Below are 57671 nucleotides of genomic sequence, written 5' to 3' on the forward strand. Positions count from 1 at the left end.
GATGGCTACACCTTCTTCGTGGGCGCGGCGCATCACGCCATTGCCCCCTCGCTCTATCCCAGCCTCGATTACAATATCGAGAAGGATTTCATTGCGGTGGCGCTGATCGCGCGTCCGCCGCAGGTGGTTGTCGTCAATCCGGACAAGGTCGCCGCCAAGACGCTGGCCGAGTTCATCACCTATGCCAAAGCCAATCCCGGCAAGCTGAACTACGGCTCCGCCGGAGCCGGCACCACGCATCATCTCGCGGGTGAACTATTCAAGATTTTGACCAAGACCAACATCCAGCACGTCCCCTACCGCGGGGCTGGTCCCGCGATGCAGGATCTCATCGCTGGCCATGTGCCTGTTGTGTTCGACGGGCTCGGTTCGTCGGCAGGACCGGTCAGGGCCGGACAGCTCCGTGCCCTCGCCGTCGCCGCGCCAAAGCGGGTGCCAGCCTTCCCCGATCTTCCGACCGCCGCGGAAGCGGGTCTGGCCGGCTATGAAGTGTCGACCTGGTACGGCCTGTTCGCGCCGAAGAACACGCCGCCGGCGATCGTCGAACAGATGGTCAAGGAGTTGCAGAAGGCGATGCAGACTCCCGCCATCAAGGAGGCCTGGGAGCGCAATGGCTCCGATGTCCCCGACGTCGCTGGTCCTGCGTTCGCAAAAATGGTGTCCGCGGAAGTCGAGCGCTGGCGCAAGGTCGTGACCGAGGCGAACGTGAAGCTGGATTAGCTTGGGAGCCTGGGCGCGGCACCGTTGCTACGCGTCGCCGCGCCGGGCTCGCTGACTAGTTGCTGCTGCGTACGCCATAGCGCGTAAAGTCGTCATCGATCCCGCGCTGGATCGTCCTCGCCGCGGAAATATCGGCATCGCCGCCAGGCTTATCGCCGTTCCTGAGCCTGGCGAGCCCGCGCCCGTAGAGCGCACTTGCCAGCTTCGGATCTACCCGCAGCGCCGAACTGAAATCATCGATCGCGGCACCGGCTTGCCCCATCTTCAGGCGGATCAGTCCACGCGAGTCATAGGTGGCGGCGTCGTTCGGCCACGACTGCAGCACCTTGTTGCAGTCGTCGAGCGCTGCTTGCAACGAGCCGAGAATGGCCCGGGTCCAGCAGCGTCCGCTCCACGCGGCTTCCAGATTGGGCTCGAGGCGGATCGCCTCGTCGTAGTCCCGTGCGGCGCGATCGTACTCGTGCCTTTTCAGGTAGACTCCGGCACGGTTGACGAAAGCCCTGCCGTAGTTCGGATTGAGCTTGATCGCCTGATCGAAAGATTTGATAGCGAGGTCGTATTCGCCTTTCGTCAGGTAAGCCGCGCCGCGGTTGTTGAAGGGCTTTGCGTAAGTCGGATCGAGCTTGATCGATTGCTCGAAATCCAGCAGAGCGCGGTCAATGTCTCCGCTTGCCGTATGGGCATTGCCACGATTGTTATAGGCAATTGCAAGAGCAGTCGTCGTAGCTTGACCAGACTCGATGAGCGCCGTGCAGCCATTGATGCGGATTGCAAACGACGTGCGATCCGAGCCGTTGCACAGCGCGATGTTCTCGATATAGTCGCTCTTCTTGGGGCTCTGCGCGGCAGCCAGAGACCCGAGCAGCAGCAAGGCAAGAGCCGACGCGAGGCCCTGGATGACGCGCCCGCTCGCACCGACTTTCATGTCAGACTCCCCGATCCCAGCACCAGCGAATGAGCAACCGTCGAAATGAGTTTCCGGACCTGGTTGGCCGACAATTCCCGCGCCGCGAACGGGCCTAGCACCCCCGGCATATGTTCAGATTTGATTTTGGAGGCGGCTTTTGATCGGGTTGCTGCGCCGCCGGTGCGCCGGGCTTTCGCGGGCCCTTGCTCTTGCCTTCTTCAATGAGGGTGGAAAATCTGACTGTCCCGTCATCCGAAATCTCGACGCGTGGCGTGGTGCCTCGAACACCCATGGTCGCGACCGGAGTGTCGATCTTCATGTCGCCGGTCTTCGCGACTTTACCTGCGATAAAGGTGAAGGTTCCCTTGGTCAGACTGAACACGGTCGAGTTGGATAGACTTTTTGGGTCGTACACGAACTCGTCCAAAGCCATGCGCGCATTGTTCGACAGATTGAAGGACGAGCCATCGGTGAAGTTGATGCCGACCCGGCCGTCGGCGCCGGTTGCAACGATATCGCCCTGATAGACGAGATCGCCCTCTTTCGCCTGACCAGCCGGACCTGAGGTGCTCGCCTGAACCACCACCGCATTCGCGCGTTCAATCGTGACCGAACCTGTGGCAACAACAACTTTTCCAATTGGTTTTGCCACGACATCCTGAACGGCGGGCCTGACTTGCGCGTGAGCTGGCGCGACGAAAAGCCCGCCTGTCGCCAGAACGGCGCCTGTCACCAATGCGGCAATCGCATGCGTGCACATGATCCCCCCTTCCTGAGAAGATCTTGTCTGAGATAACGCTCACGGGCTCTTTGAACGCCGGTCGGCCGCGACATTAAACCCGATGTCCGGGGAAGACATCATCTCTCCTTCGCTCGAAAGGATTACTCCTTTTGAGCCTAAAGCCTAATGCCCGTGGATTGGCTAACTTGAAGCAGGAACTCTCGGCTCCGGCCGCCCGGCCGGCAGCAGCGCGATTATTTGACTTCATGGGCCTCGACAAGGCCAGCCGTTGAAAATCGCACGGGGTAAGTTGCAAACGGGGTTGGGCCATGCTGGTCGGGTCCCACGCCGGGACTGGGGATGAACGTAAGGCCGCTGTGGCCCCGCCTCCCCGCATCGGCAACGTTCAGACTGCGGCCAGGTTCGGCACCCTCAGGGGCGCGCCCTGCGCCGCCGCTCAAGTCGCGGATGGTAATCTGCGAAGCCGGGCTCGTGCCGGCAGGTTTGGCATGCTGTGGCTCACGGCACTAACCTTCTTGTTTGGGAAGCAGGCCCAGGCTGCCGGTCCTGATGTCACGTTCCTTGACGACGGCAACATCACATACAAAGACCTCGAACATGGATCATTCGAGCTTGTCACCAAGGAGGCGATCCCTCGACACATCCTCGTTGACGATCCCGGACAGACCATCATTCTGCGTTCGCAAGGGTCCTCGGTCAGCGTAAGTCAGAGCACGAACTCGGCTGCGCGGATGGCTGAATTGCAGGCGGCCCAGCAGGATGCGCTCGCCACCTACGAGAAGGGACTGGGGTCGACGGGATCGAGCACGCCGCCTCCGCTCGAGCAGCTGCCGGTGCAACCGATCAATTTCATCCAGACTGATGACTCCCCCCCAGAGCAGGATGTGCCTGCTTTGCCCGCGGTGATCCTCGCATCGGCCCCGGAGATGATTATCGGGCAAATACCGCCACCACCGCCAACGCCAACGCCGCCAACGCTGAATACGGTGATCGGGCCGACCGAAATCGACACCAGCGTCTTTGACCTCTTCACCGCAACAAGCGGCACTTTCATTGCCAGCAGCCCCAACAGCGCGACACTGACCTTCGGCATCAGCGGGGGAACCGTCGGCAGCACCGTCATCGATGGCGTGACCTACAACGTGTCAAGGACTGGTCCCTACGGCACGCTTTACGTCGATAGCACCACCGGCGCCTATGCGTTCGTTCCGGACAATGACGCGATCAATGCGCTGACTGAGCCGACCACCACGGATTTCACGATAACCGTTTTTGACGGGACGCTCTCGGCCGCGCAGCCCTTCACGATCGCCATCAACGGCACCAACGACGCGGCCATCATCTCCGGCGTCACCGATGGCACAGCGATCGAGGCCAGCGGTGTCGCCAGCACCGCGCTCGGCCCGCTGAGCGCCAGTGGCACGCTCACCAGCGCCGACGTCGACGACGCGCCCAATACTTTCACGGTGGTTGACACTCCGACCGCGAGCGCGCGCGGCTTTGGCGCTTTCACGATGACGGAGGACGGCGTCTGGACCTACACGGTAGATGATTCCAACAGCGCGGTTCAGGCGCTCAATATCGGCGACACGCTGACCGACTCCTTCACGGTGACCACCATCGACGGCACTGCACAGGTGGTGACGCTCATCATCAAGGGCGCGAACGACGCAGCGGTCATTTCCGGCACCACGACCGGCTCCGTGACCGAGGACGATGGCTCCAGGTGCGATCCACCTACAGCGACCGGCACACTCACCGTTACCGATGTCGATAACGCGTCCGGTTTTGTGGCAGTCAATTGTCCGACGGCCAGCGATGGCGGCTATGGCACCTTCACCATGACGGCGGACGGCGTGTGGACCTACACGCTCGACAACGCCGATTGCGCGGTACAGGCACTCAATGTCGGAGACAAGCTGACCGACACTTTCAAGGTGACCTCACTGGACGGCACCGTGCAGCTGGTGACGGTTACCATCAACGGCACCAATGACGCCGCCATCATTTGCGGAACCAAGGAGGGCTCGGTCATCGAGGCCGGAGGCGTGGCCAATTCCGCATCTTGCAAACCAACCGCGACCGGCACGCTCACCGATACTGACATCGACAACACACCGAACACCTTTACGACGATCGATACGCCGAAGGCGAGCGCGGGCGGCTATGGCACTTTCACCATGACGAAGGATGGCGTCTGGACCTATACGCTCGATAACAACAACTGCACCGTGCAGGCACTCAATTCCTGCGACACGTTGACGGACTGTTTTACGGTAACGACCATCGACGGCACGCCGCAGGTGGTGAAGATCACCATCAACGGCGCCAACGACGCTGCCGTCATTTGTGGCACCACGACCGGCTCGGTAACCGAAGCTGGCGCTTGCACATACGGTACGCCGATCGCGACCGGCACGCTCACCGATACCGACGTCGACAACACGCCCAATACCTTCACGGAGGTATGCAGACCCAAGGCGAGCGATGGCGGCTACGGCAGCTTCACGATGACGGCGGATGGCGTCTGGACCTACAAGCTCGACAACAACAATTGCGAGGTGCAGGCGCTCAACGACTGCGACACGCTGACCGACTGCTTTAAGGTGACCACTATCGATGGCACCGTGCAGGTGGTGACAATCACCATCAATGGCGCCGACGACTCGTTCCACTTCAAGGACAAGATATCCGACGTCAGCAGTTCGAATATCATCGACGTTGCAGAGGACAGCCCGGCGCCAATCAGTTCGCCCGAAAACGCTGCGGGAACCAGTGGCCAGCCAGCGATTTCAGAGGCAGCCCAAACAGCCGAGCCGTCTTCACAATGGTCCGACAGCTTTGCTTGGAACCAGCAAGGCAACGCCGTTACTACCTACGCGCCGCACGATCTGATCGTGTGACGGAGCTGCGCCGGTTTCAGCGCAGCGGCTTCACCCGGCACAGGACGCCCTACTTCGCTTCGCTCGCCTTGATGCCGGAGCTTTCGATGAGCTTTGCCACGCGTGGCAAGTCGTCGGCGAACAGGCGCGCATGCGCCTCGGGCGTCAACTCGTTGGCCGGGAATGGCAAGGTCCCGAGCTGCTTGAGTTTCTCCACAAGCTCCGGCTCCGACAGCGCACCGCGGAGCGCCGAATTCAGCGCATTGATGGTCTCCTTAGGCGTGCCCTTTGCCACATAGAGCCCATGCCACATCGAGTAGCTGACCTCGGGCATGCCGAGCTCGGCGGTGGTCGGCACGTCCTTCAACTGTTCGAGACGTCCCGGCGACGTGATGGCGATGCCGTGCAGTGTTCCGGCCTGAATCTGCGGCAGCGCGTTGGTCACCTGATCCCACAGCAAATCGATCTGCCCTGCCAGCAGATCGGCGATCGCCGGAGCGGATCCGCGATAAGCCACGACCGTCGGCTTGAAGCCGAGCACGTTACCCATCATCACGGCGCACAGGTGGCTATTGGTCCCGAGGCCGCCATGCGCGAAGTTCGCCTTGTCGCGTTGCGCCTTGATCCAGGCCACATGGTCCTTCGGGCCTTCGCCGGGGATCGACTTCCGGCCAATCAAAACCATCGGCGCATTGTTGACGAGGCCGACCGCCTCGAACGCGGTCTTGGTATCGTACCGCAAATTGGTGAACAGGCTGGGCGCCGCGAGCAGCGCGACGTGATTGATCAGGATCGTGGAGCCGTCAGGCGCCGAGCGCGCCACGCGATCGTTGGCCAGCGTGCTGCCGCCGCCGACCACGTTCTCGACGATGACGGTCTGTCCGAGCGTCCTCGACATCCGCTCGCCGATCAAGCGGGCGACCGTATCCGTGCCGCCGCCGGCCGCAAACGGCACTACCAGCGTCACCGTCTTCGCGGTTGATTGGGCATAGGCCTGCGGCGCAAGCGCCGCGATCAAGAGGCCAAGGCCGATAAGCGCGCTGTTACCAAACCGATTGCTCACGATGGCGTCCTCCACAGTCTTGTTTGTTGTTATGGCGCATTCTTTTCGATGCGCGCTCATTGGCGAAGCCCCCGCTGCTGGCAAGCAGCGTGACCCCGCATGACGTCAGATCATGCTGGTTGCATTTCTACAAATCAACTGCAAAGCGAGTGTAATTCGCACAGGCGAAGCGGCATTTGGTCCATCGCTGCACCATCGATCCAGCATCGGGACGCCGGGCAGATCGGCGTGATAACATGTCCGGAAGGCGCAGATAGCATCGGGACCAACTTGAAATGAGCCAGCCTGCATATGTCGCAGTCGATTGGGGCACGAGCAGTTTTCGGCTTTGGCTCGTCGACCGGAGCGGCGACATCCTCGGGGAACGGCGCAGCCAAGAGGGCATGATGGCGGCGGGCAAGCTTGGCTTTCCGGCCGTGCTGCAATCGCATCTGGACGCAGTCGGTGCCGCGGATCGGCTGCCCGTTATCGTCTGCGGCATGGCCGGCGCCCGGCAGGGATGGGTTGAGGCCGGATATGTCGACACGCCGGCGCCACTCGCATCGATCCTGAAGCACGCCGTCGCGGTGCCGGGACAGGATCGTGACATCCGCATCCTCCCCGGAATCGCGCAACGCGATCCCATGGCGCCCGATGTCATGCGAGGCGAGGAAACACAATTGCTCGGCGTCCTGGGCATGGACGCTGCGGGGGATGCGCTCGTCTGCATGCCGGGCACCCATTCGAAGTGGGTCAGAGCCAATGGAGCGACCGTCGAACGCTTCGCCACCTTCATGACCGGAGAGCTGTTCGACGTCATATCGCGCGAAACGATTCTGTCCCACGCGGTGGCCGGCGCCGATGAAGAGACAGATGTTGAAGCCTTCCAGTCCGCCGTCACGCGCGCATTCGAGACGCCAGCGAACGCCGCCAACCTGCTGTTCCAGGTGCGATCGGGGCAACTCCTCTATGGCGCCACGCCATCCTCGGCCCGAGAGAAAATATCGGGCACCCTGATCGGTCTCGAATTGGCGGGCGGGCTCGCCGGAGGAGCGCCGAGGGCCGCGATTACGCTGGTGGCGTCAGGGAAGCTCCAGACGCTCTACCAATTGGCGTTTGACACGGTCGCCATTCCCGTCAGATCAATCGGCGCCGAGGATGCGGTCCGTCGCGGTCTTTCGATGGCCGCTCAATCGATTTGGAATGTGTAGAGGATCAGTCGAATGCGCGTTATCCCATTTCCCCCGATGAAGCGTCCGCTGGTCGCGATCCTGCGCGGCGTGAAGCCTGATGAAGCGGGCGACATCGTCAGCGCGCTGATCGACAGCGGCATGACGGCAATCGAGATTCCACTCAACTCGCCGGATCCGTTCCGCTCGATCGAGATCGCCGTCAAGAAGGCCCCAGCCGGAATCCTGGTTGGCGCGGGCACGGTGTTGACGCTGGAGAACGTCGCGCGACTCCATGACGTGGGCGGCCGGCTCCTGGTGAGCCCCAATGTCGATCCCGAAATCATTGCCGCAGCGAGGGGGCGCGGCATGGTCACGATGCCCGGCGTCTTCAGTCCGACCGAGGCGCTGCTGGCTGCCAAGTCGGGCGCCTCAAGCCTCAAATTCTTTCCGGCGAGCGTGCTCGGGCCGGCGGGCATTACCGCCATCCGCGCCGTGCTCCCCCCGGACCTGATGATCGCCGCGGTGGGCGGCGTCTCCGACAAGAACTTCGCGGACTACACCAGGGCCGGCATTCTGGCGTTCGGCCTCGGCAGCAGCCTCTACAAGCCCGGCATGACGGCAGCGGAGGTAGCCGATCGCGCCAAGGCGACGATCAAGGCGTATGACGCGGCAATTCAACAGACGGGGTAGATCAACGAGAGAGCGCTGCGTTCCAGATAACCTTCGGGACCTGGGACGCAGATTTCAGCTATCGCAAGCGCTGAACGCCGATGGCTTTAGACGTACCGTCCACCTTCATCTTGTGGCCGCCGTCTGATGGATATATTTGAACCTTCGGCATGTAGGCGTAGATGTATTCGTAGTGATACTCTGTCTGCTGCCAGATTTGGCCGGTCATCAACTTCACTATCGTTTGACCCTCCCAGCCTTTGAAGTCTCCATCTACTTGTGTCTCGGCCACGCCGGTGCCGATGACCGGGCTTGCTCGGTCCGCACCTTGGGCAGCGCGATAACCCTGTCGGTACATTCTGATTAGCGCGCCACGCATTGCATCGCGCTTGTCGGGCGGCATCGTTGAGATGCCAAGCTTTGTTTGTTCTTCCTTGGTCAGCAACCGCTCCAGCTGCGCTGCGTCTTGCGCCGTGGCGGATATGCCGGTGGCAATCCAGGCCCAGATGGCCAGGATTGCAACTTGCGTGCGCGACCGTGCGCCAGTTGTGTTCATTCGGCCATACGCGCAGTTCGAGGGGCGGTACGCGGCGAGATAATCTTGGGTATCAAACGCCTGGGCAGATACTGTCGGAGAGAGTGTCTGTCAATCCTCATTGAATGATCGGCAATTTTCGGCCTTCACAAACCAAAACCCGCGATTTGAGCAACAGCTGAAAAGCCTACGCGCCTTCCGGACGGTGCCGTCGCGCGGAGTCGCCGCGGCTCCTACCAAAAACATCGAAAACAACCCCATGCAAAGTAGCCGGCGGCCGCCGCACCCAACGGTTTGGACCGAAAACTTGACACGTCGGGCAAATCAGCGGCACGATTTCATTATCCCGGAATTCGCTAGACGGCGTGCGCGCAATATTGACGCGGTCATGTTGTGCGTGGCCAAATCGTTGAGGACACGCCGCCGCCGCTTGCGCGAGGATGCGGAAACCGCGAAAATCCGGGCTGTTTCAGAACTTGTCAGGGGAATTCGGCACAGATGCAGTTTGATGACGTCATTCTCGGTCGCCGGAGTATTCGCGGTTACAAACCTGATCCAGTACCCAAGGCGCTGATTGCGGAAATCATTGGTTTGGCGATGCGCGCTCCGTCGTCGATGAACACCCAGCCCTGGAATTTCTACGTCGTCACCGGCGAACCGCTGGATCGGATCCGCGCCGGCAACACCGAGCGGATGGTGGCGGGCATACCGCAGTCACGCGAGTTCCGCACGGGTCAGGCCTTTGCAGGCAAGCACCGCGACAGGCAGGTCGGTGTCGCCAAGCAACTGTTCTCCGCCATGGGAATCGAGCGCGACAACAAGGACAAGCGCCAGGACTGGGTACTGCGCGGCTTCCGTCAATTCGACGCGCCGGTATGCGTGATCATTACCTATGACCGCGTGCTTGATGGCAGCGACGATACGCCCTTCGATTGCGGCGCTGTGGCGACAGCCCTGGTCAATGCCGCCTGGTCTCGCGGGCTGGGCGCCGTGATCAACAGCCAAGGCATCATGCAATCGCCCGTGGTGCGCGAGCACGCGGGAATAGCCGACGATCAGGTCATCATGAAAAGTATTGCGCTGGGCTGGCCGGATGAAACTTTTCCGGCGAATGCGGTGGTGTCGGAGCGGAAGTCCGTCGAGGAAGCGACGGTGTTCGTCGGGTTCGAGAAGTAGCGGCGCGGGCGGGTGGAAGGTACAGCAGTGATCCGCGCCATGGTTCGATGTGCACTTGTGCTGACGGCGGCTTTTGCCGCTGCCTTGACACCGGTCACGTGCCTTGGCGAAAGCAGCAAGCCGTTGCCGGCCAAGGCAACACAGGAGCTACCCCCCGAGCTGCTCTCGCTACTCGAACAGAAGAAGATGCCAAAATACTCGCCGATCGTTATGCGTCTTTTCAAGGAGGAGGCGGAGCTCGAAGTCTGGAAACAGGACACGGCCGGCCGTTTCCAGATCCTCAAGACTTATCCGATCTGCCGGTGGTCGGGCGATCTCGGGCCGAAGTTGTACGAGGGCGACCGGCAGGCTCCGGAAGGGTTTTATACGATTACACCTGAGTTGATGAATCCCAACTCCAACTTCTATCTTTCGATCAACCTCGGCTACCCCAACACGTTCGACAAGGCGCACAAGCGCAACGGCAGCTTCCTGATGATTCACGGCGACTGCTGGTCGAGCGGTTGCTATGCCATGACCGACGAACAGATCAGCGAAATCTATTCGCTGGCGCGCGACTCGCTCAGCGGCCGGCCGTCGTTCCAGGTCCAGGCCTATCCGTTCCGCTTGACGCCGGCGAATCTGGCGCGGCATCGAAATAGTCCCAACCTGCCCTTCTGGAAAATGCTCAAGGTCGGCAACGATCATTTCGAGACGACGCAACGCGAACCCAAGGTGGACGTGTGCAACCGCCGCTATGTATTCGATGCGCAACCGCCTGCGAATTCGCCGTCCCCTCTTGTGTTCAACGCGATCGAAAAATGTCCGCCCTTCGTCGTCAATCCGGAAATCGCGCGGCGGGCGCTGGAGAAGAGGCGCGCCGACGAGCTCGAATACGCGCGATTGCTTGAAGACAACGTGCCGGCTGCCCCGATCTACAGCGGACTGGACGGCGGAATGAACAAGGCGTTCCTCGCGCAATTTCCGGGCAGGGTGACGCTTGCGAAAGTAATGCCGTATGCATCCTACCTGCCGCAATTGCCCCCGATCCCCTGGATCGACAACGATGGCTCGTTGACCAGCAAATGGTTTGGCACCTCGTTCTCCAAACCGATCGAGTGTAATCCGGTCCGTGCCGGCTTCCCATCGAGCCGGTGCTGAACTCTTGTCCAACGTCGGCGATGGGTCGTTGGCAGACCACGCATGGTCTCGCGGGCTGGGCGCCGTGATCAACACCCAGCGCATCATGCAATCACCGTGGTGCGCGAACACGCGGGAATAGCCGACGATCAGGTCATCGTGAAAAGTATCACGCTGGGCTGGCCGGATGAAATTTTTCCGGCAAATGCGGTGGTGTCCGAACGAAGGCCTGTCGACGAAGCTACGGTATTCGTTGGGTCGAGAATTGGGCGCGCGCACGAGCAACAGATGCTATCCGGTGTAACGTCAAGCGAAACTCTTCACCTGTTATCGAACGCTGGATCGTGGCAGCTTCAATCTGATGGCGGAGAGAGTGGGATTCGAACCCACGGTACGGTTTCCCGCACACACGCTTTCCAAGCGTGCGCCTTAAGCCACTCGGCCATCTCTCCGGAGGCCCTCTCTTGAAGGGGCAGCACTGATTTTGCAAGGGAGGCTGGCCACCACGGCTAAAATTTCCCCAATTCGTTGAATTTGTTTGGCAATTTGGATCGTCTAGCGTCGGATAATCGGCGGTTTGCCGGGTCTTGAACCGGAATCCGGCCACGATCGATGACGATAAGTGACAGCGCAATTGGTGGAGGACGCACAATGATCGCACGGACGCTCTTGCTCTCGGCTCTGGCCGCGACTTTCGCGGCAGCAGCCGCCAGCCCGGCGCTGGCGCAGGCCTGCACCAAGCAGGGCGTGGACGTAACCTGCGACGACGGCCGGCGCGGCATCTTCGCGGGCGACTCCATCGTATGGGCCGACGGCACGCGATCGAGGCTGGCCTCGCCGCATCCGAGCGTCATCATCGGCAACAAGTCGTCCGTCGTGATCGGCCCCGGCGTATTCGCCGGCAACGGCAAGGGCGGCTACGTGCCGATGGAAAATCCGAGCGCGCCGAGCAAGGCGCGCTGCCCGGTGCTGGATGGCGTGTCGTATTGTTATTGAGCGGGGCCTCGTCGGCCGAGCTCCGTTATCTTGATGCACGGCCGATATGCGGGCCATCGTCCTTCGAGACGCGCGCTATTGCGTGCTCCTCGGGATGACGGGGAGACAGCTTCACAATCTCTCAAGATGGCAGATCGAGTGTTAGCACTAGTGATACCGCGCGCCGCCATTGGTGGCGGAGCGAACCGGCCATAGCGCGGGCTCCGTCATAACCGGCGCCAACTCGCTCTTGTCGAGCTGGCAGTCGTGCAGCGCTTCGGTGAAGTCGGCGAACCATTGCTGGATGGTATGGCTGCGCAACTTATCCATCATCGCTTCCCAGCGCATCCGCCGTTCGGTGAGCGGCATCGACAACGCGATGGCGATAGTGCGCGCCATGCCGTCGATATCGTGGGGATTGACCAGCAGTGCCGTATCGAGCTCGTTGGCGGCGCCGGCGAATTTCGACAGCACGAGCACGCCGGGGTCGACCGGGTTCTGAGCTGCGACATATTCCTTGGCGACGAGGTTCATGCCGTCCTGCAGCGGCGTCACCACGCCGACCTGCGCGGTGCGGTAGAGGCCCGCAAGCACGGCCTGGCCGTAACCCTTGTTGAGATAGCGGATCGGCGTCCAGTCGACCTCGCCATGCGCGCCGTTGACGTCGGTGACGAGCTTGGCGACCTCACTCTGCAGATTGCCATAGGCCTCGATCGCGCCGCGCGAGGGCGTCGCGATCTGCAGCAGCGAGACGGTGCGCGCCAGCGACGGATGCAGCGTCCACATCCGGTCGAACGCCTTGATACGGTTGATCAGGCCCTTGGAATAGTCCAGCCGGTCGACGCCGATCGCGAGCTTCTCGCCGTTCAGGCTGCGCCGCAGCCGCGAGACATCCGGATGGGTCGACGCCTTCGTCGCCAACTGGGCGAACTGCTTCGGATCGATGCCGATCGGAAATACCGCGGCGCGCGTCCGGCCGTAGCGCGAGATGATGACGCCGTCATGCACGACGAGGCCGAGATCGGACTGCGCGTAGGACAGGAAGTTCTCGCAATCTTCCTCGGTCTGGAAACCGATCAGATCATAGGCCAGCATCGCCTCGATCAGTTCGCGATGATGCGGCACGCCTGATATCACCGCACGCGACGGCCACGGCGTGTGCAGGAAGAAGCCGATCGGCTCGGTGACGCCGAGATCGCGCAGTTCGGCGCCGAGCGCCAGGAAATGGTAATCCTGAACCCAGAACGCGGAATCGGCTTTTCGGAATCGCAGCAGCGCACGCGCCATGAAGGCGTTCACTTCGCGATAGCTGAGGTAGTCCTCCTGCGAGGCGCGAATCAGGTCGGCGCGTGAATGCAGTGCCGGCCACAGCGCGGAATTCGCAAAGCCTTCGTAATAACCGCCGTAATGCGCGGCCGGCAGATCCAGCATAGCCAGCGCGCCGGCGCCAAGCGCCTCGATTTCGGCAAATGGTTCCTTCTGGTTCCCATCGCGGACCCTTCCGCTGGAACCAACCCAGATAGCGCCCGACTTCTCGACAATCGGCAATAACGCCGCCGCGAGGCCCCCCGTCATGGGTTCGTTGGGTTTTCCGCGGGAAACGCGGTTAGAAACGACGACGAGGTTCAAAGGTCCCCTCCCGTTGGTACGCTCGCGTTAACAACCGTTCATCAATATGGTTCCTGATCACCCTTTCAACGAATTGAAACCAAATTCGGGCTGCGGCGTGCTGGAACTCACCGGAACTCACGAAAAATAAATTTTGTCGTGAACCTCGGCGTCAAGCGCAAGAATCTATGTTCGAAACTCGTCGAGACGAGAAACATTATGGCAGCGGCGCGTCCCTTTCGTCGTCAAGCAGGTGCGCGAGGAATTCGCGCACGTCGCTCGGCGTATCGAAGTGCCCCGCAACGCCCTTGGCGCGGCGGCCGACGGAGAAGGCAAGCCCGTCGAGGTCGGGCATGATCGCAAATACCGTTTCGTCGGTGACGTCGTCGCCGATGAAGAACGGGCGGCGCCCCTTGAACGGCTCGCGTGTCATCAATTCGTGCACGCCGGTCGCCTTGGTGAAGCCGGAATGCTTGATCTCGCAGACGCATTTGCCGGGCAGCACCTCGATCGGCGCGTTGGGAAGATCGGCCCTGATCAGCGACACCGCGGCATAGATCGCCTTTTCGGCATGCGGCGCGAGGCGGTAATGCAGTGCCAGCGAATAACCCTTGTCTTCCAGCAATATTCCCGGGCTGAGCTTGGCGATCGCCGCCAGCCGGCGCTTCAATTCCTTGTCCAGTGGCGGCGCGTGAGCGTCCACTGACTCGCTATCCGGCTCGATCCGCATCTCGGCGCCATGGCCGCCAACGGCCGGAAACTGATCAGGCGCGAAAATCAGATCGATGTCGTTGAGCGAACGGCCGCTGACCAGCGCCAGCGCGCCGTTGGTTCGCACAAGCAGGCGGTTCAGCGTCTTCACCAGCCCTGGCGGCACCCAGACTTCACGCGGCGTCGGCATCAGATCGAGCAGCGTGCCGTCGATGTCGAGCAGAACGGCGGTCTCGCTCAAGTGCGGCACCAGCGAGCGCGGCACCGGTACAGTTTCCGGTGCGGCATCGTCTTCGCGGACGAAATCTTCTTCCAATGGCATTTCCAACAGATCCTCGTTCATCTCATCCTACTCCACAAATGCGAGTGGCCGTGCGACAGATTCGAGCGACTTGCGCTCGGCCGCGATGGCATACCGCCACGCGACGGCAGCGGCCACGATCATCAATGCCGACCCGAACAGGTAGCCGGCGAAGACACTGTTGCGCGATCCGGTATCGATCAGCGCGCCGAACAGCGCGGGCCCTGCCACGCCGCCGATGCCTGTTCCGATCGCGTAGAACAGCGCAATGGCAAGCGCGCGCACCTCCAGCGGAAACGTCTCGCTGACGGTGAGATAGGCCGCGCTCGCCGCCGGCGAGGCAAAGAAGAAGATAACCATCCAGGCGATGGTCTGAGTCTGTGCAGTCAGAACGCCGATCGAGAACAGATAGCCCGACAGCGCGAGCAAAATGCCCGAGACGCCATAGGTTACCGTGATCATCATGCGCCGGCCCAGCGTGTCGAACAGGCGGCCGAGCAGCAGGGGGCCCAGGAAATTACCTGCCGCGAAGGGCAGAATGTACCAGCCGACATGGTTGGACGGGATGCCGAAGAAATCGGTCAGTATCAGCGCGAAGGTAAAGAAGATGGCGTTGTAGAAGAACGCCTGCGAGGCCATCAGCACCAATCCGACCATCGAACGCTGCCGATAGGTCGTGAACAACGTATGCGCCACCTCACCAAGCGGCGTGTGGGTACGCATCTTCAGCCTGATCTTCGGGAATACCTCATCGGCCGGATGATCCGAATGTCGCGTCGACGATCTCTCGATGTCGTCGACAATCGCGTGCGCCTCCTCGGGACGGCCATGGATCATCAGCCAGCGCGGACTTTCCGGAATCCACATCCGCATCACGAACACGATCAAGCCAAGGGCTGCGCCGATGAAATAGGCCAGCCGCCAGCCGTGGTCCGGCGCCAGCACGTTGGGATCGAGCAGCACGATAGCTGCGACCGCACCGATCGCAGCGCCGATCCAGAAGCTGCCGTTGATCACGAGATCGGTCCAGCCGCGATAGCGCGCCGGCACCAGTTCCTGGATCGTCGAATTGATCGCGGTGTATTCGCCGCCGATGCCTGCGCCGGTCAGGAAGCGAAACAGCGCGTAGCTCGCCACGTTCCACGACAGCGCGGTGGCCGCGGTCGCGGATAGGTAGACCGCGAGCGTAATGAAGAACAGTTTCTTGCGCCCGATCCGGTCCGTTAGCCAGCCGAAACCGAGGGCACCGAGCACGGCGCCCGCGAGGTAGGCGCTGTTGGCGAGACCAACATCGAAATTCGAGAATTGCAGCGTCGGGCTTTCCTTCAGCGCGCCCGACAGAGCGCCCGCCAGGGTGACTTCCAGCCCGTCCAGAATCCAGGTGATGCCGAGCGCGGCCACGACGCGGGTATGAAAACCGCCCCACCGCAAGCAATCGAGCCGCGCAGGTATACTGGTCTCGACGACGCGGTCCGTGTCCTGCGCCGCCGGTGCGGAGATCGAGACATTCTCACTCACTGCCGCACCGTGCCGTATTGCTGTCGGACCCATCAGATTGGACCAATGAAAAAATACCCCGGAACGCCCCAGCCCCAGGGTTTTCTCGCTCAATTGCGGCAAACATGCTGCCCGCGACCGAGATAACGCCCTCGGCTGGCAGGGGTTCCGGCGATTCTCGCGCCGCGAAAATGCATAGCTGTCATGGTGTGTCGGGCATGCAAGATGCTTGTTGCGGCCTTTCTGGGTCATTGCGAGCGCAGCGAATGAAAGGAACAGAACCATCGACCGACCGTTCTTCGGCGAAACAGCAATGGAGCCGATCAATGGCCGAACGCCGGAAGACCGCGCGTCCACACAAGACCACGGCGCGCAAGAGCAGCCGCAAGACCACCGCGAAGAAATCATCGCCGAGGCGCTGGTCGCAACGCGTGACACAGGAAAGCGACGCGCTCGATCTGAAACGTGGCGTCTTCAAGCAGACCAGCGCCAAGAAGATCGCGGCATCGCTCAAGCGTTCTGCCGAGCATAGTTCGCGCCGGAAGAGCGGCGCCTATCGCTCGGCGCTATCGATGCTGACCTTCTACATCAACCGCGCGGGCAAGACCTTGCCGAAGACGCAACGCGCTCGGCTGGAGCGGGCGAAGGTGGAATTGAAACATCAGTTCGGGAGGGAGTAAGTAAAAGCAGCTCTGGGACGCCAATCAATTCCAGCCGTCATACCCTGCGAAGGCGGGGTATCCAGTACGCCGCTGCTTCTCGATTGACCACAACTGTCTCTGGAATACTGGGTCGCCCGGTCAAGCCGGGCGATGACAGCGGAGGTTTGGTGACGCTTCCGGCTACGACGACCGATTGTAGTCGTCCTCACGCCGCCCTGATATTCTCCATGAAGCGGTCGAGCTCTTCGCGCAGCCGCGTGCTTTCGCTCGACAGCGTTCGCGCCGAATTCAGCACTTCTTCGGAGGCCGAGCCGGTTTCGGTCGCGCCGCGGTTGACGTGCATGACGTTGGTGGCGGCCTCCTGCGTGCCTTGCGCGACGTTCTGGACGCTGCGCGCGATTTCCTGCGTCGCCGAGCTCTGCTGCTCGACGGCGCTCGCGATCGTCGCGGCGATGTCGGAGATTTTTCCGATAGTGCCGCCAATCTCCTTGATCGCAGCGACCGATTCCTGCGTCGCGCCCTGCATGCCCGTGATGTGATTGGAAATCTCGTCGGTCGCCTTCGCGGTCTGGCTGGCGAGCGATTTGACTTCGGAGGCGACCACGGCAAAGCCGCGGCCGGCATCGCCGGCGCGGGCCGCCTCGATGGTGGCGTTCAGTGCCAACAGGTTGGTCTGCTCTGCGATCGCCGTGATCAGCTTGACGACATCGCCGATCTCCTGCGCGGCGCGCGACAGCTTGCCGATCCGTCCGTCGGTCTGTTCGGCCTGACGGACGGCGGCTTCCGCAATCTGGCTGGATTCCTTGACGCGCCGCCCGATCTCGTCGACGGAGGCCGACAATTCCTCGGTCGCGGACGCCACCGACTGCATGTTGCCGGAAGCTTCTTCCGAGGCGCCGGCGACCTGGCTCGACAGGCTCTGGGTGGTTTCCGCCGTCCGCGTCAACTTGCCGGCGGCGGATTCGAGCTGCACGGCCGAGGACGACACGTTGGAGACGATGGCACCGACCGCGGCTTCGAACTCATCGGCGAAACGAATGAGTTCGGCGCGGCGCGCGGCGCTCGCCGCCTTGTTCTGAGCTTCCTGTGTGGCGGCGTCGCGCTCGGCGCGGGCGATCGCCTGCACCTTGAACTCCTCGACCGCGCTCGCCATCTGGCCGAGTTCGTCGTTGCGGCCGAGACCGGGCAGCACGACTTCGAAATTGCCGGCGGCGAGTTCGCGCATCGCGCTGCACATCGCAATCATCGGCCGGGAAATGCCGGTGCCGAGCAGGAACGCCCAGACGCAGCCGAGCAGGAAGCCGCCGGCGGCAAGAATCAGGATCAGCCGCTCGGTCTCGCCGATGGTCGCGTTCGATTCGGCTTCGAGCCGCTTCTGATCGGCCAGCAAATCCGACTTCATCGCCAGCGAGCCCTTGTTGATGGCGGCGGCTGACTCCGCCATTTCCTGGGTCAGCTCATCGATTTCCTTGGCATTGTCGATCAGCTTGGCGAGCGATTGCTGGTATTCCGCCAGCATCCCGGAAACTTCCTTGATCCCCTCGCGGATCTTCTCATTGTTCGACGAAATCGCCTTCAGCGAATTCTCGACGAACTTCAGGCGAGCCAGCGCGCTGGCTGCGACGGTCTTGTCGGAATTGACCACGAACGTATTGGCGAGCGCGGAGACCGCCTGGAACTGCTCGGTCACCTTCTTGGCGCCGAGCGTGATCACCTGCATTTCGTCATCGTCGGCATTGCTCGGGAGATCGTCGAGCTTGTAGCGCAGCGAGTTGCCGGTGCGCGTGAGCTGGTTCTGCGTGATGCGCGCGCTCTCGTCCTTGACCTTGACGATATCGGCGAAAATCTTGGTGAAGGTGCGGAACTCGCGCTCGAGCTTGGCGACCTGCTCGAGCCGGGTCGGGTTGGTGGTGCCCTTCATCGAGGCGATGATCGCATCTTTCAGCCCGGCCTCGGCTGATAGCGCCGCCTTGCCGTCCTCTTCCTTGCCCGTCGCCACGAAATAGCGGGCGAGCGAGCGATAGGAAATCAGTTCGCGATCGATGTCGCGCGACAGGTCGGCCTCCTGCACGCTGCGCCGGTAAGACTCCACGCCGGCAGAAACATGTTCGAATCCGAGATAGGCAAACCCCATGCTGGCGGCCGAAATCGCCAGCACGACGGCAAAGCCGAGCATGATCTTGGCGCGGAACCGCAGGGTCGGGATCTTGAAAGACGAGCCGCTACGCTTCGAAAATCGCACGTCACCCCCCGTTTTCGTTCTGAAAAACAGGCATCGGAGACCCCCGCCCCCGATCCGGTGCGCAAACTTAAGGCAGAATGGATAAAGGTGCGTAAATCCGGGAAAGATTGGCAAGGGGTGCTTACACCCTCCCCTGGAGGGGGAGGGTCGACGCGAAGCGGCGGGGTGGGGTGACGGTCTCTCCACATCCAACGGTGCCCGAGTGGAGAGATCACCCCACCCCGTTTCGCATTTTCGCTTCGCTCCATGCGAACCGACCCTCCCCTTCCAGGGGAGGGTAAGAAGAATTCGCATCGCAAGTTTTTCGCGCGCTCGCGAATGTCATCACAATGACACGCCCCAGCAAAATCCTAGTTGCAAGTTCCCTCGCCGCTGTTTCTAATTGGAATAATTATAAAACATCGGGAGGTACCACGCGTGTCTACAGTCAAGCTGACGGTAAACGGCAAGGCCGTCTCGGCCGAGGTCGAAGACCGGACCCTTCTCGTCCATCTCCTCCGCGACCATCTGAACCTGACCGGCACCCATGTCGGGTGCGACACCAGCCAGTGCGGCGCCTGCGTCGTCCATATCGATGGCCGGGCGGTCAAGTCCTGCACCGTACTGGCCGGACAGGCCGCCGGCTCCAGCGTCACCACCATCGAGGGCATCGCCAAGGGCGACGAACTGCACCCGATGCAGGCGGCGTTCCGTGACAATCACGGCCTGCAGTGCGGTTACTGCACTCCGGGCATGATCATGTCGGCGATCGATATTGTGCACCGCCATAGCGGCCAGCTCGATGAAGAGACCGTCCGGCAGGAGCTGGAAGGCAACATCTGCCGCTGCACCGGCTACCACAACATCGTCAAGGCGGTGCTCGATGCCGCCGGACGAATGAAGGTCGCGCAGGCCGCGGAATAGAAGCCGCGGACAGCAAACTTCGAATTCAATACCGCGTTTCGAAAAGGAACAGCGGAAACAATAATTCCGGTCGGGAGGACAGGACATGGGCGTTGAAGGCATTGGCGCAAGCGTCGTGCGCAAGGAAGACCGCCGTTTCATTACCGGCAAAGGACGTTACGTCGACGATATCAAGCTGGTGGGCATGACCCACGCACACTTCATCCGCAGCCCGCACGCGCATGCGAAGATCAAGAGCATCGACACATCAGAGGCGATGAAGATGCCGGGCGTGGTCGGCGTGCTGACCGGCCAGCAACTCGTCGACGACAAGATCGGCAATCTGATCTGCGGCTGGGCCATCACCTCCAAGGACGGCACCGGCATGAAGATGGGCGCATGGCCGGCGATGGCGCCGGAGACCGTGCGCTTCGTCGGCCAGGCCGTCGCGGTCGTGATCGCGGAAACCAAGAACCTGGCGAGGGACGCGGCCGAGGCTGTCGTCGTTACTTACGAGGAATTGCCCGCCGTTCACGACATCCGCGCCGCGATCGCGCCGGGCGCGCCGCAATTGCACCCGGAAGCGCCGGGCAACGTGATCTACGACTGGACCATCGGCGACGAAGGCGCGACCGATGCCGCCTTCAAGTCGGCGGCCAATGTCATCTCGCTCGACATCACCAACAACCGCCTGGTGCCGAATGCGATGGAGCCGCGCGCGGCGATTGCGGAATATAACGAGCCGGAAGAGCATTTTACGCTCTACACGACCTCGCAGAATCCGCATGTCGCCCGCCTCGTGCTGTCGGCGTTCTACAACATCGCGCAGGAGCACAAGCTGCGCGTGGTGGCTCCCGACGTCGGCGGCGGCTTCGGCTCAAAAATCTTCATCTATCCCGAAGAGATGGTGGCGCTGTGGGCCTCCAAGAAGGTCGGGCGGCCGGTGAAATGGACCGGCGACCGTACCGAGGCCTTCCTGACCGATGCCCACGGCCGCGACCACCTCACAAAGGCGGAGATGGCGCTCGACAAGGACAACAAGATCACCGGATTGCGCGTAAAGACCTGCGCCAATCTCGGCGGCTACATGTCGCTGTTCTCTTCGTCGGTGCCGACCTATCTCTATGCGACGCTGCTGTCGGGGCAGTACAACATCCCCAACATCTTCGCCGAGGTAATCAGCGTCTACACCAACACCGTACCAGTCGATGCCTACCGCGGCGCGGGCCGTCCCGAAGCGAGTTTCGTGGTGGAGCGATTGGTGGAGACGGCGGCGCGGCAGTTGAAGGTCGATCCGGCCGAGTTGCGGAAGAAGAATTTCATCACGCAATTCCCGCACCAGACGCCCGTCATCATGGCCTATGACATCGGCGACTTCCATGCCTCGCTCGATGCGGCGATGAAGGCGATCGACTATGCCGGGTTCCCAGTCCGCAAGGCAACGGCCAAGTCCGAAGGCAAGCTGCGCGGCATCGGCATCTCCTGCTACATCGAGGCGTGCGGCATCGCGCCCTCAAAGGCGGTCGGCAGCCTCGGCGCCGGCGTGGGTCTATGGGAATCCGCCGAAGTCCGCGTCAATCCGGTCGGCACCATCGAGATCCTGACGGGATCGCACAGCCACGGCCAGGGCCATGAGACGACGTTCTGCCAGTTGGTGGCCGAACGTCTCGGCATCCCGATCAGCCAGGTCTCGATCGTCCATGGCGACACTGACAAGGTTCAGTTCGGCATGGGCACCTATGGCTCGCGCTCGGCGGCCGTGGGTCTCACCGCGATTCTGAAGGCGATGGAGAAGGTCGAGGCCAAGGCCAAGAAGATCGCGGCCCATCAGCTCGAGGCATCCGAGAACGACATCGTCATCGAGAACGGCGAGTTCAAGGTCACCGGCACCGACAAGTCGCTTGCGCTGCCGATGGTCGCACTCGCTGCCTACACCGCGCACAATCTGCCTGATGGGATGGAACCCGGCCTGAAGGAAGGCGCGTTCTACGACCCGACCAACTTCACCTTCCCGGCCGGCGCCTATATCTGCGAAATGGAAGTCGACGCCGCCACCGGCAAGACGTCCTTCGTCAACTTCGTGGCGGCGGATGATTTCGGCCGGCTGATCAATCCGATGATCGTCGAAGGCCAGGTCCATGGCGGTCTCGCCCAAGGCATCGGCCAGGCGCTGCTTGAAAACGCGGCCTACGATACATCGGGCCAGCTTCTGACGGCCTCGTTCATGGACTACGCGATGCCGCGGGCGGACGATCTGCCATCGTTCAAGCTATCGCACACCACGACGCTGTGTCCGGGCAATCCACTCGGCGTCAAGGGCTGCGGCGAGGCCGGTGCGATCGGTGCATCGGCTGCCGTCATCAACGCCATCACCGATGCCATCGGCAACAACAAGCTGGAAATGCCCGCGACGCCCGATCGCGTCTGGCATGCGATTCACGGTTGAGAGGGAGGAAGCACCATGTACCAGACCACCTATCACCGCCCCTCCTCGATCGACGAAGCGGCGGCCGCGTTCGCCAAGGGCTCGGACTCCAAATATCTGGCCGGCGGCCACACGCTGATCCCCGTGATGAAACAGCGGCTGGCTTCGCCATCCGACGTGATCGACCTCGGCAAGATCAAGGAGCTGGTCGGCATCGAGGCATCGGGCGATGCGCTGACCATCAAGGCGGCCACGACCTATTACGACATCATGCAAAACGCCGATGTCAAAAAGTCGATCCCGGCCATCGCCTACCTCACCTCGGTGCTCGGCGACCCCGCCGTGCGCCATCGCGGCACGATCGGCGGCTCGATCGCCAACAACGATCCGGCGGCGGATTTTCCTGCCGCCCTGGTCTCGCTCGACGCCACCGTGAAGACCAACAAGCGGTCGATTTCGGCCGATGACTTCTTCAAGGGCCTGTTCACGACGGCGCTTGAGGACGGCGAGATCATCACCGCGGTGTCGTTCCCGATCCCCGCCAAGGCCGGCTACGCCAAGATGCGGCATCCGGCCTCGCGCTTCGCGCTGACCGGCGTGTTCGTCACCAAGACCAAGGCCGGTGACGTCCGCGTCGCGGCGACCGGCGCATCGCAGGACGGCGTCATGCGGGTGCCGGCGATCGAGTCGGCGCTGAAGGCCAACTGGTCGGCGGGCGCGATCGACGGCGTCACGATTTCCGCCGACGGCATGATCAGCGATATTCACGGCACGTCGGATTATCGCGCCAACCTGGTGAAAGTGATGGCACAACGCGCCGTGGACGCCGCGGGCTGATAGCGCCTAGACACAACTTCCACTCGAGGCGGCGTGCAGCGATGCGCGCCGCTTTCGCATTTTTGGTCCGATTCTCGGCAAAAGAAGCTTGCCACGCTATCGCTTCGGCGGGACAATTTAGCTAATCAACTAATTAAGACGCGTCCGCCTTGGGAGAGAAAACAAGTGCTCGACAAACCAGCCACCCAATCCGCTACCCGCACCTCCGGCCCGCTCGCCGGCTTCCGCATCGTCGAATTCGCCGGCATCGGCCCGGGTCCGTTCGCCTGCATGATGCTGGCCGACATGGGCGCGGAGGTCGTGACGCTCGATCGCGTCGGCGCGAAAAAGAATTTGAAATCGGTGGCGGGGCGCGGCCGCAAAGTCGTCGAGCTCGATTTGAAGGACAAGGCCGCGGTCGCACAGGTGCTCGACTTGCTCGCCAACGCCGACGCACTGATCGAAGGTTTTCGTCCGGGCGTGATGGAGCGGCTGGGCCTCGGCCCCGATGTGGTGATGGCGCGCAATCCGCGCCTGGTGTTCGGCCGCATGACCGGCTGGGGCCAGGAAGGTCCGCTGGCGCACGCCGCCGGCCATGACATCAACTACATCTCGGTGACCGGCGCACTCGCGGCGATCGGCACCAAGGAAAAACCGGTGCCGCCGCTCAATCTGGTCGGCGATTTCGGCGGCGGCGCGCTCTATCTCGTGGTCGGCGTGCTGGCGGCGCTGCTCGAAGCGTCGAAATCCGGCAAGGGCCAGGTGGTGGATGCCGCCATGTGCGACGGCGCGGCATCATTGATGTCGATGTTCTTCGACATGACCGCGATCGGCCGCTGGGTCGAGGGGCGCGAGCAGAACTTTTTGGACGGCGGCGCGCATTTCTACGGCATCTACGAATGCTCCTGCGGCAATTTCATTTCGATCGGCTCGATCGAACCGCAATTCTACGCGCTGCTGCGCCAGCATGCCGGCCTCACCGACGCCGATTTCGACGCGCAGATGGACCGCAAGGCATGGCCGGCGCTGAAGGAGAAGCTGACGAAGGTGTTCAAGAGCAAGAGCCGCGAGGACTGGTGCAAGATCATGGAAGGCACCGACATCTGCTTCGCACCGATCCTGACCATGGCCGAAGCGCCAAAGCATCCGCACAACGCCGCGCGCAACATTTTCGTCGAGCGCCACGGCGTGACGCAACCGGCACCCGCGCCGCGGTTTTCGCGGACGCCCTCGGCGATCAGGGATGCGGAGAAGGCGGATATCGGGGAATTGACGAGCGCGTGGAAGCAGTAGCGTAACCTCCTCGTCATTGCGAGGAGCGAAGCGACGAAGCAATCCATCCTTGCGCTTGCGGCGCTATGAATTGCTTCGCTTCGCTCGCAATGACGGATCAGGCCGCGTTCCCCACCTTCAACACCCCGCGCCGAATCTGATCCTCCTCGATCGATTCGAACAGCGCCTTGAAATTGCCCTCGCCGAACCCGTCGTCGCCCTTGCGCTGGATGAATTCGAAGAAGATCGGCCCGATCGCATTCGCCGAAAAGATCTGCAGCAGCACCTTGGTGTGGCCGCCGTCGACGACGCCCTCGCCGTCAATGAGAATGCCGTCGCGCTGCAGGCGGACGACGTCCTCGCCATGCTGCGGCAGCCGCGCGTCGATCTTCTCAAAGTAAGTATCGGGCGGCGACGGCATGAATGGCAATCCCGCCTCGCGCAGCGTCTCTACGGTGCGGTAGATATCCCGCGCGCCGCAGGCGATGTGCTGGATGCCCTCGCCGCGGTAGATGTTGAGATACTCTTCGATCTGCCCGGAATCGCCGGCGTCCTCGTTGATCGGAATCCGGATCTTGCCGTCGGGACTCGTGAGCGCGCGCGAGAACAGGCCGGAGGCGCGGCCCTCGATGTCGAAGAAGCGGATCTGGCGGAAGTTGAACAGCTTTTCGTAGAAGCCGGTCCACACATCCATGCGGCCGCGATGGACGTTGTGGGTGAGGTGATCGATGTAATAGAGCCCGGCGCCTGATGGACGCGGGTTCTTTTCGCCAAGCCATTCGAACTCGATGTCATAAGCCGAGCCTTTGGCGCCGTAACGATCCACGAAATAGAGCAGACTGCCGCCGATGCCCTTGATCGCGGGAACGTCGAGCGTCTTCTGCGGCGCGGGGATATCGGCCGCCTCCGCGCCGAGCGAGAGCGCCCGCTCATAGGCCTGCTTCGCATCGACGACACGAAACGCCATCGACGGCGCGCAAGGCCCGTGCGCGGCGACGAAGCCATGGCCATGGGTGCCGGGCTCCTCGTTGACGAGGTAATTGATGTCGCCCTGGCGATAAACCGTGATCTTCTTGGACCTGTGGCGCGCGACCGGCGCGTAGCCCATCAGGCGGAATAGCGCGTGCAGTTCTTCGGGTTTCGGGTGCGCATATTCGACGAACTCGAAACCGTCGGTGCCCATCGGGTTGTCGGCGCTGATGGTGGCGGCCGGCGCGTCGTGCGGAAACGGACCCATGGCGAAAATCTCCCGAAAATTGACCTGACTCAATATCGGTCGAAACGGACGCAAAGTGCATGCAAATGAGGGCGCATTCAGCTATCATGGCGCACAATCCGTGCATCAAGCCGGTAATTTACGCATGATCTCCGTAGACGCCTTCGACCTCAAAATGCTGGCCGCGCTGCAGGACGACGGCCGGCTGACCAACCAGCAACTGGCCGACCTCGTCGGCCTCTCCGCCTCGCAATGCTCGCGGCGGCGCATGCGGCTGGAGGAGGAAAAGGTCATCGCCGGCTATCACGCCGACCTCGCCGGCGAGGCGCTCGGCTTCAACCTGATCGCCTTCGTCCACATCACGCTGGCGACGCATTCGCCCGACAACGCCAAGAAATTCCGCGAACTGGTCAACCGCGTCGATGATATCCAGGAGGCCTACTCGCTCACCGGCGATGCCGACTACGTGCTCAAGGTCGTGCTGCGCGACCTCAAGGACCTCTCCGGCCTCGTCAACGACGTGCTGATGCCGCACCAGAGCGTGGCGCATGTGCGCTCGTCGATCGTGCTCGACCGGCTGAAGGAGAGTTCGAGGCTGCCGTTACGCGGCTAGATCCGGACCGCATGGCCAAATTCGAGGGAAATTCGTCATACGCGTTTTCCGTCCGATTTGCGATGATGCGACAGCAAATCACTCACGAGACGACCATGGCGCTGCAACTTCGGCCGAACTGCGAATATTGCGACAAGGACCTGCCGCCGAATGCGACGGATGCGTGGATCTGTTCCTATGAATGCACGTTCTGCTCGGACTGCGTGGACAACAAGCTGCACAATGTCTGCCCGAACTGCGGCGGCGGTTTTGAGCGGCGGCCGATCCGCCCCTCCACCGAGCGGCGGCCGGGTGTGTGCGTGACGAAGCAGTTGCCGTCGGATAAGCGGGTGCATTTGAAATACAGCGTCGAGGATGTTGCCGCGCATTCGGCGAGGCTCAGGGATATTCCGCCGCAGGAACGCTGAACCATCCACGTCATTGGCGAGGAGCGCCAGCGACGAAGCAATCCATGCCGACGCTTGCGGCGCCATGGATTGCTTCGCTTCGCTCGCAATGACGGAGAGAGCGTCACTCCGTCGCCAAAATCGTGCCCTCGACCTCGCCGAAGCCGACGCGATAGCCGTCGCCCTGGCACCAGCCGCGCATGACGAGTGAATCGCCGTCTTCCAGGAACGAGCGCGTGACGCCGGACGCCAGCTCGACCGGCTCGGTGCCGTTCCAGCTTATCTCAAGCAAGCTGCCGCGCTGATCTTTCTCGGGGCCCGAGATGGTGCCGCTCCCAAGGAGATCACCGACATTCATGGCGCAGCCGCAGGCCGCGTGGTGCACGAGTTGCTGCACCGACGACCAGTACATGTACTTGAAATTGGTGCGGCTGATGTTTTTTGGCGCCTTCATCGACGTGGCGCGCAGATCCACCTCAAGTGCCATGTCGTAATTGTTCGGCTGCGCCTGCCGCAAATAGGGCAGCGGCTTCGGATCCTGCGCCGGACCATGAAGCCGGAACGGCTCCAGCGCCTCGCGCGTCACCACCCATGGGCTGATCGAGGTCGCGAACACTTTCGCCTGAAACGGCCCGAGCGGCACGTATTCCCATTGCTGGATGTCGCGCGCGCTCCAGTCGTTGAGGATGACGAAGCCGAACATCATGTCCTCGGCCTGCTTCTCGGTCAGCATCTCGCCCATCGCCGAGGCCTGGCCGACGACTACGCCCATTTCGAGTTCGAAATCGAGCCGCTTGCACGGCCCGAAGCTGGGCAGGTCGGCGCTCGGCGGCTTCAACTGCCCGCGCGGACGGCGCACCGGCGTGCCGCTGACGACCACCGTCGAAGCGCGGCCGTTGTAGCCGATCGGCATGTGCAGCCAGTTCGGCTGCAGCGCATTGTCCTTGCCGCGGAACATGACGCCGACATTGGTGGCGTGCTCCTTGGACGAATAGAAATCGGTGTAGCCGGAGACGGCGAACGGCAGATGCAGCGTGACATCCGCCATCGGCACCAGCGCGCGCCTGCGCAAGCTTTCATTGTCGCGCAGCTCGGGATGGTCATGCCGCAGAAGCTCGCTGATACGCGCGCGGGTGCTCGACCAGACTTTTGGCCCCAGCGCCATGAACGGATTGAGCTGCGACGCTGCGAATACGGCGGGTTCAACGACATCGAAGCGGCAGTCCTGGGCGAGTTGCCAGAGGTCGAGCACATAATCGCCGATCGCGACGCCAACGCGCGGAGCGAGCCCGTCCTTGGCGGAGAATACGCCGTAGGGGAGATTCTGGATCGGAAAGTGGGATTCGGCCGCGACATCGATGAAAGAGCGGAGTTTTGGGTCGTTGGGATGGGGCATGGTTTTCCCGATTTGGCTTGGCGATTTCTTCACCCTCCCCTGGAGGGGGAGGGTCGACGCTCCTGAAAGGAGCGGCGGGGTGGGGTGAAGGTCTCTCCTCGCGAACAGTGCCCGAGTGGAGAGATCACCCCACCCCGTCTCGCATTTCGCTACGCTCATGCGAGCCGACCCTCCCCCTCAAGGGGAGGGTGGGAATCACGGCTTGTTCGGATCGAACCGCTTCTCAAGGCCCTTCCAGCAATCGGCGTAGTCATCCTGCAGCGTCGACGCCGTCGCCGCATGCTGCGTAACCCGCTGCGGAAAGCGCGTCTCGAACATGAAAGCCATGGTGCCGGTCAGTTTCACCGGCTGCAACTCACTGTTGCTGGCGTGATCAAAGGCCTCGCGGTCGGGGCCGTGCGGCAGCATGCAGTTGTGCAGGCTGATGCCGCCGGGGACAAAACCTTGCGGCTTGGCGTCGTAGACGCCGTAGATCAGGCCCATGAACTCACTCATGATGTTCATGTGATACCAGGGCGGACGGAACGTGTTTTCGGCGACCGCCCAGCGTTCCGGGAAAATGACGAAGTCGATATTCGCGGTGCCCGCGGTCTCCGACGGCGAGGTCAGCACCGTGAAGATCGAGGGATCGGGGTGGTCGAAGCCGATGGCGCCGACCGGCGAGAAGGTGCGCAGGTCGTATTTGTAGGGCGCGTAATTGCCGTGCCACGCGACCACGTCGATCGGCGAATGCGGCAGCGTGGTCTTGAACAGCGATCCGCCCCATTTAACGTAGAGCTCGGTCGGCGTGTCCTTGTCCTCGTACGACGCCACCGGCGTCAGGAAGTCGCGCGAATTGGCCAGGCAATTGGCGCCGATCGGCCCACGTTCCGGCAGCGTGAAGGCGCCACCGTAATTTTCGCAGAGATAGCCGCGCGCAGGTCCGTTGGGAATCTCGACCCGGAATTTCACGCCGCGCGGGATCACCGCGATCTCGCCCGGCTCGATGTCGATACGACCGAACTCGGTGACGAGACGCAGATTGCCCTGCTGAGCCACAAACATCATCTCGCCGTCGGCATTGTAGAAATGCTGATCCACCATCGATTTGGTGATGAGGTAGACATGCGCGGCCATGCCGGCCTGCGTATTGGCGTCACCGGCGGTCGTCATGGTCTGCACGCCCTGCAGGAAGGTCGTGTCCTCCTTCGGGATCGGCGCCGGATCCCAGCGCAGTTGCGCGATCGGCAGGTCGTATTCGTGGCACGGCGCGGTGCGCCACAGCCCGGCATCCGCTTTCTCAAAGCGGCCGGAGTGTTTCACCGAAGGGCGGATGCGATAGAGCCACGACCGCTCATTGGTGCCGCGCGGCGCGGTGAAGGGCGAGCCGGACAACTGCTCGGCATAGAGTCCGTAGGCACAGCGCTGCGGCGAGTTGCGGCCCATCGGAAGCGCACCGGGCAGCGCCTCGGTCTCAAAGCTATTGCCGAAGCCGGACATGTATCCGGGCGTCACTTGCGCCGTACCTCGGACGATCTGATCAGGCGAGGTGTTGATATTCATGGTCATCCTCCTCCTTGCAGGGCGGCCCACATTTCCTGGTCGCGCTTGTCGGTCCAGATCACGGGATCGTCGATTCCGGACGCTTCGTCGAACGCGCGCGAGACGTTGAACGGCAGGCAGTGCTCGTAGATGGCGAAGCTGGAGAATTTCGGGTCCATCACCTCGCGCGTCGCCGCAAAGGTCTCTTTCAGCGTGCGGCCCTTGGCGACCGAGCTTTCCGCCGCGCCATAGAGCGAGGTGACGAAATCGCGCGTCATCGCGATCGCGTCGCGTCCGGTGGATAGCCCTTTCAGCGCATCGCCGCGGCCCGGCGCGATGGCCTTGGGATTGAAGGCGCGGATTTCATTCAGCGTGGCCGGCCATTCGCGCAAATGCGCGTCGCCGCAATAGCAGGCCGAGTGATATTCGATGAGGTCACCGGAGAACATGACTTCGGCATCCGGCACCCAGGCCACGATGTCGCCCGACGTATGCCCGGCGCCGAGCTGCATCAGCCGCACCTCGCGCTTGCCGAGATAGATCGACATCTCGCCTTCGAAGGTCAGCGTCGGCCAGGTCAGGCCGGGAATGCTCTCGGCATCCTGGAACAGGCGGGGAAAGCGGCCATATTCGGAATCCCAATCCTGCTGACCGCGCTCCTCGATCAGCCGATAGGTTTCGGCCGAGGCCACGATGCCCTGCGCCTTGTAGGCAGAAGCGCCGAGCACGCGCACCGCATGATAATGCGACAGCACGACATATTTGATCGGCTTGTCGGTGACGGTGCGAACGCGCTCGATCACCTTGTTGGCCATCGCCGGCGTCGACTGCGCGTCGAACACCAGGCAGCCATCATCGCCGACGATAATCGCGGAGTTCGGATCGCCCTCGGCGGTGAAGGCGTAGAGATCGGTGCCGATTTCGGAGAAGGTGATCTGCTTCTCCGCCAGATCGGTGGTGGACGCGAAACCTTTAGCCATCAATTCGATTCCTGACTTCGTTCGGGACGTGAACTATTGCTGCGATTGCTGTTGTTGTTGCTGTTGCTGCTGGCTCGCACCGAGCATGCGCTGGGCGGCGAGCGCGATGGCCTCCTTCAGCACATCGAGGTCGCCAATGTGATTGGCGAGAATGAGAACCAGCGCCGCATCGAGATCGGCGCTTTGTTCGTCGTTGAGCCCATGATGCGCCTCGACGATGGCGCGGAACGCGTCGTCGGGCTTCGCAAAGTTCGAACTGGTCGATAGCGCCATGACGAAACCTCAGTTGTGGCCTGCGGCACGCGCCAGCGCGGCATCGAGCGCCGCCCGCGTCGGGTGGCGGAAGCGCGCCGCCACGTAGCCGTCGGGGCGCAGCAGATAGGCGGTGCCGGGCTCGGCATCGTAACGCCTGGCGGCAAGGCCTGCAGAATCGGCCAGCCCCCCTTTGCCGCCAATCCGGATCGTGCCCAATCCGTCGGGCCGTTCCGGCGGAACGCCATTGCTAAACTCCAGCAGCGTGAATCCCGTTCCGACGCCGATGAAGGCATCGGTGAGATAGGTCGGTTCGCCACCCTGCCCTGCAACCGGCGCGTCCGGCATCGAGGCACCGGGACGCGGGCCGCCGCGCCAGCAATCGCCATCAGCGGTCGACAGTGGCGTCTCGTAGATCGAGGGCGTCGAGAGCCGTCCGCCATTCACCATGCGCTTGCCGAACTCGGTTTCCTTGGCGAGCGACAGCACCGCCTTGCGCAGCCGCGCCTCCTGGTGGGAGTTGGGCGCCATGAAGTCGGTCGAGCGGGTGGATTCGCGGATGTTCTCGTCGGCCGCGGCGCTTCGCTCGATGTGGTAGCTGTCAAGCAGCGCCTCGGGCGAGGTTCCCCGCAGCACCCGATCGAGCTTCCACGCCAGATTTTCGGCATCCTCCAGCCCGGAATTGGCGCCGCGGGCGCCGAACGGCGAGACCTGATGCGCGGCATCGCCGGCAAATATCACCCGGCCATGGATAAACTTGTTCATGCGCCGGCACTGGAATTTGTAAAGCGAGATCCATTCGAAATCGAAGTTGTCGTGGCCGAGCATGCGGGCGATGCGTGGCCGCACATTCTCGGGCAGCTTTTCGACGGCGGGATCGGCAAAACGATTAAGCTGCAGGTCGATCCGCCAGATGTCGTCCGGCTGCTTGTGCAGCAGCGCGGAGCGGCCGGCATGGAACGGCGGATCGAACCAGAACCAGCGCTCGGTCGGGAATGCCGCAGTCATCTTGACGTCGGCGATCAGGAACTGGTCCTCGAATACCTGCCCCGCAAATTCCGCGCCCACCAGCTGCCGCAACGAGGACCGGGCGCCGTCGCAGGCGACGACATATTGCGCCGCCAGCCGATAGGGACCGTCAGGCGTCTGGATCGTCAGCACCACACCGTCGTTGCGCGGCTCGAGCCCCGTCACCTTGTTGCGCCAGCGCAGGTCGATGGCAGGCAGTTCCTCGACGCGGTCGACCAGATAGGCCTCCGCGTAGAATTGCTGCAGGTTGATGAAGGCCGGCCGCTTGTGGCCTTCCTCCGGCAGCAGATTGAATTGATAAAGCTGGGAATCGCCGTGGAAGATCTTGCCGACGCTCCACACCACGCCCTTGTCGACCATGCGCTGCCCGATGCCGAGCCGGTCCCAGAATTCGAGCGAGCGTTTTGAGAAGCAGATCGCCCGTGAACCCTCGCCGATCCGGTCAGCATCGTCGAGCAGCACGACCGATTGCCCGCGCTGCGCCAGATCGATCGCCAGCGACAGCCCGATGGGACCCGCGCCGACCACCACGATCGCGTGTTCGGCCGTGTTGGCGCCTGCCCGGTCCTGGTCGGGGTGGCGACGATAGCCGAACTGGGTTTTAGTCAGCGCCATGCGGGCTCAACCCCGTGACTAGAGATCTTGTTTTGACGCGTTTTCTTCACGCGAACCGGTATCCACTTCGCTCGAAAACGCTAGCTAGTAACCTGTGGTCCTGCTAAATTAGTCTCACCTGCAACTATCTTAAACCCCGGGCCGGGTCCGGCGTCAACCCAAATCGAGGCGATTCTTGCCAAAAGCGATGTCAGGCGAAATGGCTGCCGGCCCAGAGGAAGAGAGCGCGCCGAAAAAAGCCGCGCGGCTCGACCTCTTCAAATTCGTACCGTTCCAGCTCAACCGGCTGGCGGCGGAAGTCAGTTCCGCGCTCTCGGTCGAATATGCAGCCCGCTACGGCCTCGACATTCCGGAATGGCGCGTGCTGGCGACGCTCGGCTTCCGTCACGATGCCTGCAGCGCGCAATACATCGCCCACTGCACCCGCACCCACAAATCCACCATCAGCCGCGCGGTCACGTCGCTGATGAAGCGACAGATCATCGAGCGCGTCGAGAACGAGGATGACCGGCGCGAATTCCGACTTCGCCTGACGCGCAAGGGCGCGCAGCTCTATGAGGAACTGATCCCGCGCCTGTTGCGCAAGGAGCAGGAGATTTTGTCCTGCCTTTCCGCGCAGGAGCGGCGGGATCTCGCGCGGCTGCTCGGCAAGATCGAAGAAAGCCTTGAGCTGGTGCAGACCAGCGAAGAGGCAGATGCGAAGGAAGCGTACTGAGCTGCGCTCTCTCCGCGTCATTGCGAGCGAAGCGAAGCAATCCATCTGTCCGCGCGCGCGGAAAGATGGATGGCTTCATTGCTATCGCCCTCGCAATGACGGCTGGGACAGCTACGACTACTTCACCGCCGTGACTACGATCTCCACAATATGCGGCGGCTCGAGATCGACACCGAGGCAGGCGCGCATCGGCGGATTCTTGCGATCGACCCACTCGTCCCAGGCCCGGTTCATCTCGGCCTTCTGCTTGATGTCGGCGATATAGACGATGGCCGACAGGATCTTGCTCTTGTCCGTGCCGCACAGCGCGAGGCTTTCGTCGATCCGGGCGAGCGCCTTGACGCTCTGCTCGTACATCGAAGGGCTGACGGGATCGGGCGCGACCGCCACCGTGAAGACCAGATCGTCGTGCGCGACGGCGCGGCTGCGGGTGGGTGTGAGCCCTGCAAAGCGTTGGATCATGATCGTCTCCGGTTAGCGGCTGCCAATATGTTTCGCGATGACAGGGAAATAATTGTCTCCGGACCCGGCATCGATCGCTTCCTGCAACACGGTGCCGATCAACTCCGCACCGCGAATCCGCAATCCGGCGTCGGACGCGAGCTCCAGCGCGTAGGACAAATCCTTCAGCGCATATTCGGTGGAGAATGCGCGTTCCGGGAAATTGCCTGTTACGATCGCCTTCATACCGTGATTGCGGAGCGCAAAGCTGTCGGCCGAGCCTTTTGAAAGCGTATCGAGCAGCAGCTTCGGATCGACGCCATTGTGCTTTGCGACCGCAACAGCCTCGGCCAGCGCGTTGACGGTTTCGAACAGCACCATATTGTTGAGGATTTTTGTCACCTGTCCCGCGCCGACGTCGCCGCAATGGGTGACGTCGGTAGCAAAGCAGCGGAGCAGCGGCTCGATATCGGCGTAAAGCGAAGCCGTCGTTCCTACCATGACGCTGAGCGTGCCATCCTGCGCCGCCTGCCGCGTGCGCGCGATCGGCGCATCGGCCCAGAACGCGCCTTTGGCTTGCAATTGGCGCGCGAAATCGCGGGTCTGACTAACCGAGGACGTGCCGAGATCGACCACGACCTGACCGCTGCGAATATTCTCGAGAATGCCGTTGCCCTCAAACACCGCCCGCACATGCTTGGCGCTCGGCAGGCACAGGAACAGCAAATCGCTTTGCTTGATGACGTCGGCAACGGAAGCCGCAATGTTGGTACCGTCGGCCTTGAGCCGCGCCAGCGGCTCCGGCGACAGATCAAAGGCAAGGACGCGCTTGCCGCTCTTCTTGACGAGATTGCGGCAGATCGGCTCGCCCATCACGCCGAGGCCAATGAAGCCGAGAGTCTTGTACTCGGTCATTTCCCTGAGAACCTATTTCGCGAAAGAACGCGATGGCGCGAGATGCAGCGCGAACGCATCGACCTTGTCGCTGGCGCGCGGATAAATCTCGCTGACGATCGGATCGTGGCCGGGAATGAAACGGTCGGGATGGCCGGCCAGCCGCTCGACGGTCTCCCAGCCCTGCGCCATGTCACCGACATTGTAGACGATCGGAAACGGGCTGCGCTTGTGCAGATTGGCGTAGTAATGCGCCGCATCCGACGCCAGCACCACCGGCCCGCGCGCGGTTTCCACGCGCACCACCTGCAAGCCGTCGGAATGGCCGCCGACGCGATGCACCGTCACGCCGGGCGCGATCTCGCCGTCGCCGGAATGAAAGGTGACGCGCTCGCCATAGACATGACGCACCATCGTGGTGACGTGCTCGACCGAAAACGGATGCCGCAGCATGCCGTTGCACATGCAGCGCCCCGTCGCGTAGCTCATCTCGCGCTCCTGCAGATGAAACCGCGCGTTCGGAAAGCGATCGAGATTGCCGGCGTGGTCGTAGTGCAAATGGGTGACGATCACGTCGCGGATCGTGTCGGCGGCGACGCCAAAGCCCGCCAGCGCGTCGACCGGATTGAGCGTAAGCTTGCGCGCACGTGCCTTGGCTTCTTCGGCATTGAAGCCGGTATCGACCAGGATGTCGCGGCCGCCCCCTCGGATCAGCCAGACGAAATAATCGAGATCCTGCGCCGTGGTCTCGTGCGGATCGGGGACCAGAAAATTCAAATGGGGCGTGCGCGGCGACATCGTCGCGTAGCGCAGTGCGTAGATTTCGTAGGCATTTCCCATCGGTGTCGCTTTTTCTTTGTTGTGAACTTTGCCGATGCGGCAGCAAGCCATCGTCATCCGCAAAGGTCAAACGCAGCGCGCGAATGACGCCCGCGTAACAATTGCAGAGCTATGTGAGAGGGATCACATTACCATCGGCGGTTGCCAACCCTACGGGCTCCCCGCAATTCCAGAGCAGCAGCAATCAAGGCGACCGGCCGCGACATACCGGACGCCCCGCCTTCGCGGGCCACGACCGCGATATCCAGACGCAGCCGGCTATCGGCGAAAGGATGGCCAAACGGATCGGGAACCTATTGCACGAACCCGATCACGCCTTTGGGTGTTGCCGCCGTTCAACAGTGTTAACTCCGCTTCATTCGCGACGTGCGGTCGCGGTTAATTGTCGCAATTAGTGACGATATCGCAAGCGGTTGACGGGCAGTGCACGCGGTTTGATAATGCAGGGAGCGTAGAGTATGGTCGCCGCGGCGCGAGCTGGTATCGGCGCCATTTTGGCTGGATTGCCGTCAATATGAAAACCCGCCTTGTATTGTTTTTCTCCCTGTTTTTTGCGGTGGCGTCGGTCGCCCCGTCGTTCGCAGCCGGCGAACGTTATGCGCTGGTGATCGGCAACGCGAAATATCCGGACGCCGAGGCGCCGCTCAAGGAGCCGATCAACGATGCGCGCGACATCGCCGAGGAGCTGAAGCGCGACGGCTTCAATGTCGATATCGGCGAGAACCTGACCGGCGAGCAGATGCGCCGCGCCTTCGAGCGCCTGTACGCCAAGATCAAGCCGGGCTCGGTCGCACTGATCTTCTTCTCCGGCTTTGGCGTGCAGTCGAGCCGCCAGAGCTACATGATCCCGGTCGATGCGCAGATCTGGACCGAGCCCGACGTTCGCCGCGACGGTTTCAGCCTCGAGACCGTGCTCGGCGAGATCAACAGCCGCGGCGCCGGGGTCAAGATCGCGCTGATCGACGCCTCCAGGCGCAATCCGTTCGAGCGCCGGTTTCGCAGCTTTTCCGCCGGCCTTGCGCCGGTGATTGCGCCGAACGGCACGCTGGTGATGTATTCGGCCGCGCTCTCGTCGGTCGTTTCCGACAATGGCAGCGACCGCAGCCTGTTTGTGAAAGAGCTGCTGAAGGAAATCCGCACCCCCGATCTGATGGCGGAAGAAACGCTGAACCGCACCCGCGTCGGCGTCACCCGCGCCTCGCGCCAGGAGCAGGTGCCGTGGATCTCGTCGTCGCTGGCGGAAGATTTCTCCTTTATCCCGAGCGGTACCGGTCCGCGGCCGGCCAGTCCGCCGCCAGCTCCGGTGGCCGCAGCGCCACCTCCACCTCCCGCCCCCGCTCCGCCTCCGCCGGCTCCCGCACCTGCCACGCCCCAGGTGGCCGCGCCTGCGCCGCCGCCCGCACCACCTCCTCCGGCGCCGACGAAACCGGTTGAAGCCGCGATTCCGCCGCCTCCGCCACCGGCCAAGCCGGTCGAGAGTCCCAGCCCGACCGTGCTCGCGCTGGCCGACGACCCGACGATCAAGAGCCTGACCACCAAGCTCAATGACAATCCGGACGACGCTGCCGCGCTGTACCGGCGCGGCCAGGTCTATGCCAGCAAGGGCGCCTACGAACTCGCCATCAAGGACTTCAACAATTCACTGCGGCTGAACCCGAAGGATGTGGAAGCCTACAACAACCGCTGCTGGGCGCGCACGGTGATCGGCGACCTGCAAGCGGCCCTGAAGGATTGCAACGAAGCGCTGCGGCTGCGGCCGAATTTCGTCGACGCGCTCGACAGCCGCGGTCTCGTCAACCTGAAGAGCGGCCAGAACAAGAATGCAATCGCTGATTTCGACGCCGCTCTCAAGATCAACCCGAGATTGACCTCGTCGCTGTACGGCCGCGGCCTTGCCAAGAAGCGCAACGGCTCGATTTCGGAAGGCGATCTCGACATTAACAATGCGAAGGCGATGGACCCCAATATCGTCAAGGAATTCGCTGATTACGGGGTGCAGTGACGATTTTTTTAAGTGAAGGCTGTCGGCCACTCGAACCCTGTGGCCGGCGCAAAGACTAAAGCATAGCAGCCGGCCGCAATCGGGCTCGGCAGCTCATTTGGACGATATTGGAACCGCGTGGGAAGCCCGCAGGAGGGGACAGCAATGGCGAATTTCTCAGCAACGAAAACCCTAACCGCAATCGTCTCGGTTGCGGCGCTCAGCACCGCCGTTTGCTTGAGTGCGGGAACTGCCCTGGCACAGGATAAGAACGTCACCGAGGATCAGATCGTCCGCGCACTGGCGCCCGAAAAGAAGCCGCTCACCCGTGGCCTCTCGGTCGGACCGCAAACGACCGTCGATCCGACCGTATCCGCCGCCGAAAGCAAATTCGTGCAGAAGATCCGCGGCCGCTCCACGCGTTCGCTCTCGACCGCCGAGCGCGAGGAAATCGCCGCCATCGTCAAGGACAAGCCGAAGATCGATCTTGAGATCAATTTCGACTACAACTCGGCCGACATCAGCGCGAAGTCGCTGCCGTCGGTGCAGGCGCTCGGCCGCGCCCTCACGAACAATGACCTCAAGGGCTCGACCTTCGTGGTCGCGGGCCACACCGATGCGGCAGGCGGCGAGGCCTACAATCAGGACCTCAGCGAACGCCGCGCCGACTCGATCAAGCGCTATCTCGTCGACAAATATGGCATCAACGGCACCGATCTCGTCACCGTCGGATATGGCAAGAGCAAGCTCAAGGATCCGGGCCAGCCGTTGGCGGAAGTGAACCGCCGCGTCCAGGTCGTCAACATGGAAAACAAGGCCACGGCGTCGGCCAAGTAAGGGCGTGGCGTCGAGCAATAGTTTCCGGCTACAATACGTCCCGCAGCCCCCCGTGCGGGACGTATTCGTTTTGGGCGCCATTGCAGGCCTTCGGCCGGCTCAATGTGCCTGTTTAAATTTGACTTTCAGTCTGGATTGATGCGGCGATGAAATTCTCCGAATACCTCAAACCTGCGCTCGGAACGGCCTTCGTTGCCGTTGTGGCCGTTGGTTATTACTGGTTCGAGCACCGTCCTCGTGCCGAACCAAAGGACACGCCGGGCCAGGCGCTGGTGATCGTGACCAAATCCACCAATGCCTGCTTCTCCGACATGGTCCGCGTTACCGGCTTCATCGTGCCGCGCCGCGAGGCTCAGGTCGGCGTCGATCAGGAAGGCTCCCGGGTCACCGATCTGTTCGTCAAGGAAGGCGATACGGTCACCGAAAACCAGGAGATGGCGCGCCTCACTGCCCCGCCGCAAATGCCAGGCGCCCCCGCCGGCCGGCCCGGACCGGTCTCGCTTCGCGCGCCGGCGGCCGGCCTTGTTACCGAGGCCCGGACCGCGATCGGCGCGCCGGCTTCGCCCCAGGCGGGTCCGATGTTCCGCATTTCCGTGAACAATGAAATCGAGCTCGAAGCCGAAGTGCCGAGCGTTCATCTGCTCAAGCTCAATCCGGGTGCCACGGTGCGCATCAGCCGTGACGACGCGCCCGATGTCGTCGGCAAGGTCCGGCAGATCTCGCCGCAGATCGATCGCACCACCCAGCTCGGCAAGGTGCGGATTTCGCTCAACAACAATCCCTCGCTCAAGGTCGGCATGTTTGCCCGCGCCAATATCGACGCCAAGCGCTCCTGCGGCGTCGCCGTCCCGCGCACCGCCATCGACCGCCTGACCCTGCAGGTGGTCAAGGGCAACACCATCGAGACTCGAAAGGTCCGGGTCGGCCTGACTTCCGAAACCTCAACTGAAATTCTTGAAGGCCTCGACGTCGGCGAAATCGTCGTGGCCGATGCTGGCACCTCGCTGCATGACGGGGACCAGGTCAAGACCATGTTCGCCGACGAACTCGAGCGCACGCGGGCACGCTAATGGCTTTGAACATCTCGGCTTGGTCGATCCGGAATCCGCTTCCATCGATCGTCTTTTCAATCATTCTCCTGGTCCTGGGCTGGGTCAGCTTCACCAAGCTCGCGGTGACGCGGCTGCCAAGCGCCGACATCCCCGTGATTTCGGTCGCGGTCGCGCAGTTCGGCGCGGCTCCGGCCGAGCTGGAAGCGCAGGTCACCAAGACCATCGAGGACGGCGTATCCGGCGTCGAGGGCGTGCGGCATATTTCGTCGTCGATCACCGACGGGCTCTCGGTAACCACGATCCAGTTCGCGCTGGAGACCAACACCGATCGCGCGCTGAACGACGTCAAGGATGCCGTCACCCGCGTCCGCGCCAACCTGCCGCAAAACGTCAACGAGCCGCTGATCCAGCGCGTCGACGTGATCGGCCTGCCGATCGTGACTTATGCCGCGATCTCGCCCGGCAAGACGCCGGAGCAGCTTTCCTATTTCGTCGACGACGTCGTCAAACGCGCGCTGCAGGGCGTGCGAGGCGTGGCGCAGGTCGAGCGCATCGGCGGTGTCGAGCGCGAGATCCTGGTGTCGCTCGATCCCGACCGCCTGCAGGCGGCCGGCTTGACGGCGGTCAACGTCAGCCAGATCCTGCGCGGCACCAATGTCGACCTCGCCGGCGGCCGCGCCGAAATCGGCAAGAACGACCAGGCGATCCGCACACTGGCCGGCGCCAAGACGCTGAACGAACTCGCCGGCACCATGATCCCGCTGTTCGGCGGCGGCGAGGTACGGCTCGACGATCTCGGCACCGTCACCGACACCATCGCCGACCGACGGACCTTTGCCCGCTTCAACGGCGAGCCGGTGGTGGCGCTCGGCATCAAGCGCTCGAAGGGCGCCAGCGACGTGGTGGTCGCCGCCGCGGTGCAGAAGCGCATCGATGCGCTGAAGGTTGCCTATCCCGACGTCGACCTCAAGCTGATCGACACCTCGGTCGATTTCACCAAGGGCAATTACGATGCGGCGATCTCGACCTTGTTCGAGGGCGCAATCCTCGCGGTGATCGTCGTGCTGCTGTTCCTGCGCGATATCAGAGCCACCATCATCGCCGCGATCTCGCTGCCGCTGTCGATTTTCCCGGCGTTCTGGGCGATGGATCTGCTCGGCTTCTCGCTGAACCTGGTGTCCTTCCTCGCCATCACGCTGTCGACCGGCATTCTGGTCGACGACGCCATCGTCGAGATCGAGAACATCGTGCGCCACATACGCATGGGCAAATCGCCCTATCGTGCCGCGCTGGAAGCGGCCGACGAAATCGGCCTCGCCGTGATCGCGATTTCGCTGACCATCATCGCGATCTTTGCGCCCGCCAGCTTCATGTCAGGGATCGCCGGGCAGTTCTTCAAGCAGTTCGGCATCACCGTATCGGTGCAGGTGTTCTTCTCGCTGCTTGCCGCCCGCTTCGTCACACCGGTGCTCGCCGCCTATTTCCTGAAGGATCACCCGCACGACGACCCGCCGCCTGGCCGTATCCTGCAAACCTACGCCAAACTCGTGACCTGGTCGGTGAAACACTATTTCATCACCGTCTTGATCGGCTTCGGCGTGTTCGCGGCCTCGATCTGGAGCATCACGCTGCTGCCGCAAGGCTTCCTGCCGGCGCAGGATACAGCGCGCTCGCTGCTGGCGATGGAGCTGCCGCCGGGTTCGCAGCTCGCCTACACCGAGAAGGTGACGGAAGAAATCGTGGCGCGGCTGCGCAAGCGGCCCGAGGTGAAGAGCATCTTCGTCGACGGCGGACGGGTGCCGCCCGGGACGCAGGAAGTTCGCCGCGCTGCGCTGATCATCAATTACACGCCGAAGGCCGATCGCAAGATAACCCAGCGGCAGCTCGAACTCGAGATCGGCCAGGAACTGGAGAACGTTCCCGATATTCGGTTCTGGTTCCTCGACGAAAACGGCTTGCGCGCGATTTCGCTGGTCGTCACCGGTGTCGACAGCAACATCGTCAACAACGTCGCCAGCGAGCTGGCGACGCAGATGAAGCGGATTCCGATCATCGCCAACGTGATTTCGGAAACCTCGCTCGACCGGCCGGAACTGCGCATCCGGCCGCGAGCAGAACTGGCGGCAAGGCTTGGCGTCTCCACCGAAAGCCTGTCGCAGACGATCCGCGTGGCCACCATCGGCGACGTCGGTCCGGCATTGGCGAAATTCGATGCCGGCGACCGTCAGGTGCCGATCCGCGTCCAGCTCGAGGACAGCGCGCGCAGCGATCTGCAGATGCTGCAGCAATTGCGGGTGCCACTCGGACAGCGCGGCGAACGCGGCGGCGTGCCGCTGTCGGTTGTCGCCGACATCCAGCTCGATCAGGGGCCGACCAGCATCAACCGTTACGATCGCGAACGGCAGGCAACTGTTGCCGCCGATCTCGTCGGCAACGCAGCGCTCGGCGACGCCACCAAGAAGATCTACGACCTTCCGGTCATGAAGAGCCTGCCGAAAGGCGTGAAGGTGAGCCCGTCGGGCGACGCCGAGAGCCTGAACGAATTGTCGGAAGGCTTTGCCACCGCCATCACCGCCGGCCTGATGATGGTCTACGCAGTGCTGGTGCTGCTGTTCGGCACCTTCCTGCAGCCGATCACCATTCTGTTCTCGCTGCCGCTCTCGATCGGCGGCGCGATCGCGGCGTTGCTGCTGACCGGCAAGCAGCTCACGACGCCGGTGTGGATCGGCATCCTGATGCTGATGGGTATCGTCACCAAGAACGCCATCATGCTGGTCGAATTCGCGGTCGAGGCAATCCGCGAGGGCAAGAAGCGCGAAGACGCCATGATCGACGCCGGCATGAAGCGCGCGCGCCCGATTGTGATGACGACGATCGCGATGGCCGCGGGCATGATGCCTTCTGCGCTCGCTTTCGGCGCCGGTGGCGAATTCCGCTCCCCGATGGCGCTCGCCGTGATCGGCGGCCTGATCTTCTCCACCATCCTGTCGCTGGTGTTCGTGCCGGCGATGTTCATGGTGATGGACGATCTCGGCGCCCTGTGCTGGCGCTTCGGCCAGAAGCTCCTGGTGTCAAGCGGCGAGACGGAGACTGGCGACCACGGATCGGATCACAAGGAGCCACCGGCCAAGGGTCCGCCTTCAGCGCCGCCGGCGATGTGGCCTGCGGCGAAGTAGAGGTGCGGCACCTCAAGCGACCCCGTTAGCGATCGCTTTTCCACGCTCTCCGGGATATTTGCCGGATATCTCTATCGCGTCACGCGCGCGATAGAGCCTACTCGTTCCTCGCTACCGCCGTCAGCTTGGTCATGTTCTGCAGCAGGATCCGGCCGCGCTGCAGGTCGAGAATGCCGTCCTTGCGCCAGAGCTGCAGTTGACGGTTGACGCTTTCGCGGGCGGCGCCGACGAAGACGCCGAGTTGCTCCTGCGAGATGTGCACTTCGGAGCCGAAATCGGAAGCCAGTGCACAGAGCCGTCGCGCCAACCTAACCGGCAGCGGTTGCAGCACGGACTCTTCCATTCGCTCGCTCTGCCAGCGGATACGCTGGCACAAGAGCATGATGATCTTGATCGCGACCTTGGGCTCGCGCTCCAGGAAGGCGAGGAAATCCTCGCGCCGCAGCACGAACAGTTCCGACGGCTCCCCGGCGGTCGCGTCCGCGGTACGGCTCTGGCCGTCGAGCACGGCGACCTCGCCAAAGAGATCGCCGGGACCCATGAAATTCAGCGTCAGGCGGCTGCCGTCGGAGGCGCCGGTTTCGATCCGGATCTGGCCGCGGCGGACCCCGTACAGGGCATTGCCGGGATCCCCCTTCTGGAACAACATTTCGCCGACGCCGAGCTGCTGGGTGTGGCAAAGGCCGGAAATGCGCTGCAATTCGTCGGCGCCCAAATCGGCGAACATCGGGTTCATTTTCAAAATGACCGCAAATTCGGCCTGTTTGCTCATTGTATTGCCTTCCAGATCGGCTTTACCGCCCCCGAACGCCGTTAGCAGGTTTCTCCTGCCGGCGAGTGTGTCATAAGTCACATAAGTTTGCAGCACCTGCGGAATATTTTTGGCTGCTTTGGGCGCTATCCCTTCCGGGATAAGCTCGCCTGACCGGTTGCGACGGCGTGTCGAACCACCGAAATAAGAGCCGTTTGCGCGGTCTGGAATATCGATATGAAAGCACTGAAAATTGCCGGCGCCGCCATTGCCGCCGTGATCGTCGTCATCGCGCTGCTGCTGGTGATCGGCGTCCCCTCCGGCTACCTGACGGCGCAGATCCAGGAGCGGGTCGAGCGCGAGACCGGCTACAAGCTCGCCATCAATGGCGGCGCCAGGATCGGCCTGTGGCCGCAGCTCAATATCCGGCTGAACGACGTCACGCTGGAGAATCCCAGGGATCGCGACATCAATCGCCGTTTCACGGCCGCGAGCATCGAGGCGGACGTGACGCTTGCGAGCCTGTGGGCCGGCAAGCCGCAGATCACCGACCTCGTCATCATCCGCCCCGTGGTGCATCTGCCGCTGCAACGCGAGCGCGCGAGGGACGCTACTCCTGCCACGAAGCCCGCGAGCGGCAAGTCCGCTGATGCCTTTTCGATCGAGCATGTCAGCATCACCGGCGGCACCATCGTGCTCTCCAATGTGCGCGATCGCGTCGAGAGAAGGATCGAGACCGTCAACGCCGACATCACTGTCGATGCCGACCGCAAGGTCGTGCTGACCGGCAGCGGGCGCAGCAGCGGCTCTCCGCTGAAATTCGAGGTCAAGGCGGCGCTGCCCGCAGCACCGGTCGAGCGGCAGAACATCCCGGCCGAGATCAAGATCGACGCGCCCGGCCTGCTGACCGCGCAGCTCACGGCCAAGGCCGAAGCCCGGCTCAACGGCTCGGTCGTGATGATCAACAGCGTCACCGGCGCGCTTGGCGACGGCGCATTCAACGGCTGGGCCTCGGTCGATCTGTCGAGCAAGCCGCTGGTGAAACTCGATCTCGATTTCCAGCGCCTCACGGTCGAGATGTCGCGCAGCCCCGATTCCTCGGCGCAGCCCTGGAGCAATGCGACGATCGACGTCAACGGCCTCAATTACGTCGACCTGCAAGCGCGCATTTCCGCGGCCGAACTCAAGATCGGCGACGCGCGCTTCACCCCCGCCGCGATCGACGCCAACCTTACAAGCGGTGTCCTGAAGGCGCAGGTTTCCAATCTCGGCGCCTACGAGGGCAGCGCCAGCGGCGACCTGACCGCCGACGTCTCCACCGCCACTCCCACCTATGCGATGCAGGCCGATCTCACCGGCGTGCGCGCGCTGCCGCTACTGAGCGGCCTTGCCGATTTCGACAAGCTCGACGGCAAGATGCAGGCGAAGATCAGCGTGCGCTCCTCCGGCATCAGCCAGCGCGCGATCATGTCGAACATGGCCGGCACCGCCTTCGTCGTGTTCCAGGACGGCGCGATCAAGGGGCTCAATGTCGCGCAGATGATCCGCTCGCTGACGGCGAGTACGCTGTCGGGCTGGCAGGAGAGCGCGGAAAAGGCGACGGATCTGTCGCAATTGTCGGCGTCGTTCAGGATCGACAAGGGCCAGGCGCAGACCACCGATCTCAACCTCGTCGGGCCGCTGGTGAAGATGACCGGCGTCGGCACCATCGATCTCGGCACCAAGCAGATCGGTTTTCGCGTCGAGCCAAAACTCGTGATGACCACCGAAGGCCAGGGCCGCGCCGGCGATCCGGTCGGGTTCGGCATTCCCGTGATGATCGAGGGCCCGTGGGGGAGCCCACGGATCTATCCGGAGATGCAGGGCATCCTCGACAATCCGGAAGCGGGCTATGCCAAGCTGAAAGAAATGGGCAAGGGCCTGTTCGGGCCCAATGGCGCCGGGCTTGGCGCTGCGATCGGCAACCTGCTCGGCGGACAACCCGGGGCGGCCGGCGGACAGGGCAATACACCTGGCGCCGGTCAGGCCGGCAAGCCGAACGAGCCGCTCGGCGGCCAGCTCGGCGAGACCATCGGCAATCTGATTCAGCAGGGCTTGAGCGGATTAGGACAAGGCCCGGGCGGCGCGCGGCCGGGTGGTCAACGCAGCCTGACTCCGACCTCGCCAGCCGAGGCGCCAACCCAGGCTGCGCCACCCCAAGCCGCGCCGGCCGAGCCTGCCGCTCCCGTGCCGCCCGGCGATACGACCGCGCAGCAGGACAGCCAGCCGATGAACGAGGTGTTACGGCAGTTGTTCAATCGGTGAGTGCGGCCCTGCCTCGCCCCGCGCCCGGCCGCGACGACGAATCCCACGATTTTCTGCCTGGAATCGTGGCTAACCATGCTGGCGGACGGGCCGCCGGTCCTGTCAATTCGTGCTAAACAGGCCCTCATCCGGGGCGCCAATTGTGGCATGCCCCACAAGCGACGAACGGATGCGCGCGCTATTCTGGGCGTGGCGCACGAGGGTCCGGATGAGCGAGGGCAAGGACAGGGTCTGGTTTCTGCGCGAGGGGCTGTTCGCCAAATACGTCGTCGCGCTGGTCGGGCTCGTCGTGTTCGTGCTGGCCGTCAACGGCGCGATGGAAATCTGGATCACCTATCGCGGCATCAAGAGCTCGCTCCACGACGGCATGTCGGACAAGGCGGAGGCGACCGCCAAGCGCATCCAGCAGTCGCTCTCCGACCTTGAGCGGCAGATTTCCTGGGTGACGCGCGCCAGCGCCACCAAAGACAGCGAAGCCGCAACGCTGGAGCTCCGCCGCGCCGACTACGCCCAATTGCTGCGTCAGGTTTCTCAGGTCAGCCAGCTCTCGCTGCTCAATGCCCAGGGCCGCGAACAGCTCCGCATGACGCGCCAGATCGTCACGCCTGGCAGCAACGCGGACTTCTCCCGGGACGTCAGGCTGACCGAGACCGCCGCACGCGGCACCAGTTTTGCCCCGGCCTACTTCCGCGGCGAGCGGCCGTTCATGTCGATCGTGCTGTCGCATGCCGACGGCGCCGTCACGGTGGCCGAAATCGATCTTGATTTCCTCTCTGAATTTCTGATCGACGCCCAGATCGGCAGGGTGGCGTACGCCTATGTCACGGACGCCAGGGGCGACGTGCTGGCCACTTCCTCGAACGGGCCCGAGGTCGGCAAGAATTTGTCGAAGCTGCCGCAGGTCCTGGCCGTCAGCAAGCCCGGCGGCGTCGCGCCGGCGTCAGGCACCGATGTCAGGGGCGACGCCGTGCTGACGACATCGAGCGTGGTGCCGAAACTCGGCTGGCGCGTATTCTTCGAGCAGCCGACGGCGCAGGCGCTGACACCGATCCGCGACCAGCTGGTGCGGATCGCGCTTCTGATCGGGCTCGGCCTCGTGGTCGCGATCATCGCCGGCACCATCATGGCGCGGCGCATGCTGGTGCCGATCACGGCGCTGCAGGCCGGCGCGCGGCGGCTCGGCGCCGGCGATTTCGGCCACCGCATCGAGGTGAAGACGGCGGACGAGCTGGAGGAGCTCGCCAACCAGTTCAACGGCATGGCCGGGCAGCTCGCCGAGACCTATTCGAACCTCGAATCCAAGGTCAAGGAGCGGACGCGGGACCTGGCGCAATCGATCAACGAGCTCAAGGTGCTCGAGGAGGTCGGCCGCGCGGTCGCCTCCTCGCTCGACCTCAACGCCGTGCTGCCGACGGTCGCCGCGCGCGCGCTCGAAATCACCCATGCCGACGCCGTGCTGATTTATGGCTATGACGCCGGCAATCATCAGTTCAACCTGACGGAGGCGATCGGCATCGACAAGGACGCCGAGGGCCGCCACCGCGCCATCGACGCTGACCACTCGCCGCTCGGCGAAGCCGCGACCAGCGGCGAGCCGATCGCGATCCCGCAGCTCAGCGCGATATCCGAACATCCCCTGCGCGACGTCGCAGTTGAGGCCGGCTTCCATTCGGTGCTGGTGGTGCCGCTGGTCGATCAGACCGGCATTCTGGGATCACTGGTGGTGCTGCGGCGGAACGAAGGCGACTTCTCCGCCAATTTGATCGGACTGATGAAGACGTTTGCGCACCAGGCGGTGCTGGCGATGCGCAATGCGCGGCTGTTCACCGAAGTGGATCACAAGAGCCGCGAGCTTCAGGACGCCAACAGCATCGTGAGCCAGCAGGCCAGCAAGCTGCAGGAGCAGACCGACCAGCTCCGCGACTGGAACAGATCGCTGGAGGAGCGGGTGGAGACGCAGCTCGCCGAGATCGAGCGCATCCGGCGGCTGGAGCGTTTCCTGGCGCCGCAGGTGGCGCAGCTTATCGCCTCCTCCGACGGCCATGCGGGCCTGCTCGACAGCCACCGCCGCGAGGTGACGGTGGTGTTCTGCGATCTGCGCGGCTTCACCGCGTTCACCGAGACCACCGAGCCGGAAGAGGCGATGAACGTGCTGCGCGAATATCACGCAGCGCTCGGCGAACTGATCTTCAAATATGAGGGCACGCTCGACCGCTATGCCGGCGACGGCGTGATGATCCTGTTCAACGCGCCGATCCAGTTCGACGACCACACCGCGCGCGCGGTGCGCATGGCAGTCGAGATGCGCGACACCGTCGGCGGGCTGACCGAGAAGTGGCGCAACCGCGGCCACAATCTCGGCTTCGGCATCGGCGTCGCGCTCGGCTACGCCACCCTCGGCCAGATCGGTTTTGAGCAGCGCCTGGAATACGCCGCGATCGGCAGCGTCACCAATCTGGCGTCGCGGCTGTGCGACGAGGCCAAGGCCAACCAGATCGTGGTGAGCCGTCGCGTCTACGGCATGGTGGAGCAGTGGGTCGAGGGCCGGCCGATCGATGATCTGAACCTGAAGGGATTCAATCATCCGATCCTGGCGGCGGAGATCGTGAGCTGGCGCGAGGCGGTGGATAATGTGGTGGATGCAGCGGCGGCGCGGCGGAAGAAGATGCAGTAGCTGCTTTGCAGGGTAGGTAAAGCGAAGGCGTGCCTACCATTCCCTCGGGAGCGTGACGTTGCACGGTGGGGGCACGGCTCCGCTTTGCCTGCCCTACGAGGCTGTTGCGGCCGTCCAGCAAAAAATATGGAAAACAACCCCATGCAAAGTAGCCGGCGACTGCCGGCGTGATGCCAGGCTGCATCAGCTCTCGACGCTGGCTTGCAAAAACCCAGATCGGACTTTTTCCTATCGCAAGGCGCGCTGAAGCAACTGAAGAAATTAGCTGCCATAGGATGGGCAAAGCGCAAGCGTGCCCACCAAGCTATGAACGTGGGAGAAGATGGTGGGCATGCGGAGCCTGTCATCGGGCGCGCATTCGCGCGACCCGTTGGCTTTGCCCGCCCTACGAATCCTACGAACGTTCCGTCGCCCCATCCCTCAATGCCACCCCGGCTGCTGCATTCGCGCGCGGGTCTGCGCCAGGTCTTCAAGGTTGCTGTCGATCTGCGCGCGGCATATGCCGAAATCCTTGAGCTCGCGATCGTCGAGCCTGTGCAGGGCTACGCGCGCGGCGTGGCGCTCGTGGCGCGCGATCACCGACGCAATGAAGCGGTTGATGAGACGGCGCAGGTGCGCCGGCCAAAGCGCAGGTCTCCAAGCAAATGGCCTGGTGGCGGAGGTCGGAATGGTGCTCAGCATCGTCATGGCAATTTTCTTTCAAAGAGTAGCCGGAACCCGGCGATCTTGCCGGCCCCCTCTCTATCGAAGGCCTGCTGCCAGCATGGTGTCAGCAGGCTTCGGCGCGGCAACGAGCACCGGACACGGCTGCGTGATGGATCCAAATAAGCAAGCGATGCACCGCAACGCCGGCAGGGCCAGCCCGCCGGCGACGCAAGGCGCAGCGCGTCAGGCCACCTTTCGGCCGGCCGCGAGATCCTTGACGGCTTCCGTGGTCACCGGCTGACCGCCGATGCCCCAATCGCCGCTCGCGACTTCGGAAATCTTGACCCAGGTGACGCCGCGCATGTTCTCGCCTTCGATCGACACCATGGCGTCCGTGAGCTTGCTGATCATCTGGCGCTTCTGCTCGGCATTGAACACGTTCTCGATGACGTGAACCTCTATCAATGGCATGTCGTTCTTCCTGCTCTTACTTTTGACGCGTTTTCTTCACGCGAACCGGTATCCACTTCGCTCGAAAACGCTCTGGACCTCGCGGAAGCGAGGGCAGCGTCAACATGCCCGTGACAGTCGGCGAAGACTTTTAGACAGCTGTGATTTACCGTCCATATCCGCTTGAGATATCGCCGCGCAGCTATTGCAGACCTCAATTATCGCAAGCCCGCGCGCCGAAACCCTTCCAGGTAATGCGCCTTGTCCGCCTCGTGCTCGAACGGCAATCCGGTCGTCAGCCAGGCGAGCGAGATGTTGGGCTGGGCGCGGCGGAGGCCCTCGAGCGCAGCCTTGGCGGCGTCAGTGCCGCCGGCCATGCCGAGGGCAGCGGTCAGCACGCGGTGGGCGCCGACAAAGTCGGCGCGCTGCCGCAGCGCTTCGCGCGACAGCCGAATCGCCTCCGCGTAATTCTTGCCGACATACTGGCAATAGGCGGCGACGCCGCAATAGATCGCGGCAAAGGGATCACGGGGCGAGAATTTCAGTGCCTCGCGCGCGGCACGATCGCCCTCCTCCCAGCGCCCGCGATAGGAAAGCGCAACGCCGTAAATGCCGCGAGCGGGCGAGAAATTGGGGTTGAGCCGCAGTGCCAGTTCGAATTCGGCGATGCAATCATCAAAACGTCCCTGGAACAGATAGACGCTGGCGAGCGCATAGTGCGCCCACGCGTCCTCACTGTCGGCCCGGATCGCCGCCAACGCCGCGCGTTCCGCGACCGGAATGACCTTGGGCAATTCCTGCCAGCCCATATGGGCGCTGAATGTATGGCAGGCCGCAAGCAGGCTGAGCGCCTGGCCGTAAGCGGGATCGACAGCGATCGCCTTTTCCAAAAGCGCCTGCGCGACCAGATTGTCCTGCCTCGTCACGCGCCAGTAATGCGACAGCGCCCGCATCACCAGGTCCCACGCATCCATATTGTCAGGCGTCTTGCGCCGGGCCCTAAAATCCTCGGCGGCGTAGAGCTGCGGCTCGATCGCCGCCACGACGGCCTGGGTGATTTCATCCTGCACGGCGAAAACGTCGGCGAGATTGCGGTCGTAGCGCTCCGCCCAGAGGTGACTGCCGGTTGCCACGTCGACCAACTGGGCCGTGATGCGGACGTGGTCGCCATCCTTGCGCACGCTGCCTTCGACGACGTAGCCGACACCGAGTTCCTCGCCGATCTGCCGGTGGTGGACGGATTTCTGCTTGTAGATGAACGAGGAGTTCCGCGCGATCACGTAAAACCAGCGCAGCTTCGACAGCGCGGTGATGATGTCCTCGCTGATGCCTTCGGAAAAATATTCCTGCCCCGGCTCGCCGCTGAGATTGGCAAACGGCAACACCGCAATCGCGGTTCGGTCAAACGCCTGATGTGGCGGGTGCAGCGGCTCGCCGGTGAGGTCGAGCTGGGGCGAACCCGCGTGCACTTCACCAGCGCCGGGCTGCGGCTGCACGTCGCCGACGAAGCGAAAGCCTTTTCGCGGAAGCGTGCGGATCATGATTTGATCCTTGCCGCTGTCGCCGATCGCCCTGCGCGCGGCGTTGATCCGGCTCGTCAACGTGGATTCGGAGACGATGCGGCCATCCCACACCGTCTCGATCAGATCGTCCTTGGTGACGACGTGGTCGCGGTTTTCGATCAGGTGAACCAGGAGATCGAACACCTGCGGCTCGACCGCCACGCTCTCGCCGCCGCGGGTCAGCTCGCGAAGATCGACATCAAGCACATGGTTTGAAAAATGAAATTGCACGGCTTCATCCCGGTTAAATCATCCTAGATCACTTCGTCCCGCAAGCGAGGGTAGAGCGAATTTACTTTCAGGAATGTGTGAGAAATCTCACAGAAGAAGAAATCTCACTGAAAAATCAGGATCCTCTCAAGGCAAAATCAGCCCGGCATCACAGTCTTTAGGTCCTGACAGGGCCATGTTCGGTTCATGCGGCCCGCTTTCGTGGCCGCATGATCCAGATAAGGAGACACCGATGGCCGCCCAAACCGCGATCGCAGCGACCCAAACCCAGACCGATTCTGCCCCCGCCCCCGACCTTGCCGCCCTCAAGACGCGTCAACAGGCCGCATGGTCGTCAGGCAATTACGCCATTGTCGGCTCGACGCTGCAGATCGTCGGCGAAGAACTCTGCGAGGCGCTCGATCTCAAGGCCGGCTCAAAGGTGCTCGATGTCGCCGCCGGCAATGGCATGGCGAGCCTCGCCGCGGCGCGGCGGTGGTGCGACGTCACTTCGACCGATTACGTGCCGGCACTGCTGGAGCGCGGCCAGGCGCGCGCTGCCGCGGAAGGCATGCAAATCGAATTCAAAGAGGCAGACGCGGAAAACCTGCCGTTCGACGACAACAGTTTTGACACGGTGCTCTCCACCTTCGGCGTCATGTTCACGCCGAACCAGGACCGCGCGGCCGCCGAACTGATGCGGGTCTGCAAGCCCAAGGGCCAGATCGGCCTGGCGAACTGGACGCCGGAAGGCTTTATCGGACAGGTCTTCAAGACGCTTGGCAAATATCTGCCGCCCCCCGCCGGCGCCAAATCGCCGGCGCTGTGGGGAACGCGCGCGCGGCTGACCGAAATGTTCGACACTGATGCGCGCGCGATCAGGGCGGAATCGCGCCTGTTCAAGTTCCGCTATCGCTCGCCGGCACACTTCCTCGACGTGTTCAAGACGTATTACGGCCCGGTGCTGAAAGCCTTTGCAGCCCTCGAGCCGGCAAAACAGGAAGAGCTGCATGACGATCTGAATGCCCTGATCGTTCGCATGAACAGATCCAGCGACGGCACGATGGTCGTGCCCAGCGAATATCTAGAGGTGGTCATCACCAAGCGCTGAAACGTCCGCTCCGGTGATTCAAGCGGGGTCCTTCGCATGGCCCCGCTGGTGACGTCCCATCTACAAATCAGGATTATTCCGATGACGAATGTAATTCAGATTTCGCGCGCGGAGCGCGACAAGCCTTGCGTCGTGGCTCTGCATTGCTCGCTCGGCTCGGGCCGCCAGTGGAAGGCGCTCGCCGATGAACTCGGGCGCAGTCATTCATTTTTCGCCCCCGATATCTCGGGCTATGGCGCCAATGGATGCGCCCTGGATCTGCCCCTGACGCTCGCGGAAGAAGTCCGAGCCTTAAGCGGCACGCTCAACGACGCGAAGGGGCCCATCCATCTCGTCGGCCATTCCTACGGCGGCGCGATTGCGTTCAAGATCGCGACCCGTTCCCCGTTCGCGCATCGGGTGCGAAGCCTGACGCTGATAGAACCGGTTCTGCCGACGCTGCTGTGCGAGAGCGATGCGGACCGGCGGTTGCACGCGCGTTTCGCGCAGGTCGCGCGTGACGTTTCCGAAGACCTCTGGAACGGATCGGTGCTCGAGGCGATCGACATGTTCACCGCGTTCTGGAACGGCTCCGGTCCTCAGGACCCGCTGCCGGCCGGCGCGCGCCTTCGCATGGTCGAGCGCGCCCACAAGCTCGCTTTCGATTTCAAGGCAGCGTTCGCCGAAGAAAACGTCGCGGTCGCGGCGGCCTCGCTTCGCGTTCCGACGCTGCTGTTTTCAGGCGGGCTGTCGCCCTACCTCACCCAACGCATCGTGCAGCGGCTCGGTGCGATCATTGATGGCGCCGAGGTCCGGCATTTATCGGCCGCCGGCCATATGCTCCCGCTCACCCATGTGTCATCAGTCAATCCCGCGATCGTGCGGCACATCGCTCGCGCGGATGAACTGGCTGGCGTTCCGCTGGCGCTCGAGGGGGCGCCGGCGGAGGCTGCCAGCCTGGCGGAAGGGTGACATTCTTGGCGCTTGGCTGCGAGGCGCGCTTTCTGATATTCCAACACCCTGAATTTGAGAGGGAATTGCCGATGCCCGCCTTTGCCGCGCGCGACCTTGCACCGAAACTCACTGCCCTGATTACCGCGGGCATGATCTGTCTTTCCACCACCCCCCTGCTCGCCGCCGACGAGGACGCCGCCCCGAAAGGCGCCGCCGTCACCGTGCTCAAGGCCGCGAAATCCTGTTTCGCCAATATCGTCGAGGTCTCCGGCACCATCATTCCGCGCGAGGAGACGCAAGTGCGGCCCGAGCGGATGGGGCTGAAGGTGACCGAGGTGATGGTGGATGCGGGCGACAGCGTCAGCGCGGGCCAGGTGATGGCGAAGCTGAGCCCGCCGGAGGGCGGGTCGATCTCGGTGCAGGCGCCGGTGGCGGGCGTGATCTCGGCGTCCACCGCGTCGGTTGGCGCGATGGCCTCCGGCAAGGGCGATGCGCTGTTCTCGATCATCGCGCGCGGCGAGTTCGACCTGGTCGGCATGGTGCCGACGCGCGATATCCAGAAGCTGCAGGTGAACCAGACCGCGCGGATCAAGGTGATCGGCGCCGGCGAGGTCGACGGCAAGGTGCGGCGGCTGTCGACCACGGTGGAGCCGAACAGCCAGCTCGCGCAGGTGTTCGTCGGCGTCACCACCAACCGCCGCCTGCTGGTCAATTCATCCGGCCGCGCGCAAATCAAGACCGGGCAGAGCTGCGGCGTCGCGGTGCCGCTGACCGCGATCCTCTACGGCAGCGCCGGCACCGTGGTGCAGGTGGTACGGCGCGCCCGCGTCGAAACGCGGCGGGTGGAAACCGGGCTGATGGCGGCCGGCCAGGTCGAGATCACCTCGGGCCTGCAGGAAGGCGACATCGTGGTGGCGCGCGCCGGCGCGCTCTTGCGCGAGGGCGATCCGGTGCGGGCAGTGACGGCGAGCGCGGACGCGAAGTAGGCGGGTCGATAATCGATTGCTCTCAGTAGAGCCGGCGAACGCCGGTGCGCTCCCTCTCCCGCTTGCGGGCTCGCAGGAAGGAGAGGGAGAGCACCTGCTTTGCGGCAGCAGCTCGTTTCGCAATGAGATGATGCCCCCCGCTCAGTAGTGCGCGGCGACGAGCGGCTGCGGGGTGAAGTGGTAGTTCACGCCGAACTTCACGAGGTGCAAGTCCTGGTTGATCTTGCTGGCCGTCGCGTTGAGCTGGGTGCCGGCGCCGACCCCCCCGCCCGAAGCGATCCCGTTGAACTGGACCTGCTGCGCGAACATCCTGATGTAATCGTATTCGGCCTTGACTGACCAGTTCGGCGCGAAGGCATATTCGGCGCCGGGGCGCCACTCCATCCGTCGCCGCTGCGAAAGCAGGGACGTCGGGGACGGAGACGGGCGCGACGGCGCCGTTACCCGCCGATGCGGACGTCTTCCAGCAGGGACGAGGAAACCTGCGGCACCTGCTCGCCGTCGGAGGCGCGGGAGACGGAGATGCGGGTCTTGTTGAAGGCGCTGGCCGCGCCGGACTGCGAATTCAGATTGTTGAGCAGCTCGGTCACCAGCACGCTGTACTGGCCCTTGCCGTCGTCGGCGACCTTGCCCGGCGTGGCCGAGGTCAGGATCAGCGCGTTCTCCGGCGCCGAGATCGGCGCGAGGCCATGCGAGTAGGAGCGGAAGCGGCGCTCATAGGGGTTGCGGCGCGAGGCGTCGACGACGACGAGCTTGGCCTTGGCGCCCTTCTCGGTCATCGTATCAAGCACCTGCTCGATGCTGACGCCGTCGCGGCGAACGTCGCCTTCCTTCCAGATCGCGGCATCGACCGGGATCATAAAGCTCTCGCGGCCGACCTGGACGCCGTAGCCGCCGAAGAACAGCATCGCCACGGTGTCCGGCTTGATCTTGTCTTTCAGGCGGGCGACGGCGCGGGCCATGTCGTCCTTGGTGGCGTCCTCGACCACGTCGACGTCGAAACCCTTGGCACGCAGCGCAGCCGTGAGGCCGCGAGCGTCGTTGATGGGCTGGGACAACGGCGCTGACGCATCCGGATAATGGCCGTTGCCGATCACCAGCGCGACGCGGTTGCCGGTGGTGCCGATCGAGCCGGTCTGCTCGGTGCCGATCGCCTTGGCAACGTCGAGCGAACGCTTGTTCAGCGCGGCATGGGCGCCGATCGCCAGCGACACCAGGCCGACGAACGCCACGGCAATGGTGACGCTGCGGCGGGAAATGTGGAGCTGACCGAGGTTCATCGCGTTACCATTCCCAAGTTTCTGTCTGAAGGCGCCAAGCAAGACGCGCCAGTTAGTCGCGTGAGCAGCATTCAGGTTTGAAGGGGTTGCAAGGTGTGTGCCGTCCAATTGCGCTCAATTTGCGGCACCGCAACAACCCGGCTTTTAGCCTGTCAGCCCCTCCCGAACAACCTCATTTGATGCATGGAGCCGCCCGCGACAGACTATGGATAAAGGTTAAGATTTCCTATGTGACCTACATCACCGTTTGTGTTTTCTGCGGATTTGTATAGTTTTCAAGGGCTTGCAGGCCCGATCCGGCCGGCGGTGGCCGCGTTAAGCTATTTGCCATGCTCAACGCGGCCCTCCCTTCACCGTTCCGGCGGAAAGAAACTGCATGGGTTTTCACACCATCGCCGGCGCCGCATTTCGGGCGCTGACCGCGCGGAAAGACGGCCCGTCGCTCTACGACGTCTGCGATCCCGTGCTGCTGAAATACCGCGGCGGCGACCCGCATCTGGGGAAGTTCTATCGTACCGCGCTCGGCAACCCGGCGCTGCGGCCGCTGCTACGGCGGACCGGGCATCCGGCCTTGCGGGACGAAAAACGGCTCGGCGCGCTGCGCGAGGCGCTGGTCCGGGCCCGCGACGATGCCGAGCCGGACTGGGCCGCGGTTGGGCAGCCGATCGCCGAGCTGATGGCCGACATCGACGTCCGCCACCCGTCCCCGCCCCACCTGAAGGCGCCGGCGCAGATGCCCGACGCCGGCGAGATCGACCGGGTGATCCGCCGCTGCGGCGCGCATTTGCTGCGCTCGTTCGCCAAGAACGGCTTCATCCCGACCTATGCCGCCTTCAACCTGATCGGCGACCCTGACATGGGCGGGCGCGAAATGCTGATGGCGCTGACGGGGTTGAATTCGCGCGGCTACAAGAACTCGACGCTGCTGTTCAGCCTCGCCCGCATCTTCATCGCGCATTCGCCGGCGCGCGCGCTGATCAACCCGCCCTGGAGGGGGATCGCCGAGCCGATGTGGGAACCGGTGCAGATCCGCCATCGCTCGGCCTATTATGACGCCTTCTTCACCGAAGCGCTGCTGAGCTACCTCGAGACCGGGCTGGCGTCGGCGGAAGAGACCGCGGCCTCAAAGCGCGCCATCGACGAGATGGTGGATTTCTGCCTGAAGACCTCGGCCGAGGAAGTGCCCTCGCATGACGGCTCGACGGTGCGGGTGATCACCGCGCTGGCGCCATTGCCGCATCCGCGCTTCTCGCGCTTCTTCGCCCAGATCAAGCAGGACTTGGGCTTCGGCATCTACGTGCCGGATTGCGACACTACCGCGTGCTCGTTCTCGGCAGCGACGCAGGCCGGCTCGACCGATCCGATCCTCGACCAGCCGCTCCTGGACTTCTACCGCGGCTACCAGGTGCGCGAGGGCGCCAACGAGCCGCGCGTCACCGTGCCCCTCAACGACAATATCGATTACGAGGGCGGCGTCGTCACCTGGATCGACAATATCAAGGGCGAGCGCCCCTACGGCAACGACCTCGATCCCACGCTCAATCTCGACATTCTCGAAGTCTCTTTTCGCAATCTCAAGCGCTGGAAGATCCTGGAGACGCCGCAGCGGCTGGAGACCGTGCATCGCATCCTCGGCTTCCAGCGGCGGCTCGCCGAAAGCGGCGCCTTCGCCGAGCCGCGCTCGCACATCTATTACCTGCCGGAATTGTACTCCGCCTATTTCGGCCGCTGCCATGCCGCGTTCATGGCATTGCCCGAGGCCGCGCGGCGGGCGATCGATCCGAACGGCGCGTTCGAATTTATCCGGGGCAAGGTGCTCGACTATGTCGAGACTGAGCTGATCGCGCGCGAGATGAACCCGTTCGACGCCGCGCTGGCGCTGATGGCGCTGGCGCATCTCGGCGCCGACGTCTCGACGTTTGCGCCGGCGCTCAACTGCATCGTTGCCCAGTTCGGCGAAGGCGGCCGACATGGGCCGTACCGCGCCTATGAATGGAACAAGATGAAGACGCCGACGCGGATCCTGGTCGGCGGCCCGGAAGTGACGTCAGCGTTCGTGCTGATGGGCCTGGCGCTGGCGAAAAGGGCGATGGCGAAGAAGTCGTAGTCGTAGGGTGGGTTAGGCGAAGCCGTAGCCCACCACCTCAGGCGCGGTGCAAGTTTCGGTGGGTTACGCTCCGCTAACCCACCCTACGATTCCGATGACGGGAAGTTGAAAGCGATGCGACGTCCCTGCACTGGCAAGCTGGCCCCATTGTCCGCACAATCCGCATCATTGCTTTGCCGGGATTGCCGATGAAACTACGGACGTTGCTTGCTGCCATCGTGCTGCTCTCGCTCCCTGCCGTCTCCCACGCGGCCGACATCACCGGCGTTCCGAAAATCCGTGAAGGCGATCAGCTCCAGATCGGCAACCACCGCATCCGTCTCGGCGGCATCGACGCGCCGGCCGTCGATCAGCTCTGC

Annotated in this window: 49 protein-coding genes, 1 tRNA gene and 1 pseudogene (2 of these 51 running past the window's edge); 27 read left to right on the plus strand and 24 right to left on the minus strand. The window is 63.1% G+C overall.

What is annotated here, in order from left to right; genetic code table 11:
• Positions 1-720, plus strand: the 3' portion of a protein-coding gene (locus AC0QUY_RS15805) for a Bug family tripartite tricarboxylate transporter substrate binding protein (RefSeq protein ID WP_246738474.1). 261 nt of this gene lie to the left of the window's left edge; only the last 720 of its 981 coding nucleotides appear in the window; the start codon falls outside the window, past its left edge; its stop codon occupies positions 718-720.
• A 55-nt stretch (positions 721-775) separates the two neighbouring features.
• Here the strand turns inward: AC0QUY_RS15805 and AC0QUY_RS15810 are convergent, their stop codons facing one another.
• Together AC0QUY_RS15810 and AC0QUY_RS15815 are read right to left on the minus strand one after the other, a co-directional pair.
• Entirely contained in the window at positions 776-1645 is an 870-nt protein-coding gene (locus AC0QUY_RS15810; protein WP_475387502.1) for a tetratricopeptide repeat protein, read from the minus strand.
• 94 nt (positions 1646-1739) lie between these two features.
• The gene (locus AC0QUY_RS15815; RefSeq protein WP_246738475.1) at positions 1740-2279 is read right to left on the minus strand and encodes a FecR family protein; all 540 of its coding nucleotides are present in this window, start codon (positions 2277-2279) and stop codon (positions 1740-1742) included.
• A 578-nt stretch (positions 2280-2857) separates the two neighbouring features.
• Here AC0QUY_RS15815 and AC0QUY_RS15820 point away from each other — a divergent pair.
• Complete coding sequence (locus tag AC0QUY_RS15820) at positions 2858-5272, plus strand: VCBS domain-containing protein (protein WP_475387503.1); 2415 nt, start codon at positions 2858-2860, stop codon at positions 5270-5272.
• Between the two features lie 49 nt (positions 5273-5321).
• Here the strand turns inward: AC0QUY_RS15820 and AC0QUY_RS15825 are convergent, their stop codons facing one another.
• A complete protein-coding gene (locus AC0QUY_RS15825) occupies positions 5322-6314 on the minus strand; it encodes a Bug family tripartite tricarboxylate transporter substrate binding protein (RefSeq protein WP_475387504.1) in 993 nt (330 codons plus the stop codon).
• A gap of 275 nt (positions 6315-6589) precedes the next feature.
• Between AC0QUY_RS15825 and AC0QUY_RS15830 the strand changes: the two genes are divergently transcribed.
• Both AC0QUY_RS15830 and AC0QUY_RS15835 read left to right on the plus strand, forming a co-directional pair.
• On the plus strand, positions 6590-7504 hold the full coding sequence (locus AC0QUY_RS15830) for a 2-dehydro-3-deoxygalactonokinase (protein WP_475387505.1): 915 nt from the start codon (positions 6590-6592) through the stop codon (positions 7502-7504).
• Between the two features lie 12 nt (positions 7505-7516).
• On the plus strand, positions 7517-8155 hold the full coding sequence (locus tag AC0QUY_RS15835; protein ID WP_475387506.1) for a 2-dehydro-3-deoxy-6-phosphogalactonate aldolase: 639 nt from the start codon (positions 7517-7519) through the stop codon (positions 8153-8155).
• Between the two features lie 58 nt (positions 8156-8213).
• Here AC0QUY_RS15835 and AC0QUY_RS15840 read toward each other — a convergent pair whose 3' ends face one another.
• Positions 8214-8690, minus strand: a complete 477-nt coding sequence (locus AC0QUY_RS15840; protein ID WP_475387507.1) for a hypothetical protein — start codon at positions 8688-8690, stop codon at positions 8214-8216.
• A gap of 477 nt (positions 8691-9167) precedes the next feature.
• Here AC0QUY_RS15840 and AC0QUY_RS15845 point away from each other — a divergent pair, with 477 nt between their 5' ends.
• The 3 genes and pseudogenes from AC0QUY_RS15845 to AC0QUY_RS15855 form a co-directional block, all read left to right on the plus strand.
• A complete protein-coding gene (locus AC0QUY_RS15845) occupies positions 9168-9845 on the plus strand; it encodes a nitroreductase (protein ID WP_475387508.1) in 678 nt (225 codons plus the stop codon).
• A gap of 12 nt (positions 9846-9857) precedes the next feature.
• Complete coding sequence (locus tag AC0QUY_RS15850; protein WP_475387509.1) at positions 9858-10985, plus strand: L,D-transpeptidase family protein; 1128 nt, start codon at positions 9858-9860, stop codon at positions 10983-10985.
• Between the two features lie 25 nt (positions 10986-11010).
• Positions 11011-11222 (plus strand): annotated as a pseudogene (locus AC0QUY_RS15855) (nitroreductase family protein); the annotation flags it as partial.
• A 104-nt stretch (positions 11223-11326) separates the two neighbouring features.
• On the opposite strand, the gene AC0QUY_RS15860 reads toward AC0QUY_RS15855, so the two are convergent.
• Positions 11327-11416 (minus strand) — tRNA-Ser (locus tag AC0QUY_RS15860).
• Between the two features lie 199 nt (positions 11417-11615).
• Here AC0QUY_RS15860 and AC0QUY_RS15865 point away from each other — a divergent pair.
• Complete coding sequence (locus tag AC0QUY_RS15865; protein WP_475387510.1) at positions 11616-11960, plus strand: hypothetical protein; 345 nt, start codon at positions 11616-11618, stop codon at positions 11958-11960.
• Positions 11961-12107: 147 nt separating this feature from the next.
• Here the strand turns inward: AC0QUY_RS15865 and AC0QUY_RS15870 are convergent, their stop codons facing one another.
• From AC0QUY_RS15870 to AC0QUY_RS15880, 3 genes are all read right to left on the minus strand, one after another.
• Positions 12108-13568: a trehalose-6-phosphate synthase gene (locus tag AC0QUY_RS15870; protein WP_475387511.1), complete on the minus strand. Its 1461-nt coding sequence runs from the start codon at positions 13566-13568 to the stop codon at positions 12108-12110.
• A 196-nt stretch (positions 13569-13764) separates the two neighbouring features.
• Positions 13765-14601 (minus strand): trehalose-phosphatase, encoded by an 837-nt coding sequence (otsB, locus tag AC0QUY_RS15875; protein WP_475387512.1) that lies wholly within the window; start codon positions 14599-14601, stop codon positions 13765-13767.
• A gap of 6 nt (positions 14602-14607) precedes the next feature.
• Positions 14608-16077, minus strand: a complete 1470-nt coding sequence (locus AC0QUY_RS15880) for an MFS transporter (RefSeq protein ID WP_475387513.1) — start codon at positions 16075-16077, stop codon at positions 14608-14610.
• 305 nt (positions 16078-16382) lie between these two features.
• Here AC0QUY_RS15880 and AC0QUY_RS15885 point away from each other — a divergent pair, with 305 nt between their 5' ends.
• Positions 16383-16736, plus strand: coding sequence for a DUF3175 domain-containing protein (locus AC0QUY_RS15885; protein ID WP_475387514.1), 354 nt, complete (start codon positions 16383-16385; stop codon positions 16734-16736).
• Positions 16737-16923: 187 nt separating this feature from the next.
• Here the strand turns inward: AC0QUY_RS15885 and AC0QUY_RS15890 are convergent, their stop codons facing one another.
• A complete protein-coding gene (locus AC0QUY_RS15890; RefSeq protein WP_475387544.1) occupies positions 16924-18894 on the minus strand; it encodes a methyl-accepting chemotaxis protein in 1971 nt (656 codons plus the stop codon).
• A gap of 483 nt (positions 18895-19377) precedes the next feature.
• Between AC0QUY_RS15890 and AC0QUY_RS15895 the strand changes: the two genes are divergently transcribed.
• The 4 genes from AC0QUY_RS15895 (at position 19378) to AC0QUY_RS15910 (ending at position 24376) form a co-directional block, all read left to right on the plus strand.
• Positions 19378-19863 carry a (2Fe-2S)-binding protein gene (locus AC0QUY_RS15895; protein ID WP_161850695.1) on the plus strand — a complete coding sequence of 162 codons (486 nt, stop codon included), beginning with the start codon at positions 19378-19380 and terminating at the stop codon, positions 19861-19863.
• Between the two features lie 85 nt (positions 19864-19948).
• The gene (locus AC0QUY_RS15900) at positions 19949-22288 is read left to right on the plus strand and encodes a xanthine dehydrogenase family protein molybdopterin-binding subunit (RefSeq protein ID WP_475387515.1); all 2340 of its coding nucleotides are present in this window, start codon (positions 19949-19951) and stop codon (positions 22286-22288) included.
• Between the two features lie 15 nt (positions 22289-22303).
• Positions 22304-23104, plus strand: a complete 801-nt coding sequence (locus tag AC0QUY_RS15905) for an FAD binding domain-containing protein (RefSeq protein ID WP_161850697.1) — start codon at positions 22304-22306, stop codon at positions 23102-23104.
• Positions 23105-23269: 165 nt separating this feature from the next.
• Entirely contained in the window at positions 23270-24376 is a 1107-nt protein-coding gene (locus AC0QUY_RS15910; protein ID WP_475387516.1) for a CaiB/BaiF CoA transferase family protein, read from the plus strand.
• A 97-nt stretch (positions 24377-24473) separates the two neighbouring features.
• On the opposite strand, the gene hppD is transcribed toward AC0QUY_RS15910, so the two are convergent.
• Positions 24474-25592: a 4-hydroxyphenylpyruvate dioxygenase gene (gene hppD, locus AC0QUY_RS15915; RefSeq protein ID WP_475387517.1), complete on the minus strand. Its 1119-nt coding sequence runs from the start codon at positions 25590-25592 to the stop codon at positions 24474-24476.
• A 124-nt stretch (positions 25593-25716) separates the two neighbouring features.
• Here hppD and AC0QUY_RS15920 point away from each other — a divergent pair, with 124 nt between their 5' ends.
• Both AC0QUY_RS15920 and AC0QUY_RS15925 read left to right on the plus strand, forming a co-directional pair.
• On the plus strand, positions 25717-26184 hold the full coding sequence (locus tag AC0QUY_RS15920; RefSeq protein ID WP_161850700.1) for an Lrp/AsnC family transcriptional regulator: 468 nt from the start codon (positions 25717-25719) through the stop codon (positions 26182-26184).
• 95 nt (positions 26185-26279) lie between these two features.
• Positions 26280-26591: a DUF1272 domain-containing protein gene (locus tag AC0QUY_RS15925; protein WP_161850701.1), complete on the plus strand. Its 312-nt coding sequence runs from the start codon at positions 26280-26282 to the stop codon at positions 26589-26591.
• Positions 26592-26694: 103 nt separating this feature from the next.
• Here AC0QUY_RS15925 and fahA read toward each other — a convergent pair whose 3' ends face one another.
• From fahA to AC0QUY_RS15950, 5 genes are all read right to left on the minus strand, one after another.
• Positions 26695-27966 carry a fumarylacetoacetase gene (fahA, locus tag AC0QUY_RS15930; RefSeq protein ID WP_475387518.1) on the minus strand — a complete coding sequence of 424 codons (1272 nt, stop codon included), beginning with the start codon at positions 27964-27966 and terminating at the stop codon, positions 26695-26697.
• Positions 27967-28161: 195 nt separating this feature from the next.
• A complete protein-coding gene (gene hmgA, locus AC0QUY_RS15935) occupies positions 28162-29508 on the minus strand; it encodes a homogentisate 1,2-dioxygenase (RefSeq protein WP_475387519.1) in 1347 nt (448 codons plus the stop codon).
• Positions 29509-29510: 2 nt separating this feature from the next.
• Complete coding sequence (locus AC0QUY_RS15940; RefSeq protein WP_161850704.1) at positions 29511-30467, minus strand: MBL fold metallo-hydrolase; 957 nt, start codon at positions 30465-30467, stop codon at positions 29511-29513.
• A 33-nt stretch (positions 30468-30500) separates the two neighbouring features.
• Positions 30501-30740 (minus strand): DUF2783 domain-containing protein, encoded by a 240-nt coding sequence (locus tag AC0QUY_RS15945; RefSeq protein ID WP_161850705.1) that lies wholly within the window; start codon positions 30738-30740, stop codon positions 30501-30503.
• 9 nt (positions 30741-30749) lie between these two features.
• Positions 30750-32363, minus strand: coding sequence for an FAD-dependent oxidoreductase (locus AC0QUY_RS15950; protein ID WP_475387520.1), 1614 nt, complete (start codon positions 32361-32363; stop codon positions 30750-30752).
• Between the two features lie 199 nt (positions 32364-32562).
• On the opposite strand from AC0QUY_RS15950, the gene AC0QUY_RS15955 reads away from it, so the two are divergent.
• Positions 32563-33078 carry a MarR family winged helix-turn-helix transcriptional regulator gene (locus AC0QUY_RS15955; RefSeq protein ID WP_246738478.1) on the plus strand — a complete coding sequence of 172 codons (516 nt, stop codon included), beginning with the start codon at positions 32563-32565 and terminating at the stop codon, positions 33076-33078.
• Positions 33079-33195: 117 nt separating this feature from the next.
• Here AC0QUY_RS15955 and AC0QUY_RS15960 read toward each other — a convergent pair whose 3' ends face one another.
• The 3 genes from AC0QUY_RS15960 to AC0QUY_RS15970 are packed head-to-tail and all read right to left on the minus strand — an operon-like array spanning position 33196 to position 35253.
• On the minus strand, positions 33196-33540 hold the full coding sequence (locus AC0QUY_RS15960; RefSeq protein WP_057860349.1) for a RidA family protein: 345 nt from the start codon (positions 33538-33540) through the stop codon (positions 33196-33198).
• A gap of 12 nt (positions 33541-33552) precedes the next feature.
• On the minus strand, positions 33553-34434 hold the full coding sequence (locus AC0QUY_RS15965; RefSeq protein WP_475387521.1) for an NAD(P)-dependent oxidoreductase: 882 nt from the start codon (positions 34432-34434) through the stop codon (positions 33553-33555).
• 12 nt (positions 34435-34446) lie between these two features.
• A complete protein-coding gene (locus tag AC0QUY_RS15970; protein ID WP_475387522.1) occupies positions 34447-35253 on the minus strand; it encodes an N-acyl homoserine lactonase family protein in 807 nt (268 codons plus the stop codon).
• A gap of 514 nt (positions 35254-35767) precedes the next feature.
• Here AC0QUY_RS15970 and AC0QUY_RS15975 point away from each other — a divergent pair.
• The 4 genes from AC0QUY_RS15975 (at position 35768) to AC0QUY_RS15990 (ending at position 42299) form a co-directional block, all read left to right on the plus strand.
• Positions 35768-37255 (plus strand): caspase family protein, encoded by a 1488-nt coding sequence (locus AC0QUY_RS15975; protein ID WP_475387523.1) that lies wholly within the window; start codon positions 35768-35770, stop codon positions 37253-37255.
• Between the two features lie 144 nt (positions 37256-37399).
• Positions 37400-38071: an OmpA family protein gene (locus tag AC0QUY_RS15980; RefSeq protein ID WP_475387524.1), complete on the plus strand. Its 672-nt coding sequence runs from the start codon at positions 37400-37402 to the stop codon at positions 38069-38071.
• Positions 38072-38217: 146 nt separating this feature from the next.
• Positions 38218-39141, plus strand: a complete 924-nt coding sequence (locus AC0QUY_RS15985) for an efflux RND transporter periplasmic adaptor subunit (protein ID WP_161850711.1) — start codon at positions 38218-38220, stop codon at positions 39139-39141.
• Positions 39141-42299, plus strand: a complete 3159-nt coding sequence (locus tag AC0QUY_RS15990; protein ID WP_475387525.1) for an efflux RND transporter permease subunit — start codon at positions 39141-39143, stop codon at positions 42297-42299. The genes AC0QUY_RS15985 and AC0QUY_RS15990 overlap by 1 nt, the downstream gene beginning before the upstream one ends.
• A gap of 97 nt (positions 42300-42396) precedes the next feature.
• Here the strand turns inward: AC0QUY_RS15990 and AC0QUY_RS15995 are convergent, their stop codons facing one another.
• Complete coding sequence (locus tag AC0QUY_RS15995; protein ID WP_161850713.1) at positions 42397-43071, minus strand: Crp/Fnr family transcriptional regulator; 675 nt, start codon at positions 43069-43071, stop codon at positions 42397-42399.
• A gap of 216 nt (positions 43072-43287) precedes the next feature.
• Here AC0QUY_RS15995 and AC0QUY_RS16000 point away from each other — a divergent pair, with 216 nt between their 5' ends.
• Together AC0QUY_RS16000 and AC0QUY_RS16005 are read left to right on the plus strand one after the other, a co-directional pair.
• Positions 43288-45354, plus strand: a complete 2067-nt coding sequence (locus tag AC0QUY_RS16000) for an AsmA family protein (protein ID WP_475387526.1) — start codon at positions 43288-43290, stop codon at positions 45352-45354.
• A 208-nt stretch (positions 45355-45562) separates the two neighbouring features.
• On the plus strand, positions 45563-48028 hold the full coding sequence (locus tag AC0QUY_RS16005) for an adenylate/guanylate cyclase domain-containing protein (RefSeq protein WP_475387527.1): 2466 nt from the start codon (positions 45563-45565) through the stop codon (positions 48026-48028).
• A gap of 420 nt (positions 48029-48448) precedes the next feature.
• Here AC0QUY_RS16005 and AC0QUY_RS16010 read toward each other — a convergent pair whose 3' ends face one another.
• The 3 genes from AC0QUY_RS16010 to AC0QUY_RS16020 form a co-directional block, all read right to left on the minus strand.
• Positions 48449-48715, minus strand: a complete 267-nt coding sequence (locus AC0QUY_RS16010; RefSeq protein WP_475387528.1) for a DUF1127 domain-containing protein — start codon at positions 48713-48715, stop codon at positions 48449-48451.
• Positions 48716-48916: 201 nt separating this feature from the next.
• Positions 48917-49144: a tautomerase family protein gene (locus tag AC0QUY_RS16015; RefSeq protein WP_161850716.1), complete on the minus strand. Its 228-nt coding sequence runs from the start codon at positions 49142-49144 to the stop codon at positions 48917-48919.
• A 197-nt stretch (positions 49145-49341) separates the two neighbouring features.
• Positions 49342-50916, minus strand: a complete 1575-nt coding sequence (locus tag AC0QUY_RS16020; RefSeq protein ID WP_161850717.1) for a winged helix-turn-helix domain-containing tetratricopeptide repeat protein — start codon at positions 50914-50916, stop codon at positions 49342-49344.
• Positions 50917-51148: 232 nt separating this feature from the next.
• On the opposite strand from AC0QUY_RS16020, the gene AC0QUY_RS16025 reads away from it, so the two are divergent.
• From AC0QUY_RS16025 to AC0QUY_RS16035, 3 genes are all read left to right on the plus strand, one after another.
• Positions 51149-52006: a class I SAM-dependent methyltransferase gene (locus AC0QUY_RS16025; RefSeq protein WP_475387529.1), complete on the plus strand. Its 858-nt coding sequence runs from the start codon at positions 51149-51151 to the stop codon at positions 52004-52006.
• Positions 52007-52087: 81 nt separating this feature from the next.
• Positions 52088-52957, plus strand: coding sequence for an alpha/beta fold hydrolase (locus tag AC0QUY_RS16030; protein ID WP_475387530.1), 870 nt, complete (start codon positions 52088-52090; stop codon positions 52955-52957).
• Between the two features lie 71 nt (positions 52958-53028).
• Entirely contained in the window at positions 53029-53925 is an 897-nt protein-coding gene (locus AC0QUY_RS16035) for an efflux RND transporter periplasmic adaptor subunit (RefSeq protein WP_475387531.1), read from the plus strand.
• 141 nt (positions 53926-54066) lie between these two features.
• Here the strand turns inward: AC0QUY_RS16035 and AC0QUY_RS16040 are convergent, their stop codons facing one another.
• Together AC0QUY_RS16040 and AC0QUY_RS16045 are read right to left on the minus strand one after the other, a co-directional pair.
• Positions 54067-54309: an outer membrane protein gene (locus AC0QUY_RS16040; protein WP_475387532.1), complete on the minus strand. Its 243-nt coding sequence runs from the start codon at positions 54307-54309 to the stop codon at positions 54067-54069.
• Between the two features lie 56 nt (positions 54310-54365).
• On the minus strand, positions 54366-55205 hold the full coding sequence (locus AC0QUY_RS16045) for a caspase family protein (RefSeq protein ID WP_161850721.1): 840 nt from the start codon (positions 55203-55205) through the stop codon (positions 54366-54368).
• Between the two features lie 376 nt (positions 55206-55581).
• Here AC0QUY_RS16045 and AC0QUY_RS16050 point away from each other — a divergent pair, with 376 nt between their 5' ends.
• Positions 55582-57312, plus strand: coding sequence for a hypothetical protein (locus AC0QUY_RS16050; protein ID WP_475387533.1), 1731 nt, complete (start codon positions 55582-55584; stop codon positions 57310-57312).
• 188 nt (positions 57313-57500) lie between these two features.
• A protein-coding gene (locus AC0QUY_RS16055; protein ID WP_475387534.1) for a thermonuclease family protein crosses the window boundary here: on the plus strand, positions 57501-57671 show its 5' portion. Its footprint extends 561 nt past the window's final position; the window shows 171 of its 732 coding nt (coding positions 1-171); its start codon is at positions 57501-57503; its stop codon lies beyond the right edge, outside the window.

The organism is Bradyrhizobium sp. WYCCWR15520 (genome assembly GCF_056174665.1).

Coding starts and splice junctions, on each gene's coding strand:
- AC0QUY_RS15810 (WP_475387502.1), bottom strand. CDS start 1,645: ATGAAAGTCGGTGCGAGCGGGCGCGTCATCCAGGGCCTCGCGTCGGCT.
- AC0QUY_RS15820 (WP_475387503.1), top strand. CDS start 2,858: ATGCTGTGGCTCACGGCACTAACCTTCTTGTTTGGGAAGCAGGCCCAG.
- AC0QUY_RS15830 (WP_475387505.1), top strand. CDS start 6,590: ATGAGCCAGCCTGCATATGTCGCAGTCGATTGGGGCACGAGCAGTTTT.
- AC0QUY_RS15835 (WP_475387506.1), top strand. CDS start 7,517: ATGCGCGTTATCCCATTTCCCCCGATGAAGCGTCCGCTGGTCGCGATC.
- AC0QUY_RS15840 (WP_475387507.1), bottom strand. CDS start 8,690: ATGAACACAACTGGCGCACGGTCGCGCACGCAAGTTGCAATCCTGGCC.
- AC0QUY_RS15845 (WP_475387508.1), top strand. CDS start 9,168: ATGCAGTTTGATGACGTCATTCTCGGTCGCCGGAGTATTCGCGGTTAC.
- AC0QUY_RS15865 (WP_475387510.1), top strand. CDS start 11,616: ATGATCGCACGGACGCTCTTGCTCTCGGCTCTGGCCGCGACTTTCGCG.
- otsB (WP_475387512.1), bottom strand. CDS start 14,601: ATGAACGAGGATCTGTTGGAAATGCCATTGGAAGAAGATTTCGTCCGC.
- AC0QUY_RS15885 (WP_475387514.1), top strand. CDS start 16,383: ATGGCCGAACGCCGGAAGACCGCGCGTCCACACAAGACCACGGCGCGC.
- AC0QUY_RS15890 (WP_475387544.1), bottom strand. CDS start 18,894: ATGCTCGGCTTTGCCGTCGTGCTGGCGATTTCGGCCGCCAGCATGGGG.
- AC0QUY_RS15900 (WP_475387515.1), top strand. CDS start 19,949: ATGGGCGTTGAAGGCATTGGCGCAAGCGTCGTGCGCAAGGAAGACCGC.
- AC0QUY_RS15905 (WP_161850697.1), top strand. CDS start 22,304: ATGTACCAGACCACCTATCACCGCCCCTCCTCGATCGACGAAGCGGCG.
- hppD (WP_475387517.1), bottom strand. CDS start 25,592: ATGGGTCCGTTTCCGCACGACGCGCCGGCCGCCACCATCAGCGCCGAC.
- AC0QUY_RS15920 (WP_161850700.1), top strand. CDS start 25,717: ATGATCTCCGTAGACGCCTTCGACCTCAAAATGCTGGCCGCGCTGCAG.
- AC0QUY_RS15925 (WP_161850701.1), top strand. CDS start 26,280: ATGGCGCTGCAACTTCGGCCGAACTGCGAATATTGCGACAAGGACCTG.
- fahA (WP_475387518.1), bottom strand. CDS start 27,966: ATGCCCCATCCCAACGACCCAAAACTCCGCTCTTTCATCGATGTCGCG.
- hmgA (WP_475387519.1), bottom strand. CDS start 29,508: ATGAATATCAACACCTCGCCTGATCAGATCGTCCGAGGTACGGCGCAA.
- AC0QUY_RS15940 (WP_161850704.1), bottom strand. CDS start 30,467: ATGGCTAAAGGTTTCGCGTCCACCACCGATCTGGCGGAGAAGCAGATC.
- AC0QUY_RS15945 (WP_161850705.1), bottom strand. CDS start 30,740: ATGGCGCTATCGACCAGTTCGAACTTTGCGAAGCCCGACGACGCGTTC.
- AC0QUY_RS15950 (WP_475387520.1), bottom strand. CDS start 32,363: ATGGCGCTGACTAAAACCCAGTTCGGCTATCGTCGCCACCCCGACCAG.
- AC0QUY_RS15955 (WP_246738478.1), top strand. CDS start 32,563: ATGGCTGCCGGCCCAGAGGAAGAGAGCGCGCCGAAAAAAGCCGCGCGG.
- AC0QUY_RS15960 (WP_057860349.1), bottom strand. CDS start 33,540: ATGATCCAACGCTTTGCAGGGCTCACACCCACCCGCAGCCGCGCCGTC.
- AC0QUY_RS15965 (WP_475387521.1), bottom strand. CDS start 34,434: ATGACCGAGTACAAGACTCTCGGCTTCATTGGCCTCGGCGTGATGGGC.
- AC0QUY_RS15970 (WP_475387522.1), bottom strand. CDS start 35,253: ATGGGAAATGCCTACGAAATCTACGCACTGCGCTACGCGACGATGTCG.
- AC0QUY_RS15975 (WP_475387523.1), top strand. CDS start 35,768: ATGAAAACCCGCCTTGTATTGTTTTTCTCCCTGTTTTTTGCGGTGGCG.
- AC0QUY_RS15980 (WP_475387524.1), top strand. CDS start 37,400: ATGGCGAATTTCTCAGCAACGAAAACCCTAACCGCAATCGTCTCGGTT.
- AC0QUY_RS15985 (WP_161850711.1), top strand. CDS start 38,218: ATGAAATTCTCCGAATACCTCAAACCTGCGCTCGGAACGGCCTTCGTT.
- AC0QUY_RS15990 (WP_475387525.1), top strand. CDS start 39,141: ATGGCTTTGAACATCTCGGCTTGGTCGATCCGGAATCCGCTTCCATCG.
- AC0QUY_RS15995 (WP_161850713.1), bottom strand. CDS start 43,071: ATGAGCAAACAGGCCGAATTTGCGGTCATTTTGAAAATGAACCCGATG.
- AC0QUY_RS16000 (WP_475387526.1), top strand. CDS start 43,288: ATGAAAGCACTGAAAATTGCCGGCGCCGCCATTGCCGCCGTGATCGTC.
- AC0QUY_RS16005 (WP_475387527.1), top strand. CDS start 45,563: ATGAGCGAGGGCAAGGACAGGGTCTGGTTTCTGCGCGAGGGGCTGTTC.
- AC0QUY_RS16010 (WP_475387528.1), bottom strand. CDS start 48,715: ATGACGATGCTGAGCACCATTCCGACCTCCGCCACCAGGCCATTTGCT.
- AC0QUY_RS16015 (WP_161850716.1), bottom strand. CDS start 49,144: ATGCCATTGATAGAGGTTCACGTCATCGAGAACGTGTTCAATGCCGAG.
- AC0QUY_RS16025 (WP_475387529.1), top strand. CDS start 51,149: ATGGCCGCCCAAACCGCGATCGCAGCGACCCAAACCCAGACCGATTCT.
- AC0QUY_RS16030 (WP_475387530.1), top strand. CDS start 52,088: ATGACGAATGTAATTCAGATTTCGCGCGCGGAGCGCGACAAGCCTTGC.
- AC0QUY_RS16035 (WP_475387531.1), top strand. CDS start 53,029: ATGCCCGCCTTTGCCGCGCGCGACCTTGCACCGAAACTCACTGCCCTG.
- AC0QUY_RS16040 (WP_475387532.1), bottom strand. CDS start 54,309: ATGGAGTGGCGCCCCGGCGCCGAATATGCCTTCGCGCCGAACTGGTCA.
- AC0QUY_RS16045 (WP_161850721.1), bottom strand. CDS start 55,205: ATGAACCTCGGTCAGCTCCACATTTCCCGCCGCAGCGTCACCATTGCC.
- AC0QUY_RS16050 (WP_475387533.1), top strand. CDS start 55,582: ATGGGTTTTCACACCATCGCCGGCGCCGCATTTCGGGCGCTGACCGCG.